Annotated in this window: 48 protein-coding genes, 2 tRNA genes and 5 pseudogenes (1 of these 55 cut by a window edge); 27 read left to right on the top strand and 28 right to left on the bottom strand. The window is 61.5% G+C overall.

Annotated features, from left to right (window positions below):
• On the top strand, positions 1-948 hold the 3' portion of the coding sequence (locus tag C5F70_RS00280) for a DUF1513 domain-containing protein (protein WP_104904518.1). 150 nt of this gene lie to the left of the window's left edge; only the last 948 of its 1,098 coding nucleotides appear in the window; its start codon lies beyond the left edge, outside the window; its stop codon occupies positions 946-948.
• Positions 949-1,045: 97 nt separating this feature from the next.
• On the opposite strand, the gene C5F70_RS00275 is transcribed toward C5F70_RS00280, so the two are convergent.
• From C5F70_RS00275 to colR, 5 genes and pseudogenes are all read right to left on the bottom strand, one after another.
• The gene (locus tag C5F70_RS00275) at positions 1,046-1,273 is read right to left on the bottom strand and encodes a hypothetical protein (RefSeq protein WP_017846105.1); all 228 of its coding nucleotides are present in this window, start codon (positions 1,271-1,273) and stop codon (positions 1,046-1,048) included.
• The gene (locus C5F70_RS00270) at positions 1,270-1,989 is read right to left on the bottom strand and encodes a lipopolysaccharide kinase InaA family protein (protein ID WP_026139920.1); all 720 of its coding nucleotides are present in this window, start codon (positions 1,987-1,989) and stop codon (positions 1,270-1,272) included. Before C5F70_RS00270 ends, C5F70_RS00275 begins: the two co-directional genes overlap by 4 nt.
• A gap of 4 nt (positions 1,990-1,993) precedes the next feature.
• Positions 1,994-2,674 (bottom strand): class I SAM-dependent methyltransferase, encoded by a 681-nt coding sequence (locus C5F70_RS00265; RefSeq protein WP_017846107.1) that lies wholly within the window; start codon positions 2,672-2,674, stop codon positions 1,994-1,996.
• 187 nt (positions 2,675-2,861) lie between these two features.
• Positions 2,862-4,141, bottom strand: a pseudogene (locus C5F70_RS00260) (sensor histidine kinase).
• Positions 4,131-4,813, bottom strand: a pseudogene (gene colR, locus C5F70_RS00255) (two-component system response regulator ColR). Before colR ends, C5F70_RS00260 begins: the two co-directional pseudogenes overlap by 11 nt.
• 203 nt (positions 4,814-5,016) lie before the next feature.
• Here colR and C5F70_RS00250 point away from each other — a divergent pair.
• A complete protein-coding gene (locus tag C5F70_RS00250) occupies positions 5,017-6,966 on the top strand; it encodes an LTA synthase family protein (protein ID WP_104902552.1) in 1,950 nt (649 codons plus the stop codon).
• A 50-nt stretch (positions 6,967-7,016) separates the two neighbouring features.
• Complete coding sequence (locus tag C5F70_RS00245) at positions 7,017-7,754, top strand: phosphatase PAP2 family protein (protein ID WP_017846110.1); 738 nt, start codon at positions 7,017-7,019, stop codon at positions 7,752-7,754.
• Positions 7,755-7,861: 107 nt separating this feature from the next.
• Here the strand turns inward: C5F70_RS00245 and groL are convergent, their stop codons facing one another.
• From groL to C5F70_RS00220, 5 genes are all read right to left on the bottom strand, one after another.
• Positions 7,862-9,508, bottom strand: coding sequence for a chaperonin GroEL (gene groL / locus C5F70_RS00240; RefSeq protein WP_017846111.1), 1,647 nt, complete (start codon positions 9,506-9,508; stop codon positions 7,862-7,864).
• Positions 9,509-9,558: 50 nt separating this feature from the next.
• Positions 9,559-9,855 carry a co-chaperone GroES gene (groES, locus tag C5F70_RS00235; RefSeq protein WP_017846112.1) on the bottom strand — a complete coding sequence of 99 codons (297 nt, stop codon included), beginning with the start codon at positions 9,853-9,855 and terminating at the stop codon, positions 9,559-9,561.
• A 246-nt stretch (positions 9,856-10,101) separates the two neighbouring features.
• Entirely contained in the window at positions 10,102-10,578 is a 477-nt protein-coding gene (locus tag C5F70_RS00230; protein WP_017846113.1) for an FxsA family protein, read from the bottom strand.
• A gap of 67 nt (positions 10,579-10,645) precedes the next feature.
• Positions 10,646-11,377, bottom strand: a complete 732-nt coding sequence (locus C5F70_RS00225) for a HugZ family protein (RefSeq protein WP_079444612.1) — start codon at positions 11,375-11,377, stop codon at positions 10,646-10,648.
• Between the two features lie 101 nt (positions 11,378-11,478).
• Positions 11,479-12,486: a DUF481 domain-containing protein gene (locus C5F70_RS00220; protein WP_104902551.1), complete on the bottom strand. Its 1,008-nt coding sequence runs from the start codon at positions 12,484-12,486 to the stop codon at positions 11,479-11,481.
• Between the two features lie 192 nt (positions 12,487-12,678).
• Here C5F70_RS00220 and C5F70_RS00215 point away from each other — a divergent pair, with 192 nt between their 5' ends.
• From C5F70_RS00215 to C5F70_RS00195, 4 genes are all read left to right on the top strand, one after another.
• The gene (locus tag C5F70_RS00215) at positions 12,679-12,993 is read left to right on the top strand and encodes an MGMT family protein (RefSeq protein ID WP_186352037.1); all 315 of its coding nucleotides are present in this window, start codon (positions 12,679-12,681) and stop codon (positions 12,991-12,993) included.
• Between the two features lie 43 nt (positions 12,994-13,036).
• Positions 13,037-14,569 carry an AmpG family muropeptide MFS transporter gene (locus C5F70_RS00210; RefSeq protein WP_017846117.1) on the top strand — a complete coding sequence of 511 codons (1,533 nt, stop codon included), beginning with the start codon at positions 13,037-13,039 and terminating at the stop codon, positions 14,567-14,569.
• Positions 14,570-14,777: 208 nt separating this feature from the next.
• Complete coding sequence (locus C5F70_RS00200) at positions 14,778-16,493, top strand: proline--tRNA ligase (RefSeq protein WP_017846118.1); 1,716 nt, start codon at positions 14,778-14,780, stop codon at positions 16,491-16,493.
• Between the two features lie 20 nt (positions 16,494-16,513).
• Positions 16,514-17,467 carry a hypothetical protein gene (locus C5F70_RS00195; RefSeq protein ID WP_017846119.1) on the top strand — a complete coding sequence of 318 codons (954 nt, stop codon included), beginning with the start codon at positions 16,514-16,516 and terminating at the stop codon, positions 17,465-17,467.
• A gap of 160 nt (positions 17,468-17,627) precedes the next feature.
• Here the strand turns inward: C5F70_RS00195 and dinB are convergent, their stop codons facing one another.
• Positions 17,628-18,686, bottom strand: a complete 1,059-nt coding sequence (dinB, locus tag C5F70_RS00190; RefSeq protein ID WP_104902549.1) for a DNA polymerase IV — start codon at positions 18,684-18,686, stop codon at positions 17,628-17,630.
• Positions 18,687-18,967: 281 nt separating this feature from the next.
• Here dinB and C5F70_RS00185 point away from each other — a divergent pair.
• The 7 genes from C5F70_RS00185 (at position 18,968) to C5F70_RS00155 (ending at position 28,697) form a co-directional block, all read left to right on the top strand.
• Positions 18,968-19,044, top strand: a tRNA-Met gene (locus tag C5F70_RS00185).
• 298 nt (positions 19,045-19,342) lie between these two features.
• Positions 19,343-20,386: an HlyD family secretion protein gene (locus C5F70_RS00180; protein ID WP_104902548.1), complete on the top strand. Its 1,044-nt coding sequence runs from the start codon at positions 19,343-19,345 to the stop codon at positions 20,384-20,386.
• 2 nt (positions 20,387-20,388) lie between these two features.
• Complete coding sequence (gene rbbA, locus C5F70_RS00175) at positions 20,389-23,130, top strand: ribosome-associated ATPase/putative transporter RbbA (protein ID WP_104902547.1); 2,742 nt, start codon at positions 20,389-20,391, stop codon at positions 23,128-23,130.
• A 1-nt stretch (position 23,131) separates the two neighbouring features.
• A complete protein-coding gene (locus C5F70_RS00170; protein WP_017846123.1) occupies positions 23,132-24,256 on the top strand; it encodes an ABC transporter permease in 1,125 nt (374 codons plus the stop codon).
• Positions 24,257-24,430: 174 nt separating this feature from the next.
• Positions 24,431-24,507 (top strand) — tRNA-Met (locus tag C5F70_RS00165).
• 267 nt (positions 24,508-24,774) lie between these two features.
• A complete protein-coding gene (gene mprF, locus C5F70_RS00160; protein ID WP_017846124.1) occupies positions 24,775-27,417 on the top strand; it encodes a bifunctional lysylphosphatidylglycerol flippase/synthetase MprF in 2,643 nt (880 codons plus the stop codon).
• Positions 27,417-28,697 (top strand): virulence factor family protein, encoded by a 1,281-nt coding sequence (locus tag C5F70_RS00155; RefSeq protein WP_102617314.1) that lies wholly within the window; start codon positions 27,417-27,419, stop codon positions 28,695-28,697. Before mprF ends, C5F70_RS00155 begins: the two co-directional genes overlap by 1 nt.
• Positions 28,698-28,804: 107 nt before the next feature.
• Here C5F70_RS00155 and recJ read toward each other — a convergent pair whose 3' ends face one another.
• Positions 28,805-30,514: a single-stranded-DNA-specific exonuclease RecJ gene (gene recJ / locus C5F70_RS00150; protein ID WP_046487044.1), complete on the bottom strand. Its 1,710-nt coding sequence runs from the start codon at positions 30,512-30,514 to the stop codon at positions 28,805-28,807.
• A gap of 57 nt (positions 30,515-30,571) precedes the next feature.
• Positions 30,572-31,114: a YaeQ family protein gene (locus tag C5F70_RS00145; protein WP_017846127.1), complete on the bottom strand. Its 543-nt coding sequence runs from the start codon at positions 31,112-31,114 to the stop codon at positions 30,572-30,574.
• Positions 31,115-31,262: 148 nt separating this feature from the next.
• Here C5F70_RS00145 and C5F70_RS00140 point away from each other — a divergent pair, with 148 nt between their 5' ends.
• Entirely contained in the window at positions 31,263-32,462 is a 1,200-nt protein-coding gene (locus C5F70_RS00140) for a CaiB/BaiF CoA-transferase family protein (protein WP_017846128.1), read from the top strand.
• Positions 32,463-32,478: 16 nt separating this feature from the next.
• Entirely contained in the window at positions 32,479-33,348 is an 870-nt protein-coding gene (locus tag C5F70_RS00135; RefSeq protein WP_104902546.1) for a TIGR02285 family protein, read from the top strand.
• A 170-nt stretch (positions 33,349-33,518) separates the two neighbouring features.
• Here the strand turns inward: C5F70_RS00135 and C5F70_RS00130 are convergent, their stop codons facing one another.
• Positions 33,519-33,803, bottom strand: a complete 285-nt coding sequence (locus tag C5F70_RS00130; protein ID WP_017846130.1) for a DUF3509 domain-containing protein — start codon at positions 33,801-33,803, stop codon at positions 33,519-33,521.
• A 313-nt stretch (positions 33,804-34,116) separates the two neighbouring features.
• On the opposite strand from C5F70_RS00130, the gene C5F70_RS00125 reads away from it, so the two are divergent.
• Complete coding sequence (locus C5F70_RS00125; RefSeq protein ID WP_017846131.1) at positions 34,117-34,338, top strand: hypothetical protein; 222 nt, start codon at positions 34,117-34,119, stop codon at positions 34,336-34,338.
• 97 nt (positions 34,339-34,435) lie between these two features.
• Here C5F70_RS00125 and thrC read toward each other — a convergent pair whose 3' ends face one another.
• From thrC to ffh, 9 genes are all read right to left on the bottom strand, one after another.
• Positions 34,436-35,845 carry a threonine synthase gene (gene thrC, locus C5F70_RS00120; RefSeq protein WP_046382201.1) on the bottom strand — a complete coding sequence of 470 codons (1,410 nt, stop codon included), beginning with the start codon at positions 35,843-35,845 and terminating at the stop codon, positions 34,436-34,438.
• A gap of 67 nt (positions 35,846-35,912) precedes the next feature.
• Complete coding sequence (locus C5F70_RS00115; RefSeq protein WP_017846133.1) at positions 35,913-37,217, bottom strand: homoserine dehydrogenase; 1,305 nt, start codon at positions 37,215-37,217, stop codon at positions 35,913-35,915.
• Between the two features lie 129 nt (positions 37,218-37,346).
• A complete protein-coding gene (locus tag C5F70_RS00110) occupies positions 37,347-38,078 on the bottom strand; it encodes a thioredoxin fold domain-containing protein (protein WP_003175893.1) in 732 nt (243 codons plus the stop codon).
• A gap of 156 nt (positions 38,079-38,234) precedes the next feature.
• Positions 38,235-39,131: a site-specific tyrosine recombinase XerD gene (gene xerD, locus C5F70_RS00105; protein WP_017846134.1), complete on the bottom strand. Its 897-nt coding sequence runs from the start codon at positions 39,129-39,131 to the stop codon at positions 38,235-38,237.
• A gap of 223 nt (positions 39,132-39,354) precedes the next feature.
• Positions 39,355-39,705, bottom strand: a complete 351-nt coding sequence (rplS, locus tag C5F70_RS00100; protein ID WP_003175895.1) for a 50S ribosomal protein L19 — start codon at positions 39,703-39,705, stop codon at positions 39,355-39,357.
• Between the two features lie 45 nt (positions 39,706-39,750).
• Positions 39,751-40,524: a tRNA (guanosine(37)-N1)-methyltransferase TrmD gene (gene trmD / locus C5F70_RS00095; protein WP_169864091.1), complete on the bottom strand. Its 774-nt coding sequence runs from the start codon at positions 40,522-40,524 to the stop codon at positions 39,751-39,753.
• Positions 40,506-41,042, bottom strand: a complete 537-nt coding sequence (gene rimM, locus C5F70_RS00090; RefSeq protein ID WP_008014731.1) for a ribosome maturation factor RimM — start codon at positions 41,040-41,042, stop codon at positions 40,506-40,508. Before rimM ends, trmD begins: the two co-directional genes overlap by 19 nt.
• 5 nt (positions 41,043-41,047) lie before the next feature.
• On the bottom strand, positions 41,048-41,299 hold the full coding sequence (gene rpsP / locus C5F70_RS00085) for a 30S ribosomal protein S16 (RefSeq protein WP_003175899.1): 252 nt from the start codon (positions 41,297-41,299) through the stop codon (positions 41,048-41,050).
• Between the two features lie 251 nt (positions 41,300-41,550).
• Positions 41,551-42,927, bottom strand: a complete 1,377-nt coding sequence (gene ffh / locus C5F70_RS00080) for a signal recognition particle protein (RefSeq protein WP_017846136.1) — start codon at positions 42,925-42,927, stop codon at positions 41,551-41,553.
• A gap of 219 nt (positions 42,928-43,146) precedes the next feature.
• Here ffh and C5F70_RS00075 point away from each other — a divergent pair, with 219 nt between their 5' ends.
• The 3 genes from C5F70_RS00075 (at position 43,147) to C5F70_RS00065 (ending at position 46,821) form a co-directional block, all read left to right on the top strand.
• Entirely contained in the window at positions 43,147-43,959 is an 813-nt protein-coding gene (locus C5F70_RS00075) for an inner membrane protein YpjD (protein WP_026139922.1), read from the top strand.
• Between the two features lie 12 nt (positions 43,960-43,971).
• On the top strand, positions 43,972-45,210 hold the full coding sequence (locus C5F70_RS00070; protein WP_104902545.1) for a transporter associated domain-containing protein: 1,239 nt from the start codon (positions 43,972-43,974) through the stop codon (positions 45,208-45,210).
• A 300-nt stretch (positions 45,211-45,510) separates the two neighbouring features.
• Positions 45,511-46,821 carry an MFS transporter gene (locus C5F70_RS00065; RefSeq protein WP_017846139.1) on the top strand — a complete coding sequence of 437 codons (1,311 nt, stop codon included), beginning with the start codon at positions 45,511-45,513 and terminating at the stop codon, positions 46,819-46,821.
• 107 nt (positions 46,822-46,928) lie between these two features.
• Here C5F70_RS00065 and purT read toward each other — a convergent pair whose 3' ends face one another.
• From purT to C5F70_RS00040, 5 genes are all read right to left on the bottom strand, one after another.
• Positions 46,929-48,110 carry a formate-dependent phosphoribosylglycinamide formyltransferase gene (gene purT / locus C5F70_RS00060; RefSeq protein WP_026139924.1) on the bottom strand — a complete coding sequence of 394 codons (1,182 nt, stop codon included), beginning with the start codon at positions 48,108-48,110 and terminating at the stop codon, positions 46,929-46,931.
• A gap of 69 nt (positions 48,111-48,179) precedes the next feature.
• The gene (locus tag C5F70_RS00055; protein ID WP_017846141.1) at positions 48,180-48,647 is read right to left on the bottom strand and encodes a VUT family protein; all 468 of its coding nucleotides are present in this window, start codon (positions 48,645-48,647) and stop codon (positions 48,180-48,182) included.
• 159 nt (positions 48,648-48,806) lie between these two features.
• On the bottom strand, positions 48,807-49,022 hold the full coding sequence (locus tag C5F70_RS00050; protein ID WP_046382197.1) for a DUF1289 domain-containing protein: 216 nt from the start codon (positions 49,020-49,022) through the stop codon (positions 48,807-48,809).
• Complete coding sequence (locus C5F70_RS00045; protein ID WP_017846143.1) at positions 49,019-49,543, bottom strand: gamma carbonic anhydrase family protein; 525 nt, start codon at positions 49,541-49,543, stop codon at positions 49,019-49,021. Before C5F70_RS00045 ends, C5F70_RS00050 begins: the two co-directional genes overlap by 4 nt.
• A 35-nt stretch (positions 49,544-49,578) precedes the next feature.
• Positions 49,579-50,181 (bottom strand): CoA pyrophosphatase, encoded by a 603-nt coding sequence (locus tag C5F70_RS00040; protein ID WP_017846144.1) that lies wholly within the window; start codon positions 50,179-50,181, stop codon positions 49,579-49,581.
• A gap of 146 nt (positions 50,182-50,327) precedes the next feature.
• On the opposite strand from C5F70_RS00040, the gene C5F70_RS00035 reads away from it, so the two are divergent.
• The 7 genes and pseudogenes from C5F70_RS00035 (at position 50,328) to ptsP (ending at position 57,042) form a co-directional block, all read left to right on the top strand.
• A complete protein-coding gene (locus C5F70_RS00035; protein ID WP_017846145.1) occupies positions 50,328-50,876 on the top strand; it encodes an NUDIX hydrolase in 549 nt (182 codons plus the stop codon).
• 37 nt (positions 50,877-50,913) lie between these two features.
• Positions 50,914-51,417 (top strand): murein L,D-transpeptidase family protein, encoded by a 504-nt coding sequence (locus C5F70_RS00030; RefSeq protein WP_017846146.1) that lies wholly within the window; start codon positions 50,914-50,916, stop codon positions 51,415-51,417.
• A 261-nt stretch (positions 51,418-51,678) separates the two neighbouring features.
• A pseudogene (locus C5F70_RS00025) lies at positions 51,679-52,409 on the top strand (GntR family transcriptional regulator).
• 36 nt (positions 52,410-52,445) lie between these two features.
• Entirely contained in the window at positions 52,446-53,141 is a 696-nt protein-coding gene (locus tag C5F70_RS30450; RefSeq protein ID WP_158683824.1) for an amidohydrolase family protein, read from the top strand.
• 131 nt (positions 53,142-53,272) lie between these two features.
• Entirely contained in the window at positions 53,273-53,548 is a 276-nt protein-coding gene (locus C5F70_RS30445; protein ID WP_158683822.1) for a hypothetical protein, read from the top strand.
• Positions 53,541-54,540: pseudogene (locus C5F70_RS00015) on the top strand (SIS domain-containing protein). The gene C5F70_RS30445 and the pseudogene C5F70_RS00015 overlap by 8 nt, the downstream one beginning before the upstream one ends.
• Positions 54,541-54,576: 36 nt before the next feature.
• A pseudogene (gene ptsP / locus C5F70_RS00010) lies at positions 54,577-57,042 on the top strand (phosphoenolpyruvate--protein phosphotransferase).
• The last annotated feature ends 52 nt before the right edge of the window (positions 57,043-57,094 follow it).

Genomic DNA, 57,094 nt, shown 5'->3' with positions numbered 1-57,094 from the left:
CGCCTGGACGGCCAGCGGGTGTTCGCCACCCAGGTCGGCCAGCGCTGCCACGACATCATCAACCACCCGACGCTGCCGATCGCGCTGTTTGTCGCCCGTCGCCCGGGCACCGAGAGTTACCTGATCGACCTGCGTGATGGCGCGCTGCTGCAAACCATCACCGCGAATGCAAACCGCCACTTCTATGGCCACGCGGTAATCCATAAAAGTGGCGACTGGCTGTACGCCACCGAAAACGACACCTCCGATCCGGGCCGTGGCCTGCTCGGGGTGTACCGGTTCGAAGGCGAACGGCTGGTGCACAGCGGCGAGATTTCCACCCATGGCATCGGCCCGCACCAGGTGGCGTGGATGCCCGACGGCGAAACCCTGGTGGTGGCCAACGGCGGCATCCGCACCGAAGCCGAAAGCCGCGTGGAAATGAACCTCAACGCCATGGAACCGAGCCTGGTGCTGATGCAACGCGATGGCAGCCTGATCAGCAAGGAAACCCTCGGCCAGCAGATGAACAGCGTGCGCCATATGGGCATCGCCAGCGATGGCACCATCCTCACCGGGCAGCAGTTCATGGGGGCGTCCCAGGAGCGCTCCGAGTTGCTTGCGATCAAGCGGCCGGGGCAGCCATTCATGGCGTTTGCGGTGGCCGACGAGCAGTTACAAGCGATGGCGCACTACACCGCCAGCGTCGCGGTACACAGCGAATTGCGCCTGGTCGCGTTGACCGCACCGCGCGGCAACCGCTTGTTTATCTGGCACATGGACAGTGGCGAGCTGCGCCTGGATGGGCCGTTGCCGGACTGTGCGGGCGTGGGTGCAGTGGCGGACGGGTTTGTCGTGACCTCCGGCCAGGGGCGCTGCCGGTTCTATGACTGCCGCCAGGCACAGCTGAGCGCAACACCGTTGGAATTGCCAGCCGGGCTTTGGGATAACCATCTGCATCTGGTCTGACGGTCAGGCTCGGCCCGCGCTGCGCCCGACGGGCAAATCGCTGGCGAAAAAAAAGGGCCTCGTCTCACAAGGCCCTTTTTGGGTGGTTTCGATCGTTTCAACTTTGTGGCCCCACCCCTCGAGACATCCCGAACATGAACAGCAGCAGGTCATGATCGGGCTTGACCGTCGCATTCGCCTTGGCGATGCGCGGCAGCAGGCATTGCCCGCTGCCTTGCACCGCACTGAGGACCTGTGTCCGAGGCTGTTCCCATGCAGCCAGGGCCAGGGCAGCAACGCCCAACGCCCCGACCAGAAACAGACCTCGAGCTATTTCTAGCTTCATTTGGTTAAACCCTTGATAGCGCTGCCAAACGCCGTCTCGTAAAAGTAGCTGAGTTTTGCCCAGTCGCCATCGCTCCACGACGAATGGCGGCGCAGTTGCAGCATGTCATGGGAGGCGGCTCGATAAGCGGTCAGGCGCTGGCGGCATTTCTCGAAGTCCAGCAGCGCGACTTCCACGTTGGCCGAGTCGGGCTCACCCGTAACGCGCACAAAGATATGCTTGATGTACAAGCAACCGTGTTGCCAGCGACCTTTGTGCATGCGCGCCAATGTCGCCGCCACCTCTTTGAGTACACGCTCGTGTACCGCTTCGCCGTACTGTTCACGGCCACCGGCGGCGTACCATTTTTCGATTTCGTCGAAACCGTCCAGCGAAGCCGTCACCAACAATGCTTTCCATTGGTGTTGCGGATCACGACGCGCCTCGCAGAACACCATCTCCGGCACCCGCACATTCAGCGCGCGCAGGCCTTTGAGAGCATCCCGTTCGCGCAACACGGTCGGGCGCCCAAACGGATGCAGCCAACTGCGGTAGATATGCCCGGTCTGACGTTTGCTGTAGAGCAAACGCCCGGTGGGCCCCATCACACGCTGCACGCCACTTTCACCGCCACGCCGACGATTAGGCTCTTCGACCCACTCGCCCTGCTGGCGCCAGAAATACTCAAATCGCTCTTCGGGAGCTACATGACTGCCTGCTACGCACTCAACTGCCATCCTGTTACCTCTTGCGCAATACATATACTCGCCACATGGCGTAGAGCGGAATGAAGTCCAGGGACTCCTGAACACGGAAACCGGCCTGCTCAAACTCTGCCTCGACAGTAGCAGCCGGTAACACGAACCGGTTTTGGTAACCTTCCTGCTCACCTTTCCTACGACGTTTTACTTCAGCACGCTTGCGTTTCCAGGCCTTGAAGTTGCCATCCACCCACAGCGAGATGATCACGCTGTCGCGGGTAACACGATGAAACTCCTGCAATATCGCCAAGCGGTGCTTAGGCTCACCAATGTGGTGCATCAGGCGCATGCAGAAGATGCTGTCGACCGCGTTATCAGGCAAATCGATATCAAAGGCGGATGTCTGCAAAGGGCGTACCCGTTTGACCACATCCGCCGGCTGGGCGACCATCGCGACCTTCAACATCGACTCCGAATTATCGGCGCCGATGATCACCCGGTTGGGTTTTTCCGCCAGCAACGGCCAGAAACGCCCGGCCCCGCAAGGCAAGTCCAAGACCAGGCCAGGTTCACCGGCCATGGCCAACGCACCGCGCGCCAACTGCTCGTCACGTTTGTGGGACAGCCGGCGAGCTAAATTGTCCTGATGTTTGAGCAAATAACTCTGCGCATGCTCTTCGTCGTACTTATCGGAAAATTCGAGCTTGATCGGGGTAGGCATCTTACGTCTCCGTTTACTGATGCCTACGACCTTAAGTTGCAGACTGTGATCAATAGGTCAACTCGTTGTGAAAAACTTGTCCTGTCCAGATTCATACATGTCAAGACTTTACCGACACAAATGATAGCAACGGGCTATCTATGACGAATTACACTGATCGTTGCCAGCATAGCGGTAGCACACACGGTCAGGATTTGACCTGGCTCAGTTGGACATGAAAGCGGCAACCATTGGGTTCCATGGTGCTCAGGCTGACGCTCCAGCCTTGGTTTTCGCAGATCCGCTGCACCAGCGACAGCCCCAGGCCAAGGCCCTCACCGCGTTTTTCGCTACCGCGCACGAAGGGCTCGAACATGGCTTCGCGCTTGTCTTCAGGAATGCCGACGCCGGAGTCTTCCACCACAAAACCACTCGGTTCCAGGGTGAGCCGGATAAAGCCCTGCTCGGTGTAATGCAGTGCATTACGCAGCAGATTGCCCATCACCGCATGCAGGAAGGTGGTGTTATAGCGGGTATCCAGGGGGTTGCCCGGCTGGTAGATCAGTTGCAGGCCTTTTTGCTCGATCGGCTCACGCCAGATGCCGAGCAAATCATCCGCCACCTGGGTGAGGGTTACCCGGGGGACATGGTGGCGTCGTTGTGTTGGGCGCGTGCCAGCATCAGGAAGGTCTGCACCAGTTCGCGCATTTCTTCACAGGCCCTGGCGATACGCAGCACCTGGTTGCGCCCACGCTCGTCGATGGCCGGGTTTTCCAGCAGCAGCTCGCAGGAACTGGCCAATACCATCAACGGCGTGCGCAATTCGTGGCTCACATCACTGGTAAACAACTGCTCGCGGGACAGCGCCTGGCGCAGACGGCCCAATGTGGCGTCGAAGGCCACGGCCAGCTCGCCCACTTCATCGGCGGCGTAATCCGGTGCCAGGGGCGGCGCCAGGCCGAGCAACTGGTCACGATGACGGACCTGGCGCGCCAGGCGCACCACCGGTGCCATCACCTTGCGGGCCAGCACCCAGCCGAGGAAGACCGCCAGCGCCAGGCTGAGCACGAAGCCCACCAGCACCACCGCGAACAGCACGCGCTCACGCTCTTCGAAATCGCTCTGGTCTTGCAGCAGCACGTAACGCCGACCATCGACCACTTCGACCATGGCGTGGTACGACAACGCCTCGCGGAACACTTCATGAAAACCCGGATCCAGGTGCCGCAGGTCCTTGGGCAGCTCGAAATCCCCGCGCCCGCCGCTGAAATAGAACAGTTGGTCCGGCTCGGGTCGGTGGCTCCAGTCCTCGACGCTGTCCATCAGCAGCAGGCGCTGCAAGTCGCCGCCCAAACCTGCCGAAATCAGCTTCTCTTCCACCAGATGCACCGTCGCGATGATCCCCATCGCGAAGGCGCCCGCCACCAATGCGCTCATCAAGGCAAAGGCGATGATGATCCGCTGGGCAAGGCTTTGCTTAAACTCCATCACGACCCTCGGCCAGGCGGTAACCCACACCGTGTACCGTTTGCAGCAATGGTTTGGCGAAAGGTTTATCGATCACTTGGCGCAACTGGTGGACGTGACTGCGCAGGCTGTCACTGTCGGGGCAATCATCCCCCATAGGGCTTCTTCGAGAATTTCCCGACGCAGCACATGGGGACTTTTCTGCATCAACACCGCCAGCAGCTTCAGGCCCACCGGGTTGAGCTTGAGCAGGCGCCCTTCGCGGGTGACTTCCAGGGTATCGAGGTCGTAATGCAGGTCTGCCACCTGCAGGGCACGGCGTCCGCCCCCCTGGGCGCGGCGCAGCACGGCTTCGATGCGCGCGGCCAGTTCCGACAGGGCAAACGGCTTGAGCAAGTAGTCATCAGCGCCGGACTTGAAGCCCTGCAGGCGGTCATCCAACTGGTCGCGGGCGGTGAGCATGATCACCGGCGTATCGCGGCGCGCATCTTCGCGCAGGCGTTTGCACAGGGTGTAGCCATCGATGCCGGGCAGCATGATGTCGAGTACGATCAGGTCATAGTGCTCGGTGGCAGCCAGGTGCAGGCCCGACAAACCGTCCTGCGCGCAGTCCACGGTGTAACCTTTGAGCCCCAGATAATCGGCCAGATTGGCCAAAATATCGCGGTTGTCTTCAACCAATAAAATTCGCATGGGCAGTGTCTCCGTACTTTCGTGCCAGCCGTGTGCAGGCTCGCGCAGCTTAAGGCCTAGTGGGGCTCAGGGATAGAGCTGAGCGCTGCGCAGATAAACGATTTCAACCGATTAAAGAGTTGAACGAGTTTTTCACTATAGCTTCACAAACTGACTACAGTGCCAGGCCGAAGATCGCCCCCATCGATCTAAGGAAGTTGGACATGGGGTTTCTCAAAACAGCGCCTATGCGCTATTTGCTGTTGGTAACCGGTGCCTGGCTGGTTGTTTTCCTGCTCACCCGCAGCGTACTGCTCATTACGCATCTGGATGAAGTCGGCGGCAATCTGCTGCCGGTGTTTGGCGTGGGCCTGCTCTATGACCTGGCTTTTCTAGCCTATGCCGCCCTCCCTCTGGGGCTGTACCTGTTGCTGTGTCCGCCCGCGCTGTGGCGTCGCCGTGGCCATCGCTGGTTCCTGCAGGCAGTGCTCACCGTCAGCCTGTTTGCAATGCTGTTCACCTCGGTGGCCGAATGGCTGTTCTGGGATGAATTCGGCGTGCGCTTCAACTTTATCGCCGTCGACTACCTGGTGTACTCCGACGAGGTACTGAACAACCTGCTGGAATCCTACCCCATCGGCAAATTGCTCAGTTTGCTGGCGATGCTGGCCATCGTGTTGAGCCTGGCCCTGCGCAAGCCATTCAATGCGGCAATGAACGCCCCGCGGCCGCCCATGCGCGGCCGTCTGTTGAATGCCTTGGCGCTGTTGGTCGTCGCGGGCCTGAGCCTGCAACTGATCAGCCAGGACAGCCCACGCGCCCAAGGCGGCAATGCCTACAAGAACGAACTGGCGAGCAATGGCCCGTATCAGTTTTTCGCCGCGTTCCGTAACAACGAGCTGGATTACTCACAGTTCTACAAGAGCCTGCCAACCGAGATCGTGGCCAAGCAGTTGCGCGCCGAACTCAGCGAGCCCAATGCGCGCTTCATCGGCCAGGACCCACTGGATATCCGCCGTGCCATCACCCACCCGGGCACGCTGCGCAAACCCAACATCGTGCTGGTGACCATAGAAAGTTTCAGCGCCAAATACATGGGCAGCAATGGCGACGGGCGCAACCTCACGCCGAATCTCGACGCCTTGCGTCAACAAAGCCTGTACTTCAACAACTTCTACGCCACCGGCACCCGCACCGACCGTGGCCTGGAGGCGATCACCCTGGCCATCCCACCGACGCCGGGACGCTCCATCGTCAAGCGCATTGGTCGGGAGAGCGGCTTTGCCAGCCTGGGGCAACAACTCACGGCCATCGGTTACGACAGCGTGTTTGTGTATGGCGGGCGCGGTTATTTCGACAACATGAACGCGTTTTTCAGCGGCAACGGTTATCGCGTCGTAGACCAGAGCAGCGTGCCCGAGTCGGAAATCTCGTTCAAGAATGCCTGGGGCATGGCGGACGAGGATCTGTACAAACAGACCCTGAAGCTGGCCGATGCCGACTACGCCAAGCAGCAGCCGTTCTTGCTGCAACTGATGACCACCTCCAACCATCGCCCCTACACCTACCCGGACGGGCGCATCGATATCAAATCTGGCAATGGCCGCGACGGCGCGGTGAAGTATACCGACCATGCCATCGGCCAATTCCTGGAAGCGGCGCGTCAGAAGCCATGGTTCGATAACACGATCTTCGTCTTCGTCGCCGACCACACCGCCGGCAGTGCAGGCAAGGAAGACCTGCCCATCACCAACTATCAAATTCCACTGTTCATCTATGCGCCGAAGCTGATCGACGCACGGGAATCGGCGCAACTGGCCAGCCAGATCGACCTGGCGCCGACCCTGCTGGGCCTGATCAACCTGAGCTATGAATCGACCTTCTTTGGCCGTGACCTGTTGCAGGACAACCCATTGCCCCCTCGGGTCGTGGTCGGCAACTACCAGCACCTGGGGCTGTTCGACGGCAAAAACCTGGCGATTCTCAGCCCACGCCAGGGCCTGCGTCGCCACGACGAAGCGCTGGGTAAAAGCCAGGAGTTGCGGGTCGGCAGCGATGACCCGCTGATCCAGCGGGCAATTACCTACTACCAGGCCGCCAGTTATGATTTCAAACAACAACTGCTGAGCTGGAAAGCGCCCAAGGAAGAGGCCCCGGCATTAAGCACGCGCTAACCAAAACGTCCCGTACAGCCGAGTACGGGACTTTTTTATCAGGGTTTACCATGCAATCCCCACCTGTTGTTCCGGTTTCCAAACCTCTCAATTTCTGGCTGTGCCTGGGCATCCCCGCCGGTGCTGTGCTGCTGATGCTATTGCTGCAGCTGACATCGCTGGACATGGACCTCACCAAGCAGTTCTACAGCGCTGCGGGTGGCGGCTTCATCGGGCGTTACAGCTTCTTCCTCGAAGACATCCTGCATGACCGCGCCAAACAGATGGTCATCCTGTTCTCGGTGCTGGCCATTCTGGGGTTTGCCGGTACCTTTATCCTCCAGCGCCTCAAGCCGTACCGCCGCGAACTGGGCTGCCTGGTGTTGTCCCTGGGGCTGGCCACGGCGTTCGTCTCGCCGTTGAAAACCGTCACCGCCGTGCAATGCCCGTGGAGCCTCAAGGAGTTCGGTGGCCAGGAAACCTACAGCGAACTGCTGAGCCCTCGCCCGCCCACCGATAAACCTGGGCGCTGCTGGCCCGGCGGGCATGCGGCAACCGGGTTCGCCCTGTTCGCCTGGTTCTTTGCGCTACGGGATCGTCGGCCGCGGATGGCGCGCAAGGCGTTCATCTTTGCCGTGGCGCTGGGCAGCGTGTTTTCCGTGAGCCGCATGGCACAGGGCGCGCACTTCTTTTCCCACAATGTGTGGACGGCGATTTTCTGTTGGCTGATCTGCCTGGGGCTGTACTGCCTGATACTCTATCGGCCATCGAAGGTCAGGGTGTCAGAAGTGCGTGCATTGAATACGTAGACCGGCCAACCACTTCAGTTACCTCCCTCCCTTATTACGCACCCGCATAAAAAAACCCCGCCTGCATCGCTGCAGGCGGGGTTTTTCAGTCGCCGGGTAAGGCTGGCTTACATCATGCCGCCCATGCCACCCATGCCGCCCATGTCTGGCATACCGCCGCCAGCCGAGCCTTCTTTCTTCGGTGCTTCAGCAACAGCTGCTTCGGTGGTCAGGATCAGACCGCCGATGGAGGAAGCTGCTTGCAGCGCCGAACGAGTCACCTTGGTAGGGTCCAGGATGCCCATTTCGATCATGTCGCCGTATTCGCTGGTTGCCGCGTTGTAACCGAAGTTACCTTTACCGTTCTTCACAGCGTTAACCACAACGCTTGGCTCGTCGCCGCTGTTGGCAGCGATCTGACGCAGCGGTGCTTCAACGGCGCGACGCAGTACAGCGATACCCACGTCCTGATCGGCGTTGTCGCCTTTCAGGTCCAGGATGGCTTCCAGGGCGCGGATCAGTGCAACACCACCGCCAGGTACCACGCCTTCTTCAACGGCTGCGCGGGTTGCGTGCAGGGCGTCTTCAACGCGGGCTTTCTTCTCTTTCATTTCAACTTCGGAGCCAGCGCCAACCTTGATCACTGCAACGCCGCCGGACAGCTTGGCCAGACGCTCTTGCAGTTTTTCACGGTCGTAGTCCGAGGAAGTTTCGGCAACCTGGGCACGGATCTGAGTGATGCGCGACTGGATGTCCTGATCTACGCCAGCACCGTCGACGATGATGGTGTTTTCCTTGGAGATGGTCACGCGCTTGGCGCTGCCCAGGTTTTCCAGGGTGGCGCTTTCCAGGCTCAGGCCGATCTCTTCGGAGATAACGGTACCGCCGGTCAGAACGGCGATGTCCTGCAGCATGGCCTTGCGACGGTCGCCGAAGCCTGGAGCCTTGACGGCTGCAACCTTGACGATGCCACGCATGTTGTTCACAACCAGAGTCGCCAGGGCTTCGCCTTCAACGTCTTCGGAAACGATCAGCAGTGGGCGGCCGGCCTTGGCAACGGCTTCCAGCACCGGCAGCATTTCGCGGATGTTGGAGATCTTTTTGTCGACCAGCAGGATCAGCGGGCTTTCCAGCTCGGCAACCATGGTTTCTGGCTTGTTGACGAAGTACGGGGACAGGTAGCCACGGTCGAACTGCATGCCTTCTACAACCGACAGTTCGTTTTCCAGGCCAGTGCCTTCTTCAACGGTGATCACGCCTTCTTTACCGACTTTTTCCATGGCTTCGGCAATGATGTCGCCGATGGAGTTGTCGGAGTTGGCGGAGATGGTACCCACCTGAGCGATAGCCTTGGTGTCAGCGCATGGCTTGGACAGGTTTTTCAGCTCTTTGACGATGGCGATGGTCGCCTTGTCGATGCCGCGTTTCAGGTCCATCGGGTTCATGCCGGCAGCGACGGCTTTCAGGCCTTCGTTGACGATCGACTGAGCCAGAACGGTAGCGGTGGTGGTGCCGTCGCCTGCGTCATCGTTGGCACGGGAGGCAACGTCTTTGACCAGCTGCGCGCCCATGTTCTCGAAACGGTCTTCCAGTTCGATTTCTTTGGCGACGGAAACGCCGTCCTTGGTGATGGTCGGAGCGCCGAAGCTCTTCTCGATGATCACGTTACGGCCTTTAGGGCCCAGGGTCGCTTTTACTGCGTCAGCCAGGACGTTGACACCGGTGAGCATTTTCTTGCGGGCGGAATCGCCGAATTTAACTTCTTTAGCAGCCATTATCGATATTCCTTAAATACTTTGTAGTAACGGGAAAATGAGCGGGGAAATCAGCCTTCCAGAACGGCGAGAATCTCGTTCTCAGCCATGACCAGCAGGTCTTCGCCGTCGACTTTCACAGTGTTGCTGCCGGAGTAAGGACCGAATACAACCTTGTCACCGACTTTAACGGCCAGCGCACGTACTTCACCGTTTTCCAGAGTCTTGCCTGGGCCTGCAGCGACGATCACACCGTGGTTGGCTTTTTCAGCAGCCGAACCTGGCAGAACGATACCGCCAGCGGTTTTCTTTTCTTCTTCGCTGCGACGGATAACGACGCGGTCGTGCAGAGGACGAAGCTTGCTCATTGTCGATCTCTCCTAATTGTGTTTTTCATCGGCCGGTGTCAGTACCGGCAGGTTAAATCCGGCGGGGCCGGTCGCGGTTCGCTGGGCGAAACGCGGAAGTCTGTCTGGTGTCGCCACCAGAAACCTTGCGGTGACCGTTACATAAGGGCGCATCAGCTTATTACAAGGGGCCGGCGATGAATTTTTTTGCGTCTGCCGGCCCTTAAAAACAACACAGCCCCCGAAGGGGCCGCGCCAGTGAAGCGGTTATTTGCTGTCGCGATGCTCGAACTCACCTTCGATCACATCACCTTCTCGCCCCAACGGCTGGCGCGGAGCCGGGCCGCCACGGGGTTGCAGGTCATCGGCGAATGCGCGTTGGCGAATCGCAGCCTCTTCGGCGCGCTGGCGCATCTTGCCCGCCAGCAGTTTGCGCGTGAACGGCAGCAACATGACCAGGCCGAGCACATCGCTGATGAAGCCTGGCAGGATCAACAGGCCACCGGCCAGGGCCATCATCAGCCCTTCGAGCATGGTTTGTGCCGGCAATTCGCCGCGATTCAGGCTTTCACGGGCACGCAGCGCCGTGGCCAGACCGGCGACGCGCAGCACCAGAACGCCGAGCATCGAGCCGAGAATGATCAGCAGCAGTGCCGGGAAAAACCCGATCGCACCACTGACTTTTACGAATACGAACAGCTCCAACACCGGGAACAGCAGAAAGAGCAATAAAAAAGGGCGCATCAAATGGTTTCCTCAACGCAAGATTGCCTTGCCAGTCCACCTTAGATGACGTCGCCATTTCGTGAATTCAAGCTTCAGCGACGCTTTTTTTCGGCCAGACCTCAGCATGAGCCAAGGAAACCAGGGCCTCGCGCACTTGTGTCGGTGTGTTGCAAGACTCGGCGAACGGCAACCAGTGCAGCGCATGCCCTATGCGCAGGTGCATGCCTTCGCTGTCGATCCCGGCCAGTTGCGCCGGCTCGTGGGTGGGCAAACCGGCCAACTCGACGTAATGGGCGATGGCCTTGGAGTGGTCGGCGTTCATGTGCTCGACCATGCTGCGCTCGGCCGGGCCGGCGAACGGGTTGGCCAGGGTCAACCGGTCAAGCCAGTGAATCGCGCCAAAGCCGCCGATATAGCGGTGACGTACCGGCTTGAGTACCCAGAAGTCGAAGTCGTGGGCCTGGTGATAGTTGGCCGATTCGGGGAAGTAGCGGTAATAGCGTTCGGCGGCCGCTTCAATCGCGGCGGCGTCGTGCAATTGCTCGGCTTCGGCCAGGTAGGTCAGGCGCCCCACTGCCTGCACGTCATCCGCTTCACGCTCGCCGACCAGCAGCGAGCACTTGGGGTCTTTCTGCAGGTTATGGGTGTGTTGGGCAATCCGGCTGATCAGGATCAGCGGCCGGCCTTGCTCGTCCAGGCAATACGGCACGACCGAACCGAAGGGAAAACCGGGCATGGCTTTGGACAATGTGGAGAGGGCTCCACGGTATTCCTTGAGCAACAGCTCTCGGGCGTTCTTGGCAACGTGCGCGCTCAACGTATGACTCCTCGGGAATTCAGTCGCCCATAGCGTATGGGAATGGATCTCAAGCCAAGGTAATCAATATCCGCGCAGGTTGCCAGCGGGCACGAAGCGGATTACCAGGCCACGCCAAACCCTGCGGTGTAGCGGGTCTTGCTCAAGCTGCTTTCCGAGTCGCCGCTGATCACGTCACGCTCGGCCTTGAGATTGAGCGACGCCCACTCGGTGACCTTGTAGCGCAGGCCCATTTCCGCATCGAGGGCATACTCGGCCGGCCCGCCGATAGGCTTGCCCAACTCGCCGGAGGTGAAGAATTCAACTGTCTTGCCGATCAGGTAGCGGTTGTAGTCCCACTTCATGGCCAGGGAATAGAAGTTGTCCTTGCCGCCATCGAAATATTCGTAATCGGTGCGGTTGACCAACGAACCCAGGGAGAACGCGCCGAGCTCATCGTCCCAGAATTGGTAGCCCGGGCCGGTGCCGACAGTGCGTTGGCGGGACAGGTCTTCGACCCTGTCGCGCTTGTAGGTCAAGCGGCCCTGCCAGAACCAGTGCTCGGTGATGAAGCGGTCGAGGTCGTATTCCAGGGACCAGTTGTCGGTGGTGGTGACGTCGTCCTGGAACTCGCGGTTGTACTCGCCCTGCCCGGTGTGGCGCCATTGGCCGTGGCGGGCGGAGGTCTTGAAGTCGATGTCGTAGTCGTTGGTGTCTTTCTCGGCGCGCTTGTAGTCCAGCGCCATGTCGACATTGCCTTTCCACACCAGGTCTTCGATCACCGGCGTGGGCTTGATGATCTGCTGGATGCTGGCCAGTTCCACGGTCTTGGGCGCTTCGCCATTGGCCAGCACCACTTTGCCATCCGCCGCAGCCTGCAAGGATTTGGCTTTCTCACCGGTGTAGGCATCCTGCTTGACCAGCAATTCCTGATCGCTCTCCAGGGTTTTCACCTGCTTCCAATCCACCGGGATAGCCCCCGCATAGTCGGTCTGGATCAGCAGCTTGCCACCGTCGAAGAGCTTGATCTTGCCGGACAGGCGGTCACCGTTCTTTAACCAGACGGCGTCGGCGAGCAAGGGGGTGGAAGCGCTGAAAACAGCAAGGCACAGCAAGGTTCTGGACAACATAAGCAGATAAGGGGCTCAGGATTGGCGAAATAGGGGCGTTATCGTGTTAGATAGCTAGGACTGACTCAATGAATTGTGTTGAGTTCAGTTCTCATCTGCATATTTACAGACGTTTCTTACAAGAAACCGACGATCTGAACGGATATATCCACCGTGAAGCAACCCGCCGAAGCCCCGCAAAGCCCTGCCGAGATGCGCCGCACCGCGCTGTACCTGACGCTGGCGCAAATCCCCGAAGGTTGCGTGGTGAGTTACGGCGAACTGGCCCACCTCGCCGGGCTGGGGCGCGCGGCGCGTTGGGTCGGGCGCACCCTGAGCCAACTGCCCGACGATACCCGCTTGCCCTGGCACCGCGTGCTGGGTGCCGGCGGTCGGATAAGCCTGCCGGCGGGCAGCGCCTCGGGCGACGAACAACGTGCGCGTTTACGCAACGAAGGTGTCGCTATCCTGAACAATCGCGTGGATATTCAGCGTCATGGCTGGCGCCCGGTAGAGCACAGCGGTTAGAGTGCGCGCTTTGTTTCCGTGAATCTGAGGCAGACTCCAGCCCATGCCCCGTAAAACCTGGCGCGCCGCGCTCGCCGCCTATGCCAGCCCCTCGACGTTAGTGCTGTTGTTGCTCGGCTTTGCCGCCGGCTTGCCTTACATGTTGGTGTTCTCGACGCTTTCGGTATGGTTGCGTGAGGCCGGTGTGGCCCGCGAGACCATCGGCTATGCGAGCCTGATCGGTTTGGCGTATGCCTTCAAATGGGTGTGGTCGCCATTGCTCGACCAATGGCGCCTGCCGCTGCTGGGCAAACTCGGACGTCGTCGCTCCTGGCTGGTACTGGCCCAATCGTTGGTGATCCTCGGATTGATCGGCATGGGCTTCTGCGACCCGCAAAAACACTTGTCCTGGCTGATCGCTATTGCGGTGATCGTCGCCTTCGCTTCGGCTACCCAGGATATTGCAGTCGATGCCTATCGCCTGGAAATCGCCGATGACAGCCGCCAGGCTGCCCTGGCCGCCAGCTATATGTCCGGTTACCGCATCGCCGCCCTGCTCGCCACGGCCGGCGCGCTGTTTTTTGCCGAAGGTTTCGGCTCTACCGGTTTCAACTATAAACACTCGGCGTGGACCGGCACCTATGTGCTGTTCGGCGTGCTGATGATTCCGGCGCTGCTGACCACCCTGTTCATGCGCGAGCCCAATGTGCCACTGCGCACCCAGTTGCAGGCCGGACGCTACAGTTTCGTGCATCAGTTGGTGTCGGTGTTTGTGCTGATCGTGCTGTTGGTGTCGGTGCCGGCGACGTTCACCCAGTTGTACAACACCGATTTCGCCAGCGTGCTGTTCCACGGTGTCAGCCTGTGGGAACTGTTAATGGAAGACCGCGCCTTCCTGCGCGCCATCCTCTATATCACCCTGACAACATTGTGTCTGTCGGCCATGGGCCGCCGAGGCCTGGCGCCGGTGCTGACGCCGGTCAACGACTTCATCCTGCGCTACCGCTGGCAGGCACTGCTGCTGCTCGGGCTGATCGCCACCTATCGCATGTCCGATACGGTGATGGGCGTGATGGCCAACGTGTTCTATATCGACCAGGGCTTCACCAAGGACCAGATTGCCGGGGTCAGCAAGATCTTCGGCCTGATCATGACCCTGGTCGGCGCCGGCATGGGTGGCCTGTTGATTGTGCGCTTCGGCATCCTCCCGATCCTGTTCATCGGCGGCATCGCCTCGGCCGGCACCAACCTGCTGTTCGTGATGCTCGCCGACATTGGCCCGGACCTGCAGATGCTGATCTTCACCATCTCCCTGGACAACTTCAGCTCAGGCCTTGCCACCTCGGCGTTTGTCGCCTACCTGTCAAGCCTGACCAACCTCAAGTTCTCCGCCACCCAATACGCGCTGCTGAGTTCGATCATGCTGTTGCTGCCGCGCCTGATCGGCGGGTATTCGGGGGTGATGGTGGAGAAGTTCGGTTATCACAACTTCTTCCTGATCACCTGCATGCTGGGTGTGCCGACGTTGCTGCTGATTGCGCTGCACTGGTATCAAGAGAATCGGCGGATTCGCTTGAATCCGCCGGCAGAAGACTGACAGAGCCTCCCCTTGTAGCTGTAGCGAGCTTCCTCGCGAAGAAGTCACAGACACCGCGTTTACCCCGGTTTCCCGCGTCATCGTTGACGATCTTCGCGAGCAAGCTCGCTCCTACAAACAGCTCTGCGTCCTGATACCTGTACGGCGGCAGTTTGCGCCCGTACAATCCCAAGTCACTTCAAGTCCAAGCAACCGACAACGGCCTACCATGCGTACCAGTCAATATTTGCTCGCCACACTGAAAGAAACGCCTTCCGACGCGGTTGTGATCAGCCATCAGCTGATGCTGCGCGCCGGTATGATCCGCAAGCTGGCTTCTGGCCTGTACACCTGGCTGCCCATGGGCCTGAAGGTGATGCGCAAGGTCGAAGCCATCGTTCGCGAAGAAATGAACGCTGCCGGTTCTCTGGAAGTGTTGATGCCGAGCACCCAACCGGCCGAGCTGTGGCAGGAATCCGGGCGCTGGGAAGAGTATGGCCCTGAATTGCTGCGCTTCAAGGACCGTCATGGCCGCGACTTCTGCGCTGGCCCGACCCATGAAGAAGTGATCACCGACCTGATGCGCAACGAGTTGAGCAGCTATAAACAGCTGCCCCTCAACCTGTATCAGATCCAGACCAAGTTCCGTGATGAGATCCGCCCACGCTTCGGCTTGATGCGCGGCCGCGAGTTCATCATGAAGGACGCGTATTCGTTCCACGCCGACCAGGCGTCCTTGCAGGTCACCTATGACCGCATGCACACCGCCTACTGCAACGTGTTCACGCGCCTGGGCCTGAAATTCCGCCCGGTTGAAGCGGACAACGGCTCCATCGGCGGCGCCGGCTCCCACGAGTTCCACGTACTGGCCGAGTCCGGCGAAGACGATATCGTGTTCAGCAACGGTTCCGACTACGCGGCGAACATCGAGAAAGCCGAAGCCGTGCCACGGGAAACCGCCCGTCCAGCCCCGGCTGAAGAACTGCGCCTGGTGGACACCCCGGACACCAAGACCATCGCGGCCCTGGTGGAAAAATTCAATCTGCCGATTGAAAAGACCATCAAGACCCTGATCGTTCACGCCGAGGAAGCCGGCAAGCTGATCGCCCTGGTGATCCGTGGCGACCACGAGCTCAACGAAATCAAGGCCGCCCAGCAACCGGGCGTGGCCAGCCCGCTGGTCATGGCCTCCGATGCCGAACTGCGCGACGCCATTGGCGCCGGTGCCGGCTCCCTGGGCCCGCTGAACCTGCCGCTGCCGATCATCATCGACCGCTCGGTCGAGCTGATGAGCGACTTCGGTATCGGCGCGAACATCGACGACAAGCACTACTTCGGCGTGAACTGGGAACGCGACTTGCCGGTGCCGACCGTGGCCGACCTGCGTAACGTGGTCGCCGGCGACCCGAGCCCGGATGGCAAGGGCACCCTGGAAATCAAGCGCGGTATTGAAGTCGGGCACATCTTCCAGCTGGGCAACAAGTACAGCAAGGCGATGAAGTGCGAAGTGCTGGGCGAAAACGGCAAGCCGATCACCCTCGAAATGGGTTGCTACGGCATTGGCGTATCGCGCGTGGTTGCCGCTGCCATCGAGCAGAACAACGACGAGAAAGGCATTATCTGGAGTGACGCCCTGGCGCCGTTCCAGGTGGCCCTGGTGCCGCTGCGCTATGAAACCGAGCAAGTCCGTGAAGCCACCGACAAACTGTATGCCGAACTGACGGCCGCCGGTTTCGAAGTGTTGCTGGACGACCGCGACAAGAAAACCAGCCCGGGCATCAAGTTCGCCGACATGGAGCTGATTGGCATCCCGCACCGGATCGTGGTCAGTGACCGTGGCCTGGCCGATGGCAATCTGGAATACAAGAGCCGGACCGAAGCCGAAGCCCAACCGTTGCCGGTGGCTGACGTGCTGTCTTTCCTTCAGGCGCGTATTCGTCGCTGAAAACCAGATCAAGAGAAGTCATGTTCAAGCGAAACACCAGAGCCCTGGGGGGCGCCGCCTTGTGCGGCGCCCTGCTGGTCAGCGGCTGCGCCAACCAGATGTCGCAACGCAGTGAGCACGAGGAGCGGGTCGAGCGTAAGTTGCTCGACCACAGCCTGCAGATCGATGTAGGCGAACCCAAAGTGCTGGAGCTGCCGCAACGCCTGGTTCGCATTCACGAGCAGAAGACCTTCGAGGTCACCGAATTCGAAGTCACCCGTCGTTACGACCGCTACACCCCCTACCAACCCTGGCGCAAACTCTATGAGATGCCGCTGGGCGCGGTCGCTTTGGTGGCCGGCGCGGGCGCCAACGTGGCGAATATCTTCGCCCTCGGCAACCTGCCGACCAGCATGACCCACGACTGGCTGAGCTACGGCATCGACGGCATCAACCCGTTCATGAACGTGCAATCCCACGGGCGTGCGCAACAGAACCTGGCGGGTATCGATGAAGTCCAGCGCGACAAGCGCGTGGAGTATTCGAGCCTGCCCTGGAGCGAACGCCCGGTGCAGGTCACCGCCGGCAGGCAAGTGTATGAAATGACCACCGACCGCAACGGCGTACTGCGCCTGAACCTGTTGGACAGCCCGTTTGCCGAGCAGGATCTGAACCGCATCAGCACCTTGAAGATCAGCGTGGAAGATGGCCAGGACGACGTACATTCGGACTCGACCCTGGCGGTGAGCCACACACTGCGCGGCAAGTTGCTCGAAGCCCACGGCCTGATCTACGACGACCTGGAAGACGACGAAGTCAGCCAGTGGGTCCACCGGGTCAAGCGCCTGTCGGAGTTGGGCCTGGAGGAAGAAGCCAGCGAACTGGAACAGAGCCTGATCGAACTGACCCACAATGATCCGGAGTTGCAGCAGGAATTCCTGCAAGCGCTGACCAAGGACGCGGGGCGACTCGTCGCAGATCCTGGCGCACGCTAAGCCCTCGAAAACGCTGTAGATCTAAATGTGGGAGGGGCGGTGCGACGATTCGACTTGCCCCCGATAGCGGTGACACATTCAACATCTTAGTTGACTGACACACCGCTATCGGGAGCAAGTCGAATCGTCGCACCGCCCTCACACATTTGGTTTCCGGGTTCTACCAGGAGAGTTCGAGTTGTTCGTTGCCGCGGCTCAGGTCGAGCAACCGCACCCCAATCCCTAGCAACCGCACCGGCTTGCCACCGCGATTGAACGCCTGGGTCATCAGCTGTTGATAACTCTCCAGGTCCCGCCCTGCCCCCGCCTGCTCCAGGGTCGTCTGGGTAAAGTCATGAAACTTCACCTTCACGAACGGCTTCCCCGCGCGGTAACTGCTGTCGATGCGCGCGATGCGTCCAGCCAGGGTTTCCATCAGTTCAGGCAGTTTCGCCAGGCAACTTGAAAGATCTGGCAGGTCCACATCGTAGGTATTTTCCACACTGATCGATTGCCGACGACTGTCGTTCTGCACCACGCGCTCATCTATCCCACGCGCCAGGCTCCACAGTCGCTCGCCAAAACTGCCAAATTCGCGCACCAGCGCCAGCTTGTTCCATTCGCGCAACTGCAGGCAGTCTTCGATCCCCAGGCGCGCCAGCTTGTCGGCGGTCACCTTGCCCACGCCGTGCAGCTTTTTCACTGGCAATATCGACACAAAGTCTTCGACCTGGTCCGGGGTGATCACAAACAGGCCATTGGGTTTCTTCCAATCACTGGCGATCTTGGCCAGAAACTTGTTGGGCGCCACACCGGCGGACACGGTGATATGCAACTGATTGGAGACCCGGCGGCGGATGTCCTGGGCAATACGCGTGGCGCTGCCGCCAAAATGCGGGCTGTCGGAGACATCCAGGTAAGCCTCATCCAGGGAAAGCGGCTCGATCAGGTCGGTATAGTCGCGAAAGATGCCGTGGATCTCCTTCGACGCTTCCTTATAGGCATCCATGCGCGGCTTGACGATGGTCAGGTCGGGGCAGAGCTTCAAGGCATGGCGTGATGACATCGCCGAACGCACCCCATAGGCCCGCGCTTCGTAGTTGCAGGTTGCGATCACCCCGCGCCGATCCGCCGAGCCGCCGACGGCCAGCGGTTTTTGCGCCAGGCTCGGGTCATCGCGCATCTCGATGGCGGCGTAGAAGCAATCACAGTCGACGTGGATGATTTTGCGCTGCGTCATATATAAGAAGGGGAGCAATCCAACGGATGGGCAGTATCGCACTCACCCCTGTATATAGCACCAGTAGTTTGATTCTTCCGCTTGAGCGGTAGGAAAATTCTCAGATGAATTTATTTTCTCAATCGAATTTAAGCTGCCAATAGAGCTGAAACCCTCGGCCAGACTGGCCCCGAAGGCTAAACCTGGCTCTGATGGAGAGCTAACCGATTGAAGCACAAGCGCTTTTCTTCGATTCATAGGTTGACACCCCTGCGCTGCGCTGTAGAATGCCGACACACAGACGCGGGATGGAGCAGTCTGGTAGCTCGTCGGGCTCATAACCCGAAGGTCGTCGGTTCAAATCCGGCTCCCGCAACCAGTTTTAAGTACACGTCAAACACCGCCACGACCTCACCGTCGCGGCGGTGTTTTCGTTTGTGCTGATTTTAATGACTGCGACTGAGGGCGCTGGCCGCGCCCGGTTTCAGCTCGATTGCTTGATAAAAATCAACGTTGTGTGCAGCCTTTGGTTGGTAACGTTTACCCGGATGGGCAAGCATCGGAATTCACCTGCCGCAACGGATGAAATAACGCGCCCGTGTGTGCGTCTCGCGGCCTGACAGGTGCTGGTGTACGCCTCAATCGATCTTCACGCCTCCCCACTCAAGGATCGGATCATGACGGCCATCCCGAGTAACGATGCGAAGTGGTCTTGGCGGCGTGTCACAAGGATTGTTCTGATCCTGGTCATCGTCTTGGCAGCCGGTGCCGGTGGCGCCTGGTACTGGTGGCAAAGCCAGCAAGGCAAGTTGCCCGAGGGCATTGTCTCTGGGAACGGCCGCATCGAATCCGACCAAATCGACATCGCCGCGAAGTTGGCCGGACGCGTGCGCGAGGTGCTGGCCCGGGAAGGCGACCTCGTCGCCGAAGGCCAGGTGCTCGCCCGCCTCGATACCACGGAGTTGCAAGCGCAACGCGCCAAATATGCCGCCGACGTGGCTTCCGAGGAGGCCTCGATGCTCGAGGCAAAGGCGACCGTCGTGCAACGGCAGGCAGAACTGACCCTCAAGGAAGCAAAGCTGCGCCGCGCCCTCAAGCTGATCGTCACCGGGGCGATCAGTGAGGACAACCGCGATGAGGCGCAGGGCGAACGCGATTCTGCGCGCGCCGTTCTCGACGCCGCGCAGCGGACTGTGACCGCGCGCGAGCGTTCGGTGGTGGCCGCACAAGCCCTGGTTAATCAGACCGACGCCCAGATCGCCGACACCATTCTTGTGGCGCCCGTGCAAGGGCGTGTTCTGTATCGTCTCGTCAACCCCGGGGAAGTCGTTTCGGCGGGCGGAAAGGTGCTGACGATCATCGACCTGTCCGAAATCTACATGGAGATTTATCTCCCCTCCGAACAGGCCATGCGCGTAACGATCGGGTCGGCCGCACGAATTGTGTTCGACGGTGCCGACTTCGCCGTGCCGGCCAAAGTGAGTTTCGTGTCGCCGGACGCGCAGTTCACCCCCAAGCAGGTCGAGACGCGCAGCGAACGCGACAAGCTTATGTTCCGGGTCAAGCTGCGCATCCCGCCGAGCCTCATCGCGCGCCACCTCAACCAAGTGAAAACGGGCACCCGCGGCATCGGCTATGTGCGCCTCGATCCGAACCCGCCCAATTGGCCGGACACCCTGCAAAAGCGCATTCAGGCCGATCCTGTCGACACTGAGGATTGATAATGGAGACTCGCGCAGCGCTGATTGCCGAGGTTTCCAACGCGAGCCATGTCTATGGCAAGGTTCTAGCGCTCGACAATGTCTCGCTCGCACTGCCGAGCGGCCAGATGACGGGCATCATCGGCCCTGACGCCGCTGGCAAGTCCACGCTGCTCGGCCTGATCGCCGGTGCGCGGAAGATGCAGACCGGATCGGTCGAGGTCCTCGGCGGCAGCATGAGCAATGCCCGGCACCGCCGCTCTGTCTGCACACGCATTGCCTATATGCCGCAAGGGCTCGGCAAAAACCTCTATCAGGAGATCAGCGTCCGCGAGAACCTGGCCTTCTTCGCCACCCTCTTCGGCCTGTCCGCATCGGAACGTGACGCACGCACCCGGCGCCTGGCGGCGGCGATTGGCTTACTCGCGTTTCTCGAGCGGCCGGCCGGAAAGCTGTCGGGCGGCATGAAGCAAAAGCTCGGCCTGTGCTGCGCGCTCATTCACGACCCCGACCTACTCATTCTCGATGAGCCGACGACCGGCGTCGATCCGTTGTCGCGTCGACAGTTCTGGGACCTGATCAGCGAACTGCGGCGCGAGCGGCCGACGATGAGTGTCGTCATCTCCACCGCCTATATGGACGAGGCCGGCCAATGCGACTGGCTCATCGCGATGGATCACGCCCGCGTGCTTGCCTGCGGCACTGCGGATGAACTGCGCGAGAAGACTGGCCAACAAGACATCGAAGCGGTGTTTGCCGCCCTGCAGCCGGGGCAAAAATCGACGGCGCAGCGCTTCGTCATTCCGCCGCGCCAACCAGGCAGCGAGGCGCCGGTCATTGTCGCGAGGAATCTGACACGCCGTTTCGGCAGTTTCACCGCGGTCGATAACGTCAGCTTCGCCATCGAGCGCGGAGAAATCTTCGGCTTCCTCGGTTCGAACGGCAGCGGCAAGACCACCACCATGAAGATGCTGACCGGACTCCTGGCGCCGAGCGAGGGAGAGGCCGAGGTCTGCGGCAAACCTGTCGATGCCAACGACCTGTCGGTCCGCCAGCGCGTCGGCTTCATGTCGCAATCGTTCTCGCTCTATGGCGAACTCACCGTGCGGCAAAACCTGCGTCTTCATGCGCGCCTTTTTCATCTAGCCGCGGACCACGCTAACGCGCGTATCGCCCAGCTCATGGTCGATGTCGGCCTTGTCGACTATGCCGACACCGAAGCGAACTCGCTGCCGCTCGGCGTGCGACAGCGCCTTTCGCTGGCCGTGGGGATCGTTCACGACCCCGAGTTGCTGATCCTTGACGAGCCGACCTCGGGCGTCGATCCGCTGGCACGCGATGAATTCTGGCGCTTGCTCGGCGATCTCTCGCGAACCCGCAATGTCACGATCTTCGTCTCCACGCATTTCATGAGCGAAGCCATGCGCTGCGACCGCATCTCATTGATGCACGCAGGTCGCGTCCTCGTCTGCGACACACCGCAAAACGTCATTACCGCCAAGGGCAGCGCGAATCTCGAAGAGGCGTTCATCGCCTATATCGAGGATGCCGAGCCCGCTGCGCCCGCGCCCTCCGTGGCGGATGCCGAGGCGCAGACCCAGCGCGAGGCAGCGGCGTTGTCGCCCAGCCGCTCGACCTTCATGCCGCTGCGCCGCCTCCTGGCCTTTACCAAGTGCGAGACGTTGTCGCTTATGCGCGATCCGGTGCGGCTGGCCTTCGCCTTCCTCGGCTCCTTCATCATGCTGTTGATCTTCGGCTTCGGCGTCTCCAGCGATGTGACCAACCTCACCTATGCGGCGTTCGACCACGACGACACGCCGGAGAGCAGAGCCTATCTCGCCAACTACTCGAGCTCCCGATATTTCACCGAAAAGACGCCGATCCGCAGTGTCGACGAAATGCAAAGGCGCCTGAAGTCGAACGACATCACGCTGGCCATCGAAATCCCACCTGGCTTCGGGCGCCTGGTAAAGCGCGACTCGGATTGGCAGGTATCGGCCTGGATCGACGGCGCCAACACCTCGCGCGCCGCCACCATCGAGGGTTACGTCGAGTCGGCGCACAACCTCTTCGCCGAAGAGAGAAAGCGCCAGTCCAGCGACGTAGCGAGCAAGAAACCGACGACCAGCATCGTGATCCGCAACCGTTACAACCCGACGGCCGAGAGCATTTATGCAATCGGGCCGGCCGTGCCGGCGATGCTGCTCATGATGTTTCTCGCCATTCTCACAGCCGTCAGCGTTGCCCGTGAAAAGGAGATCGGCACGATCACGAACTTCTACGCCACGCCCACGACGCGCCTGGAGTTCCTGATCGGCAAACAACTGCCCTACATTGGCGTCGGCATGATCAATTTCTTCATCATGACCGTGACCGTGCGGTTCCTCTTCGATGTTCCGCTCAAGGGCGACGGCCTCACGCTGACCCTGGGCGCGCTGTTCTATGTGGCGGCGGCCACCGGCTACGGGCTGTTCATCTCGACGTTCACCTCAAGCCAGGTCGCAGCGGTGTTCGCCGGAGCGGTGCTGTCGATGCTGCCGACCATGCAGTTCTCCGGCATGCTGCAGCCCGTCTCGACGCTGGAGGGCGGCGCGCGCCTCATGGGGTACCTCTGGCCGACGAGCTATTACATGCACATGAGTGTCGGTGCGTTCACCAAGGGGCTTGGCTTCACCGACATGGTGACCGACCTGCTCGCGCTGAGCCTGTTTTGCCCGGCCTTCTTATTGCTGTCCGCGCTGCTCCTGCGCAAACAGGAGAAATAAGATGCAGAGTCTCTCCAACATTTTCTGGCTCGGCGTCAAAGATCTGCGCACCCTCTCGAAGGACCTGATGATGATCCTCTTCATCATCTATTCCTTCGGCCTCAGCATTTACATGCAGTCGACCGGAGCCGGCGAGACCGTCAACAATGCCTCCGTGGCGATCGTCGACGAGGACCACTCCAGCCTGTCGCGATCGATTGCCGGACTGTTCTATCCGCCGTACTTCCAGGCAGCCAAGATGATCAGCGCCGCCGACATCGATCGCGGCATGGACAACGGCCTTTACACCCTCGTCGTCGTGATTCCTCCGCACTTTGAAGCGGATGTGCGAAAGGGCCGCGATATCGAAGTCCAGGTCAACGCAGACGCCACTGCGGTCCAGCAGGCGTCCCTGGGGTCGGGCTATATCCAGAACATGGTGACCGACGAAGTCACGCGCTACCGACAGGAAGCGCAGCAAACCACCGGGCTGCCCTCCGATCTCGTCGTGCGCCGCGCCTTCAATGCCAACGGCACACAATCCTGGTTCCGCGCGATCGTCGGCCTTGCCGATCAGTTGTCGATGCTGATCATTATCCTGACCGGCGCGGCGCTCTTGCGCGAGCGGGAGCACGGCACGATCGAGCACCTGCTGGTGATGCCGTTGACGGCCTTCGAGATAGCGCTCGCCAAAGTGTGGTCGAGCGGGCTGGTGATCTTCATCGGCTTCATCTGTTCCCTGTTGTTCGTGGTCGAGGGCCTTCTCGACGTCCCGATTGCCGGCTCGCGCGGTGTGCTGCTGCTCGGCACCCTCATCTATATCTTCGCCACGGCAGCGATCGGCATCTTCCTCGGCACCCTCGCCCGCACCATGGCGCAATTTGCCCTACTGATGATGATGGCCGTCATGCCGATGATGATGCTGTCGGGCGGCATGTCGCCCATCGAGAGCCAGCCGCAATGGGTCCAGTACGTGACGTGGTTTTTCCCGTCGCGGCACTATGTGAGCTTCATGCAGGCGATCGTGTATCGAGGCGCGGGCCTCGACATCGTGTGGAAAGAGTTCGTGACGGTCCTGGTGATGGGCGTGACATTTATCGCGATGAGTTTGCTGCTGTTCCGTCAGTCTGTTGCGACCTTGCGTTAAGGCTTTTTTGCGCCTGCCCGCGTCAGGCGTGGACGATTGTCCGACAAAAAACCTTGCCCGAGCGCGCACTTAGCGCATTTCGTTGAGATTCAACGGCCAATTCGCACTTATTTGACCCAACGGCCCATTAACGGTTGACACTCCGCCGCTGGGCTGTAGAATGCCGGCCACAGACGCGGGATGGAGCAGTCTGGTAGCTCGTCGGGCTCATAACCCGAAGGTCGTCGGTTCAAATCCGGCTCCCGCAACCAAACATCAAAAAAGGCTACTCGAAAGAGTGGCCTTTTTTGTATCTGACAAAAAAGTTCTTCTGAAACAATGACATGGCATCTTTCATGAAACCCTAGACGTTTCGTGGAGTCCATTTCATCGCACCCTATGCTTGATCCTTCTACGACCAATGGCCGCAGTCGCCGCACCCGGTGATCCGCGTTAATATTTGTAATTATTTTGTCCATAGGGATTGGTAACTTGGCTGGATACCCCCATCCTGTCGCGCACAATCCACGAGGTGATTGATGCGCGCCAACTCGTCTGAACCACAAGACCCTGTCACAGCGACACAACCGATCACTCCCACCCGTTTGCGCTGGCTGGATCTGTTAAGCAAGTATCGGCAACCCATCGGGTTGGCCGTGACGCTGTTGCTGTTCGCAATCGCCCTGATCGCCTGCCGACACCTGCTGCTGGAACTGGATCTCTACGCCCTCCACGACTCGATCCTGGAAGTACCCAAACCGGCGTTGCTGGGCGCGTTCGTCGCCGCCATCGCCGGCTTCGTCATTCTATTGGGCTATGAGTTCTCCGGCGCACGCTACGCCGGGGTGAAACTGCCCCGCAAGACCCTCGCCCTCGGCGGCTTTACCGCCTTTGCCATCGGCAACGCCATTGGCCTGTCGATGCTCTCGGGCGGTTCGGTGCGTTACCGTTTATATGCGCGCCATGGCATCGGGGCTTCGGAAGTCGCCCGCATGACTGTGTTCGCCAGCCTCTCCCTGGGCTGCGCCCTGCCGCCGCTGGCGGCCTTGGCCACCTTGAGCAACTTGCCCGCCGCGTCCATTGCCCTGCATGTGTCGCAAGGCTTGCTGGGGGCGATTGCCGGCGTCGTGTTGCTGTTGTCGGCCGCGCTGTGCATCGGGATTTATCGCCGTCGCCTGCCGGAACAGCCCTACACGGACAACCTGCTGGTCAAGGTCGGCCGCCGCACCCTGCGCCTGCCCGGTCGACGCCTGACGTTCCTGCAACTGATCATCACCGCGCTGGACGTCGCCGCTGCCGCCACCGTCCTTTATATGCTGCTGCCGGAAGCGCCACCGTTCGGCCCGTTCCTGCTGGTGTACCTGCTGGCGCTGGCCGCTGGCGTACTCAGCCATGTGCCGGGTGGCGTCGGGGTGTTCGAGGCGATCCTGCTCGCGGCCTTTGCCGACAAGCTCGGTGCCGCGCCATTGGCCGCCGCCCTGCTGCTGTACCGCATGATCTATGTGGTGCTGCCGCTGCTGATCGCCTGTGTGTTCCTGCTGGTCAACGAGGCCCAGCGCCTGTTCCAGACCCAGCAGAGCCTGCGCGTGGCGTCGGGCTTCGCCGCGCCGGTGCTGGCCTTACTGGTTTTTTTGTCCGGCGTGGTCCTGCTGTTTTCCGGCGCCACGCCGGAGATCGACTCACGCCTGGAAAACATCGGCTTCCTGATTCCCCACCGCCTGATTGACGCCTCGCACTTTGGCGCGAGCCTGATCGGCGTGTTGTGTCTGTTGCTGGCCCAAGGCCTGCGTCGACGCTTGTCGGCGGCCTGGATGTTGACCATGGTGCTGCTGCTGACCGGCGCCCTGCTCTCACTGCTCAAGGGCTTCGACTGGGAAGAAGCCAGCCTGATGACCATGACCGCCGTGCTGCTGGCGATCTTCCGCCGCTCCTTCTACCGCGCCAGCCGACTGACCGAATTGCCGTTCTCGCCGCTGTATCTGGTAGCCAGCGTGTGCGTGCTGGGGGCTTCGATCTGGCTGCTGCTGTTTGCCTATCAAGACGTCCCGTATAGCCACCAACTGTGGTGGCAGTTCACCCTCGACGCCAACGCCCCGCGCGGCCTGCGCTCGCTGTTGGGGGCCGCGGTGCTGCTGGTGATCGTGTCGCTGACCTGGCTGCTGCGTACCGCGCGCCCGGTGATCCACCTGCCGACAGCCGAAGAACTCGAACGCGCCACCAAGATCCTGATGGCCTCATCGCAACCCGACGGCGGCCTGGCGCTGACCGGCGACAAGGCGCTGCTGTTCCACCCCAACGACGAAGCCTTCCTGATGTACGCCCGTCGCGGGCGCAGCCTGGTCGCCCTGTACGACCCGATCGGCCCGACCCAACCCCGCGCCGAGATGATCTGGCAGTTCCGCGACCTGTGCGACATCCACCATGCGCGCCCGGTGTTCTACCAGGTACGCGCGGAAAACCTGCCGTACTACATGGACATCGGCCTGACCGCGATCAAGCTGGGCGAAGAAGCCCGCGTCGACCTGAAACGCTTTGACCTGGAAGCCAAGGGCAAAGAGATGAAGGATTTGCGCTACACCTGGAACCGTGGCACCCGGGATGGCTTGTCCCTGGAGATCCACGAACCGGGCACGGCGCCGATGGACGAACTCAAGGTTATTTCCGACGCCTGGCTGACCGGCAAGAACGTGCGGGAGAAGGGGTTTTCCCTGGGACGCTTCAGCGACGACTACCTCAAGCACTTTCGCATCGCGATCATTCGCTTCGAAGGGCACCCGGTGGCCTTCGCCAACCTGCTCGAGACCCACAGCCACGACCTGGCCAGCCTCGACCTGATGCGCGCCCACCCCGATGCGCCCAAGCTGACCATGGAATTCATGATGGTCGGCCTGATTCAACACTATAAGAGCCACGGTTATGCTCGCTTCAGCCTCGGCATGGTGCCATTGTCTGGCCTGCAACCGCGTCGTGGCGCGCCGCTGACCCAACGCCTGGGCTCGATGGTGTTCCGCCGTGGCGAGCAACTGTATAACTTCCAAGGTTTGCGCCGCTTCAAAGACAAGTTCCAGCCTGACTGGGAACCCCGTTACATGGCCGTGCCCGCAGGACTTGATCCGCTGGTGGCACTGGCCGATACCGCCGCCCTGATCGCAGGCGGCTTGACTGGATTGGTGAAACGCTGATGATTCGACGCTCCTGGCGGTATGTATTAGCCTTTGTGGTGCTGCTCGCCGTGGTCCTGGGTGGCGGCTATTGGTACTGGAACCGCCCTGCCCCACAGCCGACCCTGGAGCAACTGCCCCAGGCCGATGGCTCGGTGATGACCCGCGTCACCCCGGCCGGCACCCCCAAAGCCCGCGTGGCCGTGGCGGTGATGGCCGACGAGACCCTGACCGACAGCCAACTGATTGCCCTCAGCCAGGGCGGCAAGGCGCAGATCGTGCAGGTGATCCTGCCCAAGGATGACTGCACACTGCAGCAACAGGCACTGCAAGGCGCCCTGAGCCAGCTCAAGGGCCCTGCGACGCTGGTCAGCGGCATCGGCCCTGGCGCCGCCCTCGCCTGGCGCTGGCTGGCCACACAGAACGACGACAAGGCCAATGCCATCTCCGTCGGCTTCGCCCTGGTGCAGGAAGGCTGCAAAGACCCGCTGCCGAAAACCGCCGCCCACGGCAACTGGCTGGTGGCGTGGAACGACAACCCTGACGATGAAAGCGCCAGTTTCGTGCGCGACACCCCGCGTGCCACCACCAGCATCAGCGACTACGACATTCACTACCCTCAAGTGCTGAATAACGAACTGCGCAAGCAACTGGTCGGTTCGGACAACGGCGGCCTGGCGATTCCGGTCGTGGAAGTCCCGGCAGGCCAGGCCAAGGACACCGTGACCTTGTTCCTCTCCGGTGACGGCGGCTGGCGTGACCTCGACCGCGACGTGGCCGGTGAAATGGCCAAGATCGGCTACCCGGTCGTGGGCATCGACACCCTGCGCTACTACTGGCAGCACAAGACCCCGGAACAAAGCGCCAAGGACCTCAGCGAGCTGATGCAGCACTATCGGCAGAAATGGGGCACCAAGCGCTTCGTACTGACCGGCTATTCGTTCGGCGCCGACGTGTTGCCGGCCATCTACAACCGCATGCCGGAAAGCGAGCAGCAGCGCGTCGACGCAATCATCCTGCTGGCGTTCGCACGCACCGGCAGCTTTGAAATCGAAGTGGAAGGTTGGCTGGGCAACGCCGGCAAAGAAGCCGCGACCGGCCCGGAAATGGCCAAGCTGCCAGCGGCCAAGGTGGTGTGCATCTACGGTGCCGAAGAGGTCGACGAGAGCGGCTGCACTGACAAGACCGCCGTCGGCGAAGCGATCGAGCTGCCGGGCGGGCACCACTTCGATGAGAACTACCCGGCGCTGGCCAAGCGTTTGGTGGATATCATCGTCAAGCACCAGGCCAAGGCCGAGTAATTCCGCGCTGTACGCAAAACCTAATGTGGGAGGGGGCTTGCCCCCGATAGCGATAGGTCAGTCATACCGCTATCGGGGGCAAGCCCCCTCCCACATTGGGGTTGGAACTAGCGCGGCTCGATATGCGCAATCATCAACTGCACGGTTTCCTGCCCACGGAACTCGTTCACATCCAGCTTGTAGGCCAACTCCACCCAACGCACGGTCGGGTTCGGCCAGACTTCACGGTCAACCCCAAACGCAATGCCATCGAGCTTCACAGAGCCGCATTCGCTCTTGAGCACCACTTTCAGGTGCCGCTCCCCCACCACACGCTGCTCGACCAACTGAAACACCCCGTGAAACAACGGCTCGGGGAAGTGCTGCCCCCAGGGGCCGGCATGCCGCAGCGCGCGCGCCAGCTCCAAGTGAAACTCTTCCACCGCCAGGGTGCCGTCGGACAACAGCCGGCCGGTCAAGTCTTCTTCGCGCAGTTGCCGACGCACTTCGGCATCGAAGGCCTGGGCAAACAACGGGAAATTCGCCTCGGGCAACGTCAGGCCGGCCGCCATGGCGTGACCGCCGTATTTGCTGATCAGGTTGGGATGCTGGCTCGCCACCACCGCCAGCGCATCGCGGATGTGAAAGCCCTGCACAGAGCGGCCTGAGCCCTTGAGCAGGCCATCACCGGCGTCGGCAAAGGCGATGGTCGGGCGGAAATAGCGCTCTTTCATGCGCGACGCCAGAATCCCGATCACACCTTGGTGCCACTCCGGGTCGAACAGGCACAAGCCATACGGCATCGACTCCAGCGGCAAGTCCTTGAGCTGGGCCAGGGCCTCGCGCTGCATGCCTTGTTCGATGGATTTGCGGTCCTGGTTCATGCCGTCCAGTTGCGCGGCCATTTCCCGTGCAGCGGCGAAATCCGTGGTGAGCAGGCATTCGATGCCCAGGCTCATATCGTCCAGGCGCCCGGCGGCATTGAGCCGTGGCCCGAGGATAAACCCGAGGTCGGTGGACGTGAGGCGAGCGTGGTCACGCTTGGCCACTTCGAGGATCGCCTTGATCCCCGGCCGCGCGCGACCAGCACGGATACGCTCCAGGCCCTGGTGGACCAGGATGCGGTTATTGGCGTCCAGCGGCACCACGTCGGCAACGCTGCCCAGGGCGACCAGGTCAAGCAACTCGCCAATGTTCGGCTGCTGCGTGTTCTCGTACCAGCCCAGGCTGCGCAAACGGGCACGCAGGGCCATCAAGACATAAAAGATCACCCCGACCCCGGCCAACGCCTTGCTGGGAAACTCACAGCCGGGCTGGTTCGGGTTGACGATGGCATCCGCCGCCGGCAACTCATCCCCCGGCAAGTGGTGGTCGGTGACCAGCACCTTGAGCCCCGCCGCTTTCGCTGCCGCCACGCCTTCGACGCTGGAGATGCCGTTATCCACGGTGATCAGCAACTGCGGCTCGCGCTGCAGGGCCACGGCGACGATTTCTGGCGTCAGGCCGTAGCCGTATTCGAAACGGTTGGGCACCAGGTAATCAACATGGGCCGCACCGAGCAAGCGCAGGCCCAGGGTGCCCACCGTACTGGCAGTGGCGCCATCGGCGTCGAAGTCGCCGACGATCAGGATGCGCTGGCGTTGCTCCAAGGCCGTCACCAGCAGGTCTACCGCGGCGTCGATGCCCTTGAGCTGCTGATAAGGGATCAACCGCGCCAGGCTCTTGTCCAGCTCAGCCTCCGAGCGCACCCCGCGCGCGGCGTAGAGGCGGGTCAACAGCGGTGGCAAGTCACCGAGAAACGGCAGGACAGCAGGCAAAGGGCGGGGATCGATACGCATGGGACGCTGGGGAATTCTCTGTAGGGGAAATATTAGCGGCAAGCTACAAGCGCTAGCTCAACCGCGCTCGCCGATCAGCCATTGCAGTTGCACTTCATGCTGGCCACGATCATCGGTGACGAAGATCGTGCCTTCGCTGATCATCACGTCCCACTTGATCACGCGGGGCATGTCCTTGGCCAGGGTCTCGAGGACTTCCTGCGGCACGGCGGCGATGTGGACGTTCTTCAGGGTTTTCGCCACCGGAATCACCTTGCCTTCCCATACGCGCAGGCTGCCGTAAGCCAGCAGACTGGTACGCTCGGCGCGACGCGAGCACCAGGTCAGGCGGTCGGCATCGGGCTGGCCGACTTCGATCCAGTGCAAAACCCGATCATCCAGACTTTTTTCCCACAGGGCTGGCTCGTCTACATCTGACAGTCCACGGCCAAACGACAGCTGCTCGCTGTACCAAAGGGCGTAGGCCAGCAGACGCACGGTCATGCGCTCTTCGGTTTCCGAAGGGTGGCGGGCAATGGTCTGTTTGACGCTCTCGTACACCGAGCGGTCGAGGTCGGTGAGGTTGAGTTCGAACTTGTAGGTCGTGGACGGCTGGGCCATGAACGGGCTTCTAGAGACAGGGAAAGGCGGGCAGTCTAACCGATGGTAGGGCTATTCAACGAATCCTGCGCTGCATCATCCTTATCCCTGCGCGACTCGCCTATGTTAAAAGGCATTACACCACTGTGCTGCGTATGAAAGGTTCCTCATGTCGTTTAACGCCAAACCGCTTGCCGGCCTGAAAGTCATCGAACTCGGCACCCTGATCGCCGGCCCGTTCGCTTCACGCATCTGCGCCGAATTCGGCGCCGAAGTGATCAAGGTTGAATCCCCGGACGGCGGCGACCCGCTGCGCAAATGGCGCAAGCTGTACGAAGGCACCTCGCTGTGGTGGTTCGTACAGGCACGCAACAAAAAATCACTGACGCTGAACCTCAAGCACCCCGACGGCCTGGCCATCCTCAAGCAGTTGCTGACGGACGCCGACATCCTGATCGAAAACTTCCGCCCCGGCGTCCTGGAAAAGCTCGGCCTGAGCTGGGACACCCTGCACGCGCTGAACCCCAAGCTGGTGATGGTGCGCCTCTCGGGCTTTGGCCAGACCGGCCCGATGAAAGACCAGCCGGGGTTTGGCGCGGTCGGCGAATCGATGGGCGGGCTGCGTTACATCACCGGCTTTGAAGACCGCCCGCCGGTACGCACCGGGATTTCCATCGGCGACTCCATTGCCGCCCTGTGGGCGGTGATCGGCGCGCTGATGGCGTTGCGTCACCGCGAGGTCAACGGTGGGCTAGGTCAGGTGGTGGATGTGGCACTGTATGAGGCCATCTTCGCCATGATGGAAAGCATGATCCCGGAGTTCGATGTGTTCGGGTTCATCCGCGAACGCACCGGCAACATCATGCCCGGCATCACACCGTCCTCGATCCACACCAGCGCGGACGGCAAGCATGTGCAGATCGGCGCCAACGGCGATGCGATCTTCAAGCGCTTCATGTCCGCCATCGGCCGTGAGGATCTGGCCAACGACCCGCAATTGGCCAGCAATGACGGGCGTGACGAGCGCCGCGACGAGCTGTATGGCGTGATTGATCGCTGGGTCAATTCGCTGCCGCTGGAACAGGTGGTCGAGCAGCTCAACAAGGCCGAGGTGCCGGCCAGCCGCATCTATAGCGCCGAAGACATGCTCGGGGACCCGCAATTCCTGGCGCGGGAAATGTTCCTCAAGGCGCAACTGCCCGACGGCAAGGACTTCAAGATGCCAGGCATCGTGCCCAAGCTCTCCGACACCCCTGGCAGTTGCGAGTGGGTGGGGCCGCAACTGGGCGAACACAACAGCGTGGTACTCGGTGAGCTGGGCTATGACGCGGCGGCCATCATCCGCTTACGTGAGCAAGGGGCGATCTGATGGCGCGTTCAAGATAATGACTCGCCGCTGGCTATTGCACCTGTGCGCGCCCTTGCTGGCGCTATTGCCGCTACCGACCCAGGCGGCGCAGACCTTGATCTGGCTGGTTCGCGACCTGCCGCCGCTGACGATCTTCGAAGGCCCGCAAAAAGGCCAGGGCGCCATCGACGAATTGTTGCCGATGCTGATGGAGCACCTGCCGGAGTATCAGCACCAGATCCAGCACGTCAACCGTGCGCGGGGCATGCAGATGCTCCAGGCGCCCTCCCTCACCTGCGACCCTACCCTGCTGTGGACGCCGGAGCGGACCCAATGGATTGTGTATTCCGACCAGGCGTTTCCCGTGGTGAGCAATGGCGTGGTCGTCCGCCAGCAAAACCGTGAAGTCCTGGCGCCCTTTATCGTGCAAGGCAAGGTCGACCTGGACGCGATGCTACGGGACAAGAGCACACGCCTGGGCATCATCGCCGAGCGCAGCTACGGGCCATTCATCGACGGTATGTTGCAGCAAGGCGACACGCACAATCGGGTGATGCACTACGGCACCGACGCCTTGGGCAGCCTGCTGCAAATGCAGCGCCTGGGACGCCTGGAAGGCGTACTGGGTTACTGGACCGAAATTCGCTATCACGCATTGCGGCAAGGTATCGATCCCGAAGGGCTGGCGTTCTATCCGATTGCCGGCACCGCGCCCTATCAGCACATCCATATCGGCTGTTCGGATACGCCCGAGGGGCGCGAGGTCATGGCGCGTATCAACCAGTTGCTGGGCGACCTGCCGCAGGCGCAGTTGCTGCGTTCCTACGCGTCATGGCTCGACCCGGCCCTGCGCGAGCAATACCTGCTGGACCATTCGCGATTCTATGAAGAAGTGCCCACCCCGTGATAAATCGCGGGCAAAAAGAAACCCCGAAGAGTGGGGAGACACTTCGGGGTTAAACGTGGCCTACAAAGACCAGTACAGCAAGTCACAAACACCGGAGCACAATGTCTGCTCTTGCTGTTACTAAATCTGACCGGCCACGCCGTAGGAAGTTTCCGCGGATAAACAATTCTTCATGCGAGGGCGCTGCTGCGGGTCTGGGCCGCATTGCGCAAGGCAGCGATGACCGAGGGCTCCAGGCGCCCTTCGGCGATTTTCAGATCGCGCAGCAAGCAATCCACGACATCCACCAGGACGCGCTTGTCGGTCAGTTGCGCTCGGTCGACTTCACGCTCGACCACGATGGCACCAGCAGGATTCTTTACGGTTACCAGGCACTCGCCCTGCACACCAGCGGTGGTCAGCGTAACCTGATAAGGGCTCAGCGCTTCTTCGAGCAATAGGCTGATACTTTCCATTTCGATCACCACTCAATAGTTCGGGAACAATCGTTTCAATGGGGGTTGCCTCTCTCCTAAGTGACTGTTTGTAACGTAGGAAAGTTCGCTTTTTCGTGTTTATGGAGCCGTCAGGGAGTGACTTGATCCAGCATGCGCTTGCAACATGACAACGAAAAAACGGCCGCACATAACTGCTTACGCAATGGGCGGCCGTTTCAGGGTTCGCCCTGCAGCGCGGCGGAGGGTGAACCCTATATTCGGTAAGCGCTGATCACGCTGTCACGCAGCTAGAAGTGCATGTCAAAGGCCCTTATTGCTAAGGATGAACATGATGGTGGAACACAACGAACAACAAGCGTCGATGGAGAAGATGCATGCTGACGTATCTCGCATCTATGCCGAGATTTCACGCATGCATGCCGAGCGAGGCAAGCTCAACGCGGAGTCCTTGAAGATAACCTGTGAGACTTTCTGGTACCCCGTGGGTATCGCCACGGGTTTCTACGCCGCTGTCGGCACCGTGATTGTCGTGGCGCAGAAACTACTCTCATAACGCTCAGCAACCCGGGCCTGCCTGAAACGAAAAACGCCGCTGACCCACGGAAGGGAAAGCGGCGTTTTTGTCTGCGCCAGGGCGCCGGCCGTTTGCCTTACAGCGGCTTACCGCGATTGCCATGCTGGCTGACAAACGCCTGCATCGCCTTCAGGTCATTCGGCAGCACGGTGCAACGCTCTTCACGCTCGAACAGGTCGGACAGATGCTCCGGCAACTCCAGCGCTTTGCCAACGCCGGCCTTCTCCACCGCTTCCGGGAATTTGACCGGGTGCGCGGTGCCGAGGATCACCATCGGGATATCCAGGCTGCGACGGCATTCGCGCGCAGCCCTCACGCCGATAGCGGTGTGCGGGTCGAGCAGTTCGCCGGTCTGGGCATAGACTTCTGCGATGGTTTCGCAGGTCTGTGCATCGTCCACGGCCAGGGAGTCGAACAGCTTGCGGGTTTCGGTCCAGCGCTCTTCATCGACACTGAAACCGCCACCGCTTTTGAAGGTGTCCATCAAGCCGGCAATCGCCGCACCGTTGCGGCCGTGCATGTCGAACAGCAGGCGTTCGAAGTTCGACGACACCATGATGTCCATCGACGGCGACAAGGTGGCGTGCAGGGTTTCCTTGACGTACTGGTTGCCGCTCATGAAGCGGTGCAGGATGTCGTTGCGGTTGGTGGCGACGATCAACTGGTTGATCGGCAGGCCCATGTTGCGCGCCAGGTAGCCGGCGAAGATGTCGCCGAAGTTGCCGGTCGGCACCGAGAACGACACCGAACGCGCCGGCCCGCCCAGCTGCAGCGCGGCGTGGAAGTAGTAGACGATCTGGGCCATGATCCGCGCCCAGTTGATCGAGTTCACCGCAACCAGGCGCGTGCCCTTGAGGAAGCTCTGGTCAGCGAAGCTGTTCTTGACCATTTCCTGGCAGTCGTCGAAGTTGCCTTCGATGGCGATGTTGTGGATGTTCTCACCGAAGATGGTGGTCATCTGCCGACGCTGTACTTCCGACACGCGCTTGTGCGGGTGCAGGATGAAGATGTCGACGTTTTCGCAGTGCTTGCAGCCTTCGATGGCCGCCGAGCCGGTATCACCGGAAGTGGCGCCGATGATCACCACGCGCTCGCCGCGCTTCTCCAGCACGTAATCGAGCAGGCGCCCCAGCAGTTGCAGAGCGAAGTCCTTGAACGCCAGGGTCGGGCCATGGAACAGCTCCAAAACCCACTCATTGCCATTCAGCTGGCGCAGAGGCGCGATGGCGTTGTGGGAAAACACGCCGTAGGTCTCTTCCAGGATCTTTTTGAAATCCGCATCCGGAATGCTGCCGGTGACGAACGGGCGCATCACCCGGAACGCCAGTTCGTGATACGGCAGGCCGGCCCAGGAAGCGATTTCTTCCTGGGTGAAGCGTGGCAGGTTTTCCGGCACGTACAGGCCGCCGTCGGTGGCAAGGCCTGCCAACAGGACGTCTTCGAAATTCAGGGCCGGTGCCTGGCCGCGGGTGCTGATGTAACGCATGACTGGCTCCTCTAAAACATTCTCGAACAGGGGCCGCCGATCACACGGGGCCCCTGGAACAAATCGGTTAGTTCAGGTGTTCGACGCGAATCCGTACCACCGGGCCCACTACGCCTTGCAAGGCTTCCAGGGCTTTGATGGCATCGTTGATGTGCTGCTCGAGCACGCGGTGAGTCAGCAGGATCATCGGCACCTGGCCGTTCTGCTCCTCGACTTCCTTCTGCATGATCGACTCGATGTTGATGCCACGTTCCGACAGGATGCTGGCAACCTGGGCCAGTACGCCCGGATGATCCTTGGCCTGGATGCGCAGGTAGTAGGCGCTTTCGCACGCCTCGATCGGCAGGATCGGGTGGGCCGACAGCGAATCCGGCTGGAAGGCCAGGTGCGGCACGCGGTTTTCCGGGTCGCTGGTCATGGCGCGAACCACGTCCACCAGGTCGGCGATCACCGACGAAGCGGTCGGCTCCATACCGGCGCCGGCACCGTAGAACAGGGTCGAACCGGCGGCGTCACCGTTGACCATCACGGCGTTCATCACGCCATTGACGTTGGCGATCAGGCGGTCGGCCGGGATCAGCGTTGGGTGTACGCGCAACTCGATACCGGCCGCGGTGCAGCGCGCCACGCCCAGGTGCTTGATGCGATAGCCCAGGGCTTCGGCGTAATTCACGTCGGCGGTGGTCAGCTGGGTGATGCCTTCGGTGTAGGCCTTGTCGAACTGCAGCGGGATGCCAAAGGCAATGGACGCAAGGATGGTCAGTTTGTGCGCCGCGTCGATGCCTTCAACGTCGAAGGTCGGGTCGGCTTCGGCGTAACCCAGGGCCTGGGCTTCGGCCAGCACGTCTTCGAAGGTGCGGCCCTTCTCGCGCATTTCGGTGAGGATGAAGTTACCGGTGCCATTGATGATGCCGGCCACCCAGTTGATGCGGTTGGCGGACAGGCCTTCACGGATCGCCTTGATCACCGGGATACCACCGGCCACCGCGGCTTCGAACGCGACGATCACGCCCTTCTCACGCGCCTTGGCGAAGATCTCGTTGCCGTGGACGGCGATCAGCGCCTTGTTGGCGGTGACCACGTGCTTGCCGTTTTCGATCGCCTTGAGCACCAGCTCGCGGGCAATGGTATAGCCGCCCACCAGCTCGATGACGATATCGATTTCTGGGTTGGTCGCCACGGCGAAGACATCGTTGGTAATCGCAATACCGGTCGTTTCGAACTGAGGCTTTGGCGAACGCGTGGCAATTTGCGCCACTTCAATCCCGCGCCCTGCACGGCGGGAAATTTCTTCAGCATTACGCTGAAGTACGTTGAAGGTGCCGCCACCGACGGTCCCTAACCCACAGATGCCTACTTTGACCGGTTTCACTGAAGAACTCCCCATGAAACGGCCGACGCAAGGTCGGCCGTGGAAAACAGCCGCACAACCGCGGCTTTCAATTAATGGCCCATCGACTTATCGAAGGGCCATGATCGTCAAAGGTTCGACGATGCTGGTTTATTTGGCACTCAGCGCCAGTTTGGCAACTTGCGGTGCCGGCTGATAGCCCGGAATCACCTGGCCGTCAGCCAAAACGATGGCCGGTGTACCGTTCACACCAATGGACTGGCCCAGGGCGAACTGCTTGGAAACCGGATTGGCGCACTTGGCCGCTTTGATTTCCTTGCCGTCGACCATCTTGTCCATCGCCGCTTTCTTGTCGGCCGAGCACCAGACCGCCTGCAACTGCTCGTCGCCCGGCGAACCGAGGCCCTGGCGCGGGAACGCGACATAGCGCACTTCCACACCGAGCTTGTTCAGCGCCGGCACTTCGGCGTGCAGCTTGTGGCAGTACGGGCAGGTGGTGTCGGTGAACACGGTGATGTGCGTCTTGGTCTCGCCGATGGCCGGGTAGACCACGGTTTCTGCAACCGGAATGCCGTTGATCAGCTTGGACACGCCCAGGCGCTCGGCTTTCTCGGTCAGATTGACCGGCTTACCGTCCTTCAACTGGAACAGGTAGCCCTGGACAATGTACTGGCCGTCGGCACTGGCATACAACACGCGGCTGCCCTTGAGCTTGACTTCGTACAGGCCGGCCATCGGGCTGGCACTGATGCTTTCGATCGGTGTGTCGAGTTGCAGGTTGGCCAGGCTCTTGCGAATAGTCTGCTCGGCAGCGTCATCGGCGACGGCAAAGGTGGAAACCAACGCAATGGCTGCGGCGGCAATAATCTGGGTCAAGCGCATGGGAACTCCTGAAGGCAGATGCAGGGACGGGTGTGTCGAACACCGATCTGGAAACACGGCACTGTAATCACAAGTCACGCCGTCCCCTTTGCTAACCGGCAAAGCCTACCACAGTTGGGCCGCAGGGCAGCCCGTGGCGGGATAATTTGGCGGTTTTCAGCCTCGCGGATGGTGCTTGGCGTGCATATCCTGCAAGCGCGCCCGTGCCACATGGGTGTAGATCTGGGTTGTGGATAAGTCGCTGTGGCCAAGGAGCATTTGCACCACGCGCAAATCCGCGCCGTGGTTGAGCAAATGCGTGGCAAATGCATGGCGCAGGGTATGCGGCGACAGGCTCTTACCGATCCCCGCCACCTTGGCCTGGTGCTTGATGCGATGCCAGAAAGTCTGGCGGGTCATCTGCTCACCGCGCTGGCTGGGGAACAGCACATCGCTGGGGCGCCCACCGAGCAGTTCGCCGCGCGCATCGCGCATGTAGCGCTCGACCCACACAATCGCTTCTTCGCCCATCGGCACCAGCCGCTCCTTGCTGCCCTTGCCCATCACCCGCAGCACGCCCTGGCGCAGGTTGACTTGCTCGAGGGTCAGGCTGATCAGCTCGGTCACCCGCAGGCCGCAGGCGTACAGCACTTCGAGCATGGCACGGTCGCGCTGGCCGATGGCTTCGCTCAAGTCCGGGGCGGCGAGCAAGGCGTCAACATCGGCTTCCGACAAGGACTTGGGCAATGGCCGACCCAATTGCGGCATGTCGACCTGTAACGTCGGGTCGAGGGCAATGAGCTTTTCCCGCAGCAGGTAGCGATAAAAGCCACGCACACCGGAAAGGAAGCGTGCCGTGGAGCGCGGCTTGTAGTTCTGCTCCAGGCGCCAGGCCAGGTGATCGAGGATCAACTCACGGCCAGCATTGATCAGCTCGAGGTTTTTTTCCTGCAGCCAGCCGTTGAACAGCGCCAGGTCGCTGCGGTAGGCCTGGCGGGTGTTGTCCGACAGGCCTTTTTCCAGCCAAAGGGCGTCGAGGAAGCGGTCAATCAGAGGATGGTCGATGGCGGGCATGGGGGCTCAGGCAGATGACGGTGGTGTCTGGTAGATCCTATCGCAAGCAAGTCGGCTCCCACATTGGATTTGTGTCGTGCATCGATTTTATGACCACTAATGATCAAGTGTGCAAGCTGGCCCGCCTGCGATAGCCGCGCCGCCGACCCGGACCCGTCAATAAATCCCAGGCACAAAAAAAGCAGCCCGCAGGCTGCTTTTTTTCTGCATCGGGAAGCTGGACTTAAGCCAGTTTTTCCTTGATGCGAGCTGCTTTACCGGACAGGTCACGCAGGTAGTACAGCTTGGCTTTACGCACGTCACCGCGACGCTTAACAGCCATGCTGTCGATTTGCGGGCTGTAGGTCTGGAAAGTACGCTCTACGCCAACACCGTTGGAGATTTTACGAACAGTGAAAGCACTGTTCACACCACGGTTACGCTTGGCGATTACCACGCCTTCGAACGCTTGCAGACGCGAACGGTCGCCTTCCTTCACTTTCACCTGAACGACAATGGTGTCGCCCGGGGCAAAGGTAGGGATCTCTTTGGTCATCTGCTCTGCTTCGAGTGCAAGGATGATTTTGTTAGTCATGCTGTGCTCCTAAGGTAAGTCAATGGACCTACCATCGATACGTTGTTAACTATCGTCCCGCGCGAGGATGTATTCCTCGAGCAGCTTCTTCTCTTCTCCAGAAAGCGAGCGGCTTTCCAGAAGATCGGCGCGTCGTTCATAGGTCCGACCAAGGGACTGCTGTAAACGCCAACGCCGGATGTGTGCGTGATTGCCACTTAGCAATACGTCGGGAACACGCTGATCCGCATACACCTCCGGTCGGGTGTAGTGCGGGCAATCCAGCAAACCATCCGTGAAGGAATCTTCCTCCGCGGAGTCCGCATGCCCTAAAGCTCCAGGCAGCAGTCGTGTAACCGCATCTATCAGGACCATCGCCGGCAGCTCACCGCCAGACAGGACATAGTCCCCAATCGACCACTCTTCATCGACATGAGCTTCAATGAAACGCTCGTCAATGCCTTCATAGCGACCGGCAATCAGGATCAGTGCTTCCTCATTCGCCAGTTCGCGTACCGCCGCCTGTTTCAGCTGACGGCCTTGAGGGGACAGGTAAATTACCTTCGCCTTCTCCCCGGCGGCAGCCTTGGCCTGAGCCAACGCGTCTTCCAGGGGCTTGATCTTCATCACCATGCCCGGGCCACCGCCAAATGGGCGATCGTCCACAGTGTGATGTCGATCCGTCGTGTAGTCTCGCGGGTTCCAACAGGTGAGCTGCAAGAGCCCCTGTTTCACCGCCCGACTGGTGATGCCGTACTCGCTGATGGCGGAGAACATCTCGGGAAACAAACTGATCACTTCAATGCGCAAATTAGCCACGCTTAGAAGTCCGCGTCCCATTCCACCTTCATCTCGCCCGCGGCCAGGTCGACGGCCAACACGCATTGCTCGGTATAGGGCAACAGGCGTTCGCGATCATCCAGGCTGCCAGCGCAAGGCTTGACCACCATTACATCATTGGCGCCGGTTTCCAGAAGATGATCGATTTTCCCGAGCAATTGCCCGAGTTGATCAATAACCTTCAGACCTTCCAGCTGGTACCAGTAGTACTCGCCGTCGGTCAATTCAGGGAACAGGTTGCGCGGCACGCAGATCTCATAACCGGCCAGAAGACGAGCTTCTTCACGATCATCAAGACCCTTGAGCTTTGCGACCAGGAACTTATCGTTCCCGCGTCCACTGACCAGCTCGACCTGTTTCACATTCCCCTCGCGCTTGAGCGTCCAGGTTTTGTACTGCAACAGGTTTTCAGTCGGATCAGTAAAGGAATACACCTTCACTTCGCCGCGAACGCCATGAACAGAGTAAATCTTGCCGATAACGATCAAATCATCAGCAACAGCTGGCGTCGCGTTCATATTGCTCAGGCTGCGGCCTTAGCCGAGTCCTTCAACAACTTGGCAACACGCTCGGAAGGCTGTGCACCAACGCTCAGCCAGTAGGCTACGCGCTCTTGGTTCACGGACAGACGAACTTCTTGACCACGAGCAACAGGGTTGAAGAAACCAACCTGTTCCTTGTGCGAACCGTCACGCGGGTTGCGGCTGTCGGTTACGGTCAAGTGGTAAAACGGGCGCTTTTTGGAGCCGCCAAGGGCAAGACGGATTGTTAGCATGTGAACATCGTTCCTGTAGTCGGTGCTGCAAATCTAAATGCACAGCGGGCATAGGTGCCCGAAAGGCCGCATATTCTAAGGAATATCCGGACTTTTGCAAATGTCTTTTTCTGGCGCCTATCAGCGTGCCATTCAGATCTGCTATAGAGCCGTCGGTTAAAACGGCAAGTCAGCTCCCGCCAGACGGCGGGTTTGCTGGAGATCCCACATCCCTGTGGGGCGGAGCAGGAGCACGCTCCCGCTCGAATACTTTACATTTTCGGCATGCCGCCGCCGGGCAACATACCGCCCATGCCGCGCATCATCTTGGCCATTCCGCCCTTGGCGGAGAATTTCTTCATCATCTTCTGCATCTGCTTGTGCTGCTTGATCAAGCGACCGATGTCCTGCACCTGGGTGCCGGAACCCATGGCGATCCGACGCTTGCGCGAACCGCTGATCAGCTCAGGGTCGCGGCGCTCGGCCGGGGTCATGGAGTTGATGATGGCTTCCATCTGCTTGAACTGCTTCTCTGCCGCGCCCTGGGCATTGCCCATTTGCGCCAGGTTCACACCGCCGATGTTCGGCAGCTTGTCCATCAGGCCGCCGAGGCCGCCCATGTTCTTCATTTGTTGCAACTGATCGCGGAAGTCTTCGAGGTCGAAGCCCTTGCCCTTCTTCAGTTTCTTGGCCAGTTTATCGGCCTTGTCCTTGTCGAGCGTCGCTTCGGCCTGCTCGATCAGGCTGAGCACGTCGCCCATGCCGAGGATACGCGAAGCGATACGTTCAGGGTGGAACGGCTCGAGCGCGTCGCTCTTCTCGCCCATACCGATGAATTTGATCGGCTTGCCGGTGATGGCGCGCACCGACAGCGCGGCACCGCCACGGGCGTCGCCGTCGACCTTGGTCAGGATCACGCCGGTCAGCGGCAGTGCGTCACCAAAGGCCTTGGCGGTGTTGGCCGCATCCTGGCCGGTCATGGCGTCGACCACGAACAGCGTCTCGACCGGGTTGATCGCGGCATGCAGCGCCTTGATCTCGCCCATCATCTCTTCGTCGATGTGCAGGCGACCGGCGGTATCGACGATGACCACGTCGATGAACTTCAGCCTGGCTTCTTTGATCGCCGCATTGGCGATGTCGACCGGCTTCTGGCTCAGGTCGGACGGGAAGAAGGTCACGCCCACTTCGCCCGCGAGCATTTCCAGCTGCTTGATGGCCGCCGGACGGTATACGTCGGCCGACACCACCATCACGGTTTTTTTCTTGCGCTCTTTAAGGAAGCGCGCCAGCTTGCCGGCGGTGGTGGTCTTACCCGCACCTTGCAGACCGGCCATCAGCACGACGGCCGGCGGCACGGCGCTGAGGTTCAGGTCTTCGTTGGCCGCGCCCATCAGGCTTTCGAGCTCGGCCTGGACGATCTTCACAAAAGCCTGGCCCGGCGTCAGGCTGCGGGACACTTCGGTGCCGACCGCGCGCTCCTTGACCGAGTTGACGAAGTCCTTGACCACAGGCAAGGCCACGTCGGCTTCCAGCAACGCCATGCGTACTTCACGCAGGGTGTCTTTGATATTGTCCTCGGTCAGCTTGGCCTTGCCGGTTACATGGCGCAGCGTCTGCGAGAGACGGTCAGTCAAGTTTTCAAACATGCGCGATCCTTTCAGGCCCTATGGTAGACCGAGGTAATGGCGGCCCAGGCTGTGATAAATCGCTATTAAAAACAGCGCTCGGCGAGCCTGCGGCGTGGGCAGGTCGCGGATTATAGCGAAGACTGCGCCCATGCACACCCGCTGTCTGGCCCTGAAGTCTTTCGTGGAACGCAGGTGTATGCCAAACTCAGCGCCTTTCGGGCTTGCCTAACAGGATTTATGCTCCCTTTGTCACCCAGTTTGCTACCCAGTCTCGCCGCCGCCTTTTTATATGCCGCTGCGACCCTCTACCAGGGCACTCGCCTGGCGCAAGGCGCCAAGGCCGACACTCGCCTGCTGGCAGGCCTTGGCGTCCTCGCCCTGCTGGCCCATGCCGCGAGCCTGTTCACCCACTTGATGACGCCGGTCGGCCTGGGCCTGGATTTTTTCAGCGCCGCCAGCCTGATCGCCGCCGCGGTGATCGCCCTCACGCTGATCGCCTGCGCACGCATCCCGGTGGAAAACCTGCTGGTGCTGCTATTCCCCCTGGGCATGCTGACGGTGCTGCTGGCGCAATTCGCCCCCACCGGCACGGTGCAGGTGATCGACGAAGAGCCGGGCATCCTTGCGCATATCCTGCTGTCGATCCTGGCCTACGGCATGTTCACCATCGCGGTGTTCCAGGCGTTGCTCCTGCTCGTGCAGGACCATCAGCTCAAGCACAAGCATCCGTCGGGCCTGATCAAGAACTTCCCGCCGCTGCAAACCATGGAAAGCCTGCTGTTCAGCTTCCTGTGGGCCGGCTGGACGCTGCTGTCGCTGTCGCTGATCTCTGGCTGGCTGTTCGTCGAGAACCTGTTCGCCCAGCACCTGGTGCATAAAACCCTGCTGGCGTGCCTGGCGTGGGTGGTGTTCAGTGTGCTGTTGTGGGGCCGCAACCGCCTTGGCTGGCGCGGGCACAAGGCGATCCGCTGGACCCTGGCCGGTTTCTGCCTGCTGATGCTGGCCTATTTCGGCAGCAAGCTGGTTCGCGAATACATCCTGCATATCTGACGGGCAGCGATCATGGACAACTTGCCCTTAGGGCCGATGCTCGCGGTAATCGCCTTGCTGATTTTGTGGGCGGCGCTGTTTACCGCCATCGAAGCCGCACAACAACACCTGCTGGCCCTGCGCCCCGGTACCCGCCAGGGCGACAAAGCCGCTGCCCGCCTGCACTTCCCACGCCCCAGCATGATCCTCTGCAACACCCTGTGCCGTGCTGGCGTGGTAATCCTTTGCACCCTGCTGGCGATCTACGCCTGGGCGCAAAACGGCGCGTGGCTGGGCTGGCTGGTCTCCTGCTCGATCCTGCTGGTGCTGGCCGATTACCTGCCGCGCGCCCTGGCCACCCGCCATCCGCAAGCGGTGCTGGGCTTCGGCAATGCCCTGCTGGGCGTGCCGCTGAAAATTATCTACCCCCTCGCCTGGCTGCTCAATGGCATCAGCCTGCTGTTGCTGCGCCCCTTTGCCCGCCCGCCGGGCATGGTGAAAAAAAGCGACGACCCGCAGCCCGACCATGATGACGAACCCGAGCCAGAGGGAGATGAACGTCGCACGCCCGGCATGCCCGGCATCCACGCGCTGGACAACATCACCGTCAACGACATCCTGGTGCCGCGCAGTGAAGTGGACGGCATCAACCTGGACGACTCGCTCGACGCGATCCTCGAGCAACTGCGCAACTCCCAGCGCACCCGCCTGCCGGTGTTCCACAGCGACATCAACCAAGTCGAAGCCGTGCTCAACACCCGGCTGATCCAGCACCTGCTACCGGATGCCAGCCTGACCAAGGAGACCTTGCTCGAGGCCTGCTACGAACCCTACTTCGTCCCGGAAAGCACGCCCCTGCAACTGCAACTGCTGAACTTCCACAAGCAACAGCGGCGCCTGGGCATGGTGGTGGACGAGTATGGCGAAGTGCTGGGCATCGTCACCCTGGAAGATATTCTCGAAGAAATCGTCGGCGAATTCGAAAGCGAACAAAGTGCCGACAACCCGCATATCGAAGCGCAACCGGACGGCCGCTACATCGTCGACGGCACCGCCTCGATCCGCGAATTGAACAAGAGCCTGGCCTGGCACCTGCCCAGCGACGGGCCCAAGACCCTCAACGGCCTGGTGACCGAAGCGCTGGAAACCATTCCCGATTGCGCGGTGTGCCTGAAGATCGGCCGCTACCGCCTGGAAATCCTCGAGACCGAAGACAACCGCGTGAGCAAGGTGCTGATCTGGCACACCAGCCGCGTGCCGGTCGCCACGTAGCCTCGCTGACGGAACACACTTCGAATCGTCGCACCGCCCCTCCCACACTGATCCACTGTGTGCAGACGATCAGATTTTCCCCCTTGTTGGATGCGCAAACCCCTTCCTATAATCGGGTCGGCTTACCCAAGCCGCGCCCGACCGCGTGCTATCCGCACGGACCGCGTCCAGGCACTGCCTTGCCCTGTACGACCGGTGTCCGCTCTCATCCCGAGCCGCTCCGCCCACAACCCTGATCCATGGGTGTTCGACCAATAATAATCCGCGTCCAAACGCGCACTGCCCCTCAGGGATACCGCCATGAGCACCACCTATAACGAGGCTGCGACCGCCGCCCCGACCAACTCGACCGCCCGCGTCGCCACTGCCAGCATCGTCGGCACGGCCATCGAGTTCTACGACTTCTATATCTATGCCACTGCGGCCGCGCTGGTGATCGGCCCGGTGTTCTTCCCACAGACCTCCGGCACGGCGCAGATGCTCGCGTCGTTCCTGACCTTCGGCATCGCGTTCATCGCCCGCCCGCTGGGTTCGGCGCTGTTCGGCCACTTTGGCGACCGTATCGGCCGCAAATCGACGCTGGTGGCTTCGCTGCTGCTGATGGGGGTGTGTACCACGCTGATCGGCTTGCTGCCGGGGTATGACAGCATCGGCGCCTGGGCACCGATTCTGTTGTGCGTGCTGCGTTTCGGCCAGGGCCTGGGACTGGGCGGGGAATGGGGCGGTGCGGCGCTGCTCGCCACCGAGAACGCGCCGAAGGGCAAACGCGCGTGGTTCGGCATGTTCCCGCAACTCGGTCCTTCGATTGGCTTCCTGGCGGCCAACGGCCTGTTCCTGATCCTGGCCATGAACCTCAACGACGAGCAGTTCCGCAGTTGGGGCTGGCGCATCCCGTTCATCCTCAGCGCGGCGCTGGTTATGGTCGGCCTGTATGCGCGGCTGAAGCTGCATGAAACCCCGGTATTCGCCAGTGCGGTAGCGAAGGAAGCGCCGGTAAAAGTGCCGTTGGTGGAACTGTTCAGCCAGCATTGGCTGCCGGTGCTGCTGGGTGCCGCGTCGATGGTGGTGTGTTATGCGCTGTTCTATATCACCACGGCGTTTTCCCTGAGCTACGGCGTTTCGACCCTGGGCTACAGCCGCGAGACATTCCTCGGCTTGCTGTGTTTTGCCGTGTTGTTCATGGGCCTGGCGACGCCGCTGGCAGCCTTGGCCAGCGATCGATTCGGGCGCAAGCCGGTGCTGATTGTCGGTGCGCTGCTGGCGATTCTGTCGGGCTTCACCATGGAGCCGTTGCTGACCCACGGTTCGACCTGGGCCGTGGCGCTGTTCCTGGCCCTGGAGCTGTTCCTGATGGGTGTGACCTTCGCCCCAATGGGCGCGTTGCTGCCGGAACTGTTCCCAACCCGCGTGCGTTATACCGGCGCTTCGGCGGCGTATAACCTGGGTGGGATCGTCGGCGCGTCGGCGGCACCGTTCTTCGCGACCAAGCTGGTGGCGATGGGCGGGCTGAGTTATGTCGGCGGGTATGTGTCGGCGGCAGCGTTGCTGAGTTTGATTGCGGTGCTGTGCCTGAAAGAGACGCGGGATAACGATTTGAACAAGGTTGCCTGATAGATCGCTATCGGGGGCAAGCCCCCTCCCACATGTTGACCGCATTCCTACAGATTAAACGCGGTTAAGTGTGGGAGGGGGCTTGCCCCCGATAGGCACGACGCGGTTTAGAGCTCTACAACAACCGCCTGAGCCGCACGGGTCGCCTTGGCGCGAGCCGCTTCAATCGACTCATCCCGCGCCAACGCCACGCCCATGCGGCGCTGGCCGTTGACTTCCGGCTTACCGAACAGACGCAACGCCGTGTCCGGCTCGCTCAGGGCCGCGCCGAGGTTGGCGAAGGCGGTCTGGGTCGATTGCCCTTCCACCAGGATCACCGCCGATGCCGAAGGCCCGAACTGACGGATCAATGGGATCGGCAGGCCCAGGATGGCGCGCGCGTGCAGGGCGAACTGCGACAGGTCCTGGGAAATCAAGGTGACCAGGCCGGTGTCATGCGGGCGTGGCGACACTTCGCTGAACCACACCTGATCGCCCTTGATGAACAACTCCACGCCAAACAGGCCGCGGCCGCCCAGGGATTCCGTGACGGCCTTGGCCACCCGCTCGGATTCCGCCAGGGCAATCGGGCTCATGGCCTGAGGCTGCCAGGATTCCTGGTAATCGCCCTTCTCCTGACGGTGGCCGACCGGCGCACAGAAGGTCGTGCCGCCGATGTGGCGCACGGTCAGCAGGGTGATTTCGTAGTCGAAGTCGATAAAGCCTTCGATGATCACCCGGCCCTTGCCGGCACGCCCGCCTTCCTGAGCGTAATCCCAGGCTTTCTGCACGTCGTCGGCACTGCGCAGCAGGCTCTGGCCCTTGCCCGACGAACTCATCACCGGCTTGACCACACACGGGAAGCCCAGGTCTTGCACGGCCTTGCTGTAGTCTTCGAAGGTATCGGCGAAGTGGTACGGCGAGGTCGGCAGGTCCAGCTCTTCGGCGGCCAGGCGCCGGATGCCTTCGCGGTTCATGGTCAGCGACGCGGCGCGCGCGGTCGGGATCACGGTGAAGCCTTCGGCCTCCAGCTCCACCAGGGTGGCGGTGGCGATGGCTTCGATTTCCGGCACGATGAAGTGCGGTTTTTCCGCCTCGATCACCGCACGCAGGGCCGCGCCGTCGAGCATGTTGATCACATGGCTGCGATGAGCCACCTGCATCGCCGGCGCGTTGGCGTAGCGATCCACGGCAATCACTTCAACGCCCAGGCGTTGCAGTTCGATTACCACTTCCTTGCCCAGCTCACCGCAGCCACACAGCAAAACGCGGGTCGCGGTTGGCGACAATGGAGTTCCGATTCGGGTCATCTCAGGTCCTCAGGGGAGCGGATCATGGGGAGAAAGGCCGGCATTTTACATGAACTGCACAGATTGGCTTCAGTTGGCGACGGCACGTTTGCGGATACGCCAGGCCATGATCAGCCAGACCGCCGTGACCCCGGCGAATTTCGACGCCAGCGCGGTGCCCACCACGGCAGGCGTAAGCGCGCCGATCAAGCCGAAAAAGATAAAGGTATCGAGGGGAATGCTCAGCGCCGAACTTATCCACAGGCGATCGTGGAGCGGGCGCTTGGTGATGCTGAACACCAGCCAGTCAATGCACTCGGACACCGCAAACGCGGTGGCGCTGGCCAGCGCGATGGACGGGTCGGAGGTGATATACGACAGCGCCAGCGCCGCCAGCATGGCAAGGATCGCGCCGTGGCCGAAGCGGGTTTGCACCATGTCGCGCAGGATAAACACCAGGCCGCCCCAGGCGGACCAGATCACATCCAGGTGCGGCGCGGTGGAGAAGGCGAAGTTGATCAGCACGACGCTGCTGATGTAGGCGATCAGGAAGAGCATGGGGGATGGACCTGTGGGTAATGCCGCACAGGGTACACAATTACAGGGATGTCGTCTGGGATGGCGCCATCGGGGGCGAGCCCCCTCCCACATTCGACCGCGTTTAATCTGTAGGAACGCGGTCGAATGTGGGAGGGGGCTTGCCCCGATAGCGATGATTCAGCCAACGGATTTACCGGACGCCATAAACACCAACCCACCCGCCAGCGCCCGCTCATGACACAACCCCAGCACCACCCGACGCTCGGCGTTGTCCATGCGGCTCCAACGCGTGATTTCTTCCACGGTACGCTGGCAGCCGGTGCAAATGTCGTCGTCATCCAGCGCGCAAATGCTCACGCACGGCGAGGCGACGGGGCGCTCTGGCGGCTTCATTCTTCCTGCTCGACCAGATCCCGCGCATAACGCTGGGCGTTATGCACATAGTGCGCAGCGCTGGCCTCGAGCATCTTCTTCTGCGCGTCAGTCAATTCGCGCACGACTTTGCCCGGCGAGCCCATGACCAGCGAGCCATCGGGAATCTCCTTGCCTTCGCCGATCAGCGAATTGGCGCCGATGATGCAGTGCTTGCCGATCTTCGCGCCGTTGAGGATCACCGCGTTGATGCCGATCAGGCTGTAGTCGCCGACGGTGCAGCCATGCAGCATGGCGTTATGGCCGATGGTCACGCCGGTGCCCAGGGTCAGCGGGTAACCCATGTCGGTGTGCATCACGCTGCCGTCCTGCACATTGCTGTTCTTGCCGATCAGGATCAGTTCGTTGTCGCCACGCAACACCGCGTTGAACCAGACATTGGCGCCCTCCTCCAGCTTGACCTTGCCCACCAGCGTGGCATTCGGCGCCACCCAGCTGTGTGGGTGCGTCTCGACGCGGGCGTCGCCCAGGCGGTATTTCATGATATGTCCTCACGACTGGCCATTTAAACGATGGCTTATAGATGGATGAAGCTCTTGGGCGGCTGGTGCAGGCTGATGTTGGCATCGTCATAGAGCAAATTGATCAGCTCGACGATCATGATTGCCGTCAGCCCCCAGATCTTGTATTCGCCGAACCGATAGCTCGGCACGTACCAACTGCGGCCCTGGTAATCGATGCGGTGCGTATGTTCGCGCGGGTCCTGGCGGAAAAACTCCAGGGGCACGCTGAAGACGGCGGCGATTTCGGCGTCGTTGGCCAGGTAGTCGACGTAGTCCGGGATGACGCCAACGTAGGGCGTGACCCGAATGCCATGCAGGGAAATCAGCGGGCTCAACGGGCCGATCACCTCGACCAGGCCAGGCGGCAGGCCGATTTCTTCTTCGGCTTCGCGCAGGGCGGTGAAGATCAGGTCCGGGTCTTCGGGGTCGCGACGCCCGCCGGGAAAGGCCACTTCGCCACCATGGGTCGACAGGCCGCTGGCGCGCAGGGTCAGGATCAGCTCAGGTTCGTCACTGCGGGTAATCGGCACCAGCACGGCGGCCTCGGGGAAACGCCCGTCGGTCTCAAGCCGTTGCGGTGTGTGATTGCTTACCCGGCGAAGTAGCTCGTCCAGCATGAGTCATCTCGGTCTGTTGGCTACTTTGCATCATGCACCAAAGCGCGCGGGCGCCCAACCCCAAAACCGAAGGGCTGTCGCGAAACGACAACTTGCAGGGCCCTGCCGCCCACGCCAAGATAGGCAGACTTTCCAGGAACCCCAGCATGAATTTCTGCAGCCAGTGCGGTAAACCGGTCACCCAACGCATTCCCGAAGGCGACGCACGCCTGCGTTTTGTATGCGATCACTGTCATACCATTCACTACCAGAACCCCAATATCGTCGCCGGCACCGTGCCGGTGTGGGGCGATCAAGTGTTGTTGTGTCGCCGCGCCATCGAGCCACGCCTGGGTTACTGGACCCTGCCCGCCGGTTTCATGGAGAACGGCGAGACCGTGGAACAGGCCGCCATGCGCGAGACCATGGAAGAAGCCTGCGCCCATGTACGCAACCTGAGCCTCTACACCCTGATCGACGTGCCGCATATCAGCCAAGTGCATGTGTTCTACCGCGCCGAGCTGATTGACCTGAACTTCGCCGCTGGCCCCGAAAGCCTGGAAGTGCGACTGTTCGACGAAGCCGATATCCCTTGGTCCGAGCTGGCTTTCCGCACAGTCGGGCGTACCTTAGAATACTTCTTCGCCGACCGTCGCCTACGGTCGTTCCCGGTGCGCAACGAAGCTGTGCCGCCGCTGTCCCAGCCCGCCCAATAACAAACCGGCAGATCGTCGTCCAAGGGAAATCGTTTTAATGCGTTGGTTGCTTGCTTTGCTCTGCCTGTCGTTCGCCACGTTGTCCTCAGCCACCACCCTGGAAACCCTGGGCGGCAAAACGGTCGAGAAAATTCTGGTCCTCAAGTCCGCCCATCAGTTGCAACTGATCAACGACGGCAAACCCCTCAAGACCTACCGTATCTCCCTGGGCAAAAACCCCAAGGGCACCAAGCTGATCGAGGGCGACCGTCGCACGCCGGAAGGCTTGTATTGGATCGACTGGCGCAAAACCAGCGACCGCTACAACCTGTCCATGCACATCTCCTACCCCAATATCAGCGATTCGGCCCGTGCCCGCCGCCAAGGCGTGAACCCCGGCAGCATGATCATGATCCACGGCACGCCCGACACCGCGGAGTACCCGGAGCAGTGGTTTCACACCCTGGACTGGACCGACGGCTGCATCGGCATGCGTAACGTCGACATGCGCGAAGTCTGGAACCTGGTCAAGGACGGCACCCTGGTCGAGATCCGCCCGTAACCTTCGCCCCTCGGTCAATTAACTAAAAAAAGTTCCTGCCCTCGACAGCGCCTGCCGGTGAATACCAATTCACCCCGCAGGCTGCGCAGCTCTGCGCGCCTTAAAGACCTCTCTAATACCACTTGATACCAGACACCACTAAGGCGCCCTTAAACCAGGAGCCAAAGCGTTTTGGCAGCATTGACATGGTATTTAAGTGGTATTAGTTTCCGGCCAATACCGGGCGACAACACACTAATAACCGCATCGGAAACCTGACAGATGAACCCCATCCTGACGCTGCGTCCCGACGACAAGCAATCCACGCCGCTGTACCTGCAACTGGCCCGCAACCTGGAAGCGGCGATCCACGCCGGCCAATGGAAATCTGAACAGGCCCTGCCGTCGGAACGCGCCTCAGCGAGCAGTTGAGCATCTCGCGCGTTACCGCCCGCAAGGCGCTGGAAGTCTTGTTTGCCCAAGGCCTGATCCGTCGCAGCCAAGGCTCCGGCACCTTTATCACGCCACGCCTGGAACAACCGCTGTCGCGCCTGTCGGGCTTCAGCGAGATGCTGCGACTCAAGGGGTTTGTGCCCAGCTCCCAGTGGCTGGAACGCGACATCAGCGCGCCGACCCACGAAGAGCTGATCCGCCTGGGCCTGTCGCCGACCGACAAAGTGGCGCGGCTCAAGCGCCTGCGCAAGGCGGACGACACGGTGATGGCCATCGAAATGACCACCATGCCCGCCGCGGTGCTGCCGCACCCGCAAGCCATCGGCCAGTCCCTCTACGAGTACCTCGAAGGCATCGGGCAAACCCATCGTGCGCGCCCTGCAGCATATCCAGGCGATCAACGCCTCGGACGAGTTCGCCGCGCTGGTCGGCATCGCCCCCGCACCGCCATGCTGTTGATGACCCGTGTCGGCTACACCGCCGACAACACCCCGATCGAAATCACCGACACCTACTGCCGCAACGACTACTACGACTTTGTCGCCGAGCTGCGTCGATAGGCCTTTGCCGCGCACTGCGGCCTTAGAGAACTGCCCATGTCCGAAGACAATATCCTCACACCCCATGGCTGGATTCGCGGCCGCCTGGTGCATGAACACGGCAAGGTGATCGCCATTGAAGGCGCACCTTGCGACCCGGCCGACAACGACTTGCCCTACCTGCTGCCGGGTTTTATCGACCTGCACGTCCACGGCGGTGGCGGCAAAGACATCATGGAAGGTGCCGACGCCTTCGAAACCATCACCCGCACCCACGTGCGCTTTGGCACCACGTCGTTGCTGGCCACCACCATGACCGCGCCGGCGGATGAAATCTCCAGCGTGCTCGGCCAGCTCGGCAGCTTCTGCGCGCAGCGCCCGAGCGGCAGCGCCCGGGTCTCGGCGTACACCTGGAAGGGCCCTACATCAATCCGGGCAAACTCGGCGCGCAACCCCAACTTCGCCCACACCGCATTGATGGAAGAAGTGGAAGCCTACCTGCGCCTGGCGCCGATCCGGGTGATCACCATCGCTCCGGAAATCGCCGGGCATGACCGCCTGATCCGCGCCCTCAGTACACGCGGCGTGCGTATGCAGATCGGCCACACCCTGGGCAGCTATGAAGAAGGCGTCGCGGCCCTCGCCGCCGGCGCCACCAGCTTCACGCATTTGTATAACGCCATGAGCCGCTGCATCACCGTGAGCCCGGCATCGTCGGCGCGGCGCTGGCCCACGCGCAGTACGCGGAATTGATCCCGGATTTGCTCCACGTACACCCCGGCGCCATGCGGTGGCCCTGCGCGCGATCCCGTGCCTGTACTGCGTCACCGATTCCACCGCCGCGCCGGCATGCCCGACGGCGAATACAACTGGGCAGCCACACCGTGACCAAATGCCTGGGCGGCGTGCGCCTGGCCGACGGCACCCTGGCTGGCAGCACCCTGACCATGGATCAGGCGCTGCGCAACCTGGTGAAGATCGGCCTGCCCATCAGCGAAGCCTCACAACGCCTGTCGCAATTTCCGGCGGACTACCTGGGCCTGGAACAACGCGGCCGCCTGCAACCCGGCAGCTTTGCCGACTGCGTGCGCCTGGACCGCTCCCTGCACCTCACCGACGTCATGGTCGAAGGAGAAACCATTGTCTTCAAAAATGCTTGAAGAGGCCCTCGCCTCCAGCGACGCGGTCGCGGCGCAGTTGCAACGCCTGGCCCCGCGCCTGCAAGACATCGCCGAGCGCCTGCGCCGTCAGCCGCCGCACGTGGCGATGACTGTCGCTCGTGGCAGTTCCGACCACGCCGCGAGCTACTTCGCCTACCTGGCCATGCAGCACGTGGGCGTTCCGGTGGCGTCGTTGCCGATGTCGGTGGTGACCCTGCTGCACGCGCCGTTGAAGGTCAGCGGCCAGGTCGCGTTCGGCTTCTCTCAGTCGGGCCAGAGCCCGGACTTGGTCGACAGCCTGCGCCTCTGCGCCAACGCGGCGCCTTGAGCATCTCGCTGGTGAATGCCGAAGACTCGCCCCTGGAAGCCGCCTGCGAATTCCATGTGCCGCTGTGCGCCGGGCCGGAACTCAGCGTGGCGCGACCAAGAGCTTTATCGCGACCCTCAGCGCCAGCGCGCTGTTGATCGGCACTGGAACCAGGAAAACGACCTGCTGCACGCCTGCCTGCGTTGCCCGATGGCTGCGCGAGGCGGCCAACAGGATTGGACAAACGCCATCGACGCCCTGCGCGACTGCCAGCAGTTGATGGTCATCGGCCGTGGCGCCGGTTTTGCCATCGCCCAGGAAGCCGCGCTCAAGCTCAAGGAAACCTCGGCGATCCAGGCCGAAGCCTTCAGCAGCGCCGAGGTGCGTCATGGGCCGATGGCCTTGATCGACGACACTACCCGCTGCTGATATTCGCCCACGCGGTGCGAGCAAGCCGGCCTGTTGAGCCTGGCCGCCGATATGCGCAACGCGGCGCCCGCGTGTTGCTGGCGGCGCCGGACGATATCGCCGAACGCGACCTGCCGCTGAGCCGCGCCGAACACCCGAGCCTGGACCCGATCCTGGCCATCCAGAGTTTCTATGTCATGGCCGCCGGCTGGCGCTCGCCCGTGGCATGAACCCGGACCAGCCGCGCCACCTGAGCAAAGTGACCCGCACCCACTGAGTGGCGTGCCGCGATTTCCTGATGAGTACCGTGCCCATGTCCAACAACAATAATGCATTGACCCTCGGCGCCCCCTCAGCGGCGTGCTGGCCCTGGGCAACGTCCCCGACGAAGTATTCGCCAGCGGCGCCCATGGGTGACGGCCTGGCCATCGATCCGCTGAACGATAGCCTGTACGCACCGTGCGACGGCGAGATCATCCATGTCGCGCGCACCGGGCATGCGCTGACGCTTCGCGCGCAGAACGGCGCCGAGCTGTTGATGCATGTGGGCATCGACACCGTGGAGTTGACGGCGAAGGGTTCGCCCTGCTGGTGAAGAACGGTGCGCAGGTGAGCAAGGGCCAGGTGCTGATACAGTTCGATCTGGACCGGATTGCGCGCCAGTGCAAAAGCCTGGTCAGCCTGATCATTCTCACCAACAGCGAGCGCTTCGAACTGACACCGCTGCCGCTGCGCTCAGTCAAACACGGTGAACCGCTGGCGCGTGGCGCTGCGTTCCGGCGCCGCGCTGCAAACCGCTGTGGATAACTCCGTCGCGCAAGCCAGCGCCAACGTGCGGATCACCCATCGCGGCGGCTTGCATGCGCGTCCGGCGGCATTGATCCGCAAGACCGCACAAGCGTTCAGCAGCCAGACGCAGTTGCACTTCGCCGGCAAGTCGGCCGCGTGCGACAGCTTGATCGGCCTGATGGGGCTGGGCATCGGTGAGGGCGAGGCTCAATGCGGCATTGCAGGCGCTGGTCGCCGCGCTGTCTGTCGCCATCGGCGAAGAACCTCACACGCCGATGGCGGCCGCTCCACGCCGCGCGAATACCGAGGTCGGTGTTGCAAGGTGTCTGTGCGGCACCGGGCCTGGTGTGCGGGCCGCTGTTCCGCCTGAGCACGATCGATTGCCGGCCGATACCGGCAACCACTGCGCCGACGAACAGTTGCAACGGCTGGACGCGGCCCTTGAGCAAGTGCGCGGCGAAATCCGCACCACCCTGGACCTCGCCCGCCAACGCCGAAATGCCGAAGAAGAAGACATCTTCGCCGCCCACCTCGCCTTGCTGGAAGACCCCGCCCTGCTGGACACCGCCACCCGCGCCATCGAGCACGGCAGCGCGCGCCCCACGCCTGGCGCGATGCGATCCAGGCGCAATGCGCGGTGTTGCTGGGCCTGGGCAAGCCGTTGCTGGCCGAGCGTTCCAACGACCTGCGCGACCTGCAACAACGGGTGCTGCGCGTGCTGCTCGGCGAAGCGTGGCACGTCGAGTTGCCTGCCGGGGCGATTGTCAGCGCCCACGAGCTGACGCCGTCGGACCTGCTGCAACTGAGCGCGCAACACGCCGCCGGCCTTTGCATGGCCGAGGGCGGCGCCACCTCCATGTCGCGATCCTGGCCCGCGGAAAGGCTTGCCGTGCGTGGTGGCATTGGGCGCCGAAGTGCTCGATGTGCCCCAAGGCCAACGCGTGGTGCTCGACGCGGCCAATGGTCGCCTGGAGCTGACACCCAGCGCGGCGCGCCACGCCGAAGTCGAGCGGATTCGCGAAACACAGAACCTGCGTCGCCAGGAACAACAGACCCAGGCCCGACTGCCAGCGAACACCCGCGATGGCATGACCATCGAAGTCGCCGCAATGTCGCCTCCAGCGCCGAGGCCCAGCTGGCGTTTGAAAACGGCGCCGACGGCATCGGCCTGCTGCGCACCGAGTTCCTCTTCGTCGACCGCCGCACCGCGCCGGATGAACAGAACAACGCCAGGCCTATCAAGCCGTGCTGGATGCGATGGGCGACAAGTCGGTGATCATCCGCACCATCGACGTGGGCGGCGACAAACAGCTCGACTACCTGCCGCTGCCGGTCGAGGCCAACCCGGTGCTGGGCCTGCGCGCATTCGCCTGGCCCAGGTGCGCCCCGACGTGCTCGACCAGCAACTGCGCGCACTGCTGCAAGTCAGCCCGCTGGCGCGCTGCCGCATCCTGCTGCCGATGGTCAGCGAAGTCGACGAACTGCTGCAGATCCGCCAACGCCTGGATGAACTGTGCGTCGAGCTGCAACTGACCCAACGCCCGGAACTGGGGGTGATGATCGAAGTGCCCGCCGCCGCGCTGATGGCCGAACAACTGGCCAGGCATGCGGACTTCCTGTCCATCGGCACTAATGACCTGTCCCAGTACACCCTGGCCATGGACCGCGACCACGCCGGCCCGCCGCGCGGGTCGATGCGCTGCACCCGGCGCTGCTGCGGCTGATCGCCCAGACCTGCGCGGGCGCGGCCAAACACGGGCGTTGGGTCGGCGTGTGCGGCGCCTTGGCATCCGACCCGCTGGCGACGCCGGTGTTGGTCGGGCTGGGGGTCAGCGAGCTGTCGGTCAGCCCGCCGCAGATCGGCGAAATCAAGGACCGCGTCCGCCACCTGGACGCGGCGCAATGCCGGCAACTGAGCCTGGGCCTGCTCGACCTGAGCAGCGCCAAGGCGGTACGCCAAGCCTGTCAACACCACTGGCCGCTGAGCTGACAACAACAAGAAAAGGGAGACACGCCATGTACCAACACTTATCGAAGGCCTG

Origin of the sequence: Pseudomonas sp. LH1G9 (assembly GCF_002949975.1) — a bacterium.
In the GTDB taxonomy this organism is placed as follows: Bacteria; Pseudomonadota; Gammaproteobacteria; order Pseudomonadales; family Pseudomonadaceae; genus Aquipseudomonas; species Aquipseudomonas veronii.
The sequence above is the reverse complement of the archived record's forward strand: the minus strand, read 5'-3'. Positions and strand labels throughout refer to the sequence as shown.

What these genes read in the sequence shown, in the direction of transcription:
- mprF (WP_017846124.1), top strand. Translation starts at nt 24,775, where the DNA reads ATGCGCGCCAACTCGTCTGAACCACAAGACCCTGTCACAGCGACACAA.
- C5F70_RS30450 (WP_158683824.1), top strand. Translation starts at nt 52,446, where the DNA reads ATGTCCGAAGACAATATCCTCACACCCCATGGCTGGATTCGCGGCCGC.
- C5F70_RS00210 (WP_017846117.1), top strand. Translation starts at nt 13,037, where the DNA reads ATGCCCCGTAAAACCTGGCGCGCCGCGCTCGCCGCCTATGCCAGCCCC.
- dinB (WP_104902549.1), bottom strand. Translation starts at nt 18,686, where the DNA reads ATGACGCAGCGCAAAATCATCCACGTCGACTGTGATTGCTTCTACGCC.
- rbbA (WP_104902547.1), top strand. Translation starts at nt 20,389, where the DNA reads ATGGAGACTCGCGCAGCGCTGATTGCCGAGGTTTCCAACGCGAGCCAT.
- ffh (WP_017846136.1), bottom strand. Translation starts at nt 42,927, where the DNA reads ATGTTTGAAAACTTGACTGACCGTCTCTCGCAGACGCTGCGCCATGTA.
- C5F70_RS00180 (WP_104902548.1), top strand. Translation starts at nt 19,343, where the DNA reads ATGACGGCCATCCCGAGTAACGATGCGAAGTGGTCTTGGCGGCGTGTC.
- C5F70_RS00220 (WP_104902551.1), bottom strand. Translation starts at nt 12,486, where the DNA reads ATGTTGTCCAGAACCTTGCTGTGCCTTGCTGTTTTCAGCGCTTCCACC.
- C5F70_RS00265 (WP_017846107.1), bottom strand. Translation starts at nt 2,674, where the DNA reads ATGCCTACCCCGATCAAGCTCGAATTTTCCGATAAGTACGACGAAGAG.
- C5F70_RS00035 (WP_017846145.1), top strand. Translation starts at nt 50,328, where the DNA reads ATGAATTTCTGCAGCCAGTGCGGTAAACCGGTCACCCAACGCATTCCC.
- C5F70_RS00250 (WP_104902552.1), top strand. Translation starts at nt 5,017, where the DNA reads ATGGGGTTTCTCAAAACAGCGCCTATGCGCTATTTGCTGTTGGTAACC.
- trmD (WP_169864091.1), bottom strand. Translation starts at nt 40,524, where the DNA reads ATGGGACGCGGACTTCTAAGCGTGGCTAATTTGCGCATTGAAGTGATC.
- C5F70_RS00155 (WP_102617314.1), top strand. Translation starts at nt 27,417, where the DNA reads ATGATTCGACGCTCCTGGCGGTATGTATTAGCCTTTGTGGTGCTGCTC.
- C5F70_RS00195 (WP_017846119.1), top strand. Translation starts at nt 16,514, where the DNA reads ATGTTCAAGCGAAACACCAGAGCCCTGGGGGGCGCCGCCTTGTGCGGC.
- C5F70_RS00170 (WP_017846123.1), top strand. Translation starts at nt 23,132, where the DNA reads ATGCAGAGTCTCTCCAACATTTTCTGGCTCGGCGTCAAAGATCTGCGC.
- C5F70_RS00070 (WP_104902545.1), top strand. Translation starts at nt 43,972, where the DNA reads ATGGACAACTTGCCCTTAGGGCCGATGCTCGCGGTAATCGCCTTGCTG.
- C5F70_RS00040 (WP_017846144.1), bottom strand. Translation starts at nt 50,181, where the DNA reads ATGCTGGACGAGCTACTTCGCCGGGTAAGCAATCACACACCGCAACGG.
- C5F70_RS00065 (WP_017846139.1), top strand. Translation starts at nt 45,511, where the DNA reads ATGAGCACCACCTATAACGAGGCTGCGACCGCCGCCCCGACCAACTCG.
- thrC (WP_046382201.1), bottom strand. Translation starts at nt 35,845, where the DNA reads ATGCGTTACATCAGCACCCGCGGCCAGGCACCGGCCCTGAATTTCGAA.
- groES (WP_017846112.1), bottom strand. Translation starts at nt 9,855, where the DNA reads ATGAGCAAGCTTCGTCCTCTGCACGACCGCGTCGTTATCCGTCGCAGC.
- C5F70_RS00055 (WP_017846141.1), bottom strand. Translation starts at nt 48,647, where the DNA reads ATGCTCTTCCTGATCGCCTACATCAGCAGCGTCGTGCTGATCAACTTC.
- C5F70_RS00130 (WP_017846130.1), bottom strand. Translation starts at nt 33,803, where the DNA reads ATGGAAAGTATCAGCCTATTGCTCGAAGAAGCGCTGAGCCCTTATCAG.
- C5F70_RS00275 (WP_017846105.1), bottom strand. Translation starts at nt 1,273, where the DNA reads ATGAAGCTAGAAATAGCTCGAGGTCTGTTTCTGGTCGGGGCGTTGGGC.
- C5F70_RS00270 (WP_026139920.1), bottom strand. Translation starts at nt 1,989, where the DNA reads ATGGCAGTTGAGTGCGTAGCAGGCAGTCATGTAGCTCCCGAAGAGCGA.
- recJ (WP_046487044.1), bottom strand. Translation starts at nt 30,514, where the DNA reads ATGCGTATCGATCCCCGCCCTTTGCCTGCTGTCCTGCCGTTTCTCGGT.
- rpsP (WP_003175899.1), bottom strand. Translation starts at nt 41,299, where the DNA reads ATGCTAACAATCCGTCTTGCCCTTGGCGGCTCCAAAAAGCGCCCGTTT.
- C5F70_RS00245 (WP_017846110.1), top strand. Translation starts at nt 7,017, where the DNA reads ATGCAATCCCCACCTGTTGTTCCGGTTTCCAAACCTCTCAATTTCTGG.
- rimM (WP_008014731.1), bottom strand. Translation starts at nt 41,042, where the DNA reads ATGAACGCGACGCCAGCTGTTGCTGATGATTTGATCGTTATCGGCAAG.
- C5F70_RS00030 (WP_017846146.1), top strand. Translation starts at nt 50,914, where the DNA reads ATGCGTTGGTTGCTTGCTTTGCTCTGCCTGTCGTTCGCCACGTTGTCC.
- C5F70_RS00110 (WP_003175893.1), bottom strand. Translation starts at nt 38,078, where the DNA reads ATGCGCTTGACCCAGATTATTGCCGCCGCAGCCATTGCGTTGGTTTCC.
- groL (WP_017846111.1), bottom strand. Translation starts at nt 9,508, where the DNA reads ATGGCTGCTAAAGAAGTTAAATTCGGCGATTCCGCCCGCAAGAAAATG.
- C5F70_RS00145 (WP_017846127.1), bottom strand. Translation starts at nt 31,114, where the DNA reads ATGGCCCAGCCGTCCACGACCTACAAGTTCGAACTCAACCTCACCGAC.
- rplS (WP_003175895.1), bottom strand. Translation starts at nt 39,705, where the DNA reads ATGACTAACAAAATCATCCTTGCACTCGAAGCAGAGCAGATGACCAAA.
- C5F70_RS00135 (WP_104902546.1), top strand. Translation starts at nt 32,479, where the DNA reads ATGACTCGCCGCTGGCTATTGCACCTGTGCGCGCCCTTGCTGGCGCTA.
- C5F70_RS00045 (WP_017846143.1), bottom strand. Translation starts at nt 49,543, where the DNA reads ATGAAATACCGCCTGGGCGACGCCCGCGTCGAGACGCACCCACACAGC.
- C5F70_RS00200 (WP_017846118.1), top strand. Translation starts at nt 14,778, where the DNA reads ATGCGTACCAGTCAATATTTGCTCGCCACACTGAAAGAAACGCCTTCC.
- C5F70_RS00050 (WP_046382197.1), bottom strand. Translation starts at nt 49,022, where the DNA reads ATGAAGCCGCCAGAGCGCCCCGTCGCCTCGCCGTGCGTGAGCATTTGC.
- C5F70_RS00215 (WP_186352037.1), top strand. Translation starts at nt 12,679, where the DNA reads ATGCGCCGCACCGCGCTGTACCTGACGCTGGCGCAAATCCCCGAAGGT.
- C5F70_RS00075 (WP_026139922.1), top strand. Translation starts at nt 43,147, where the DNA reads ATGCTCCCTTTGTCACCCAGTTTGCTACCCAGTCTCGCCGCCGCCTTT.
- C5F70_RS00230 (WP_017846113.1), bottom strand. Translation starts at nt 10,578, where the DNA reads ATGCGCCCTTTTTTATTGCTCTTTCTGCTGTTCCCGGTGTTGGAGCTG.
- purT (WP_026139924.1), bottom strand. Translation starts at nt 48,110, where the DNA reads ATGACCCGAATCGGAACTCCATTGTCGCCAACCGCGACCCGCGTTTTG.
- C5F70_RS00125 (WP_017846131.1), top strand. Translation starts at nt 34,117, where the DNA reads ATGGTGGAACACAACGAACAACAAGCGTCGATGGAGAAGATGCATGCT.
- xerD (WP_017846134.1), bottom strand. Translation starts at nt 39,131, where the DNA reads ATGCCCGCCATCGACCATCCTCTGATTGACCGCTTCCTCGACGCCCTT.
- C5F70_RS00140 (WP_017846128.1), top strand. Translation starts at nt 31,263, where the DNA reads ATGTCGTTTAACGCCAAACCGCTTGCCGGCCTGAAAGTCATCGAACTC.